This is a genomic window from Serratia sp. SCBI (assembly GCF_000747565.1).
In the GTDB taxonomy this organism is placed as follows: Bacteria; Pseudomonadota; Gammaproteobacteria; order Enterobacterales; family Enterobacteriaceae; genus Serratia; species Serratia ureilytica.
In genome coordinates, this window is the sequence record NZ_CP003424.1 from 3,277,629 (window position 1) to 3,333,150 (window position 55,522).

Below are 55,522 nucleotides of genomic sequence, written 5' to 3' on the forward strand. Positions count from 1 at the left end.
GCGCGCCGCTTCAACCTCAGCCGCGCGGTGGCGGTCGACATGGAGAGCGCCACCATCGCCGCTCAGGGTTACCGCTTCCGGGTGCCGTACGGCACGCTGCTGTGCGTCTCCGACAAACCGCTGCACGGTGAAATAAAACTGCCGGGCCAGGCCAACCGCTTCTATGAAGGAGCAATCTCCGAGCACCTGCAGATCGGCATCTGCGCCATCGATCTGTTGCGCGCCGAGGGCGATCGCCTGCACTCGCGCAAGCTGCGCACCTTCAACGAACCGCCGTTCCGATAACGGTGCTCAGGCCCGCTGCGGCGGGCCGTTTTTTCCTCAACGCACCAGCGCCAGCGCGCGCTTCTCCTGGCTGCGGCCACCGGCGATCGACAGCAGCAGGTCTTTCACCAGCAGCGCCGGGGCGGACAGCGACTGTTGGCCCGACATGCACAGCGACAGCGGCACCGACATCGTCGGCGCATTGATGCGCGCCATCCAGGCCTTGGCCGGGCCGATCATCGCGCGCGCCACCGACTCCGGCAATACGGTCGCCCCCAACCCGCCGGCGATCGCGGCGCTCAGCGCACCCGAGGATTCAATCTCCCCCACCACGTTGACAGCCAGCTTGCGCAGCGCCATCGCCTCCTCCAGTTGGTTGCGCACCGCATCCCCCTCGCGCGGCAGGAACAGGTTCAGCCGCGCCACGTCCAGCAGCTCGACGCTGTTACCGGGATGCGGCACCGCGCGCGTCGCCACCAGATAGAGATCCTCCCGCATCAGCGCGACGGTGTGCAGACCGGCGGGCATTTTGGCGCCGTAGACCATCGCCATGTCCAGCGTCTGGTTGGCCACCTGTCCGGCCAGCGCCGCGCCGCTGTTTTCATACAGGCTGAGCAAAATGCCCGGCTGCTGATCGCGCAGGGTTTGCAGCAGCGGCAGCGCCAGCTGCGCTGCGGTGCTCCCCGACGCCAACCCGAGAGATACCTGGCCGCTCATCGCCTGCCCGGCGCTGTTGACCGCGCTCTGCGCCTGCTCGCACTGGCGCAAAATGGTTTGCGCGTGGGCATACAGAATGTTGCCGGCCTCGGTCGGCTGCACCCCGCGCTTGGTGCGGATCAGCAGCTGTTGCTTCAGCTCCCCCTCCAGCGTCGCCAACTGCTGGCTGAGCGCCGGCTGGGCGATATGCAACACCTCCGCCGCCTGGGTCAGGCTGCCGACATCGACGATTTTCACGAAGTACTTCAGACGTCTGAGATTCATAGTGCCTCCAGCGAGCCGCTAAATTGAGAATGCCGAAATCCGGTCATGCAACCGCAGCAAGATCCAGGCCAGAGTCGTCAAAAGGCCAAAAACGGCGGCAAATGGCCGTTTATCGGGCGAGGCGCGCCACAACGCAGGGCACGCGTTGCACCACCGGCAGGCAACGGCGCCGCCTCAGCGGGCAATCCGGCGGCGCTGCGCGTGAGGTAAGCGATAAAAGCGAGAAAAAGCAGCAGGTTGGGTAATCTTGCAGCAAACGCGCGCGCCGGGCGTTTTCGCGCTTTACAAGCCGCAACCGCCCCGCTATTATTCGCCCCGTTCACACGATTCCTCTGTAGTTCAGTCGGTAGAACGGCGGACTGTTAATCCGTATGTCACTGGTTCGAGTCCAGTCAGAGGAGCCATATTTAGAGAAGCCCGCTCAGGGAAACCCGAGCGGGCTTTTTGCCTTTCAGCCGCCGTCAAAAGCTGCGTTTCGCCACCAGATAGGCGCCCGCCACCAGCAGCAGAGCGCCGAACAGCGCCGGCAGATTCTCGCGCAGCGCCGCCGGGCCGGCGCGGTAGACGTCCACCAACAGCCCCATGCACAGCTGGCTGGCGACCAGGATCGAAATGGTGGCCGCCGCGCCCAGTTTTTGGTAGCCCAGGATGCCGGCGAACACGAACAGCGATCCCAGCAGCCCCGGCAACAGCATCCACCACCTGGCGGCGCCGGTCACTTCCGTCACCGCGCCGAGGCCGTTTTTGGCCAGCAGCAACCCTACCAGCAGCAACAAACCGACGCTGGAGTTGATCACCAGCGTGATAAGGATGGTCGAGACGCTTTCGGTGATGCGCACCATCAGCAGATTCTGCACCACCAGCCCCATCCCGGCCGCGATCAGCAGTAACAGCATATTCATCGCCCTGTCTCCCGGGATCAGCGTGCGGGCGGCGCCGCCCGTTCGTCGAGCCTCAGTTGCAGGAACGTCAGATCCAGCCATTGGCCGAATTTGGCGCCCACCTGTTCCATGCGCCCCACGTCGCGGAACCCGAGCGCCAGATGCAGCTTAATCGAGGCCTGATTGCCGGATTCGATGCCGGCCACCATCACATGTTTGCCGATTTCCCGCGCCCGTGCGATCAGCGCCAGCAGCAGCGCCTTGCCAATCCCTGCGCCGCGATGCGCCTGATGGACATACACCGAATGTTCCACGGTGTGGCGATAGCCGTCCCAGGCCCGCCAGTCGCCGAACGACGCATAGCCGATCGCCTCGTCCTCGGCGTTCACCGCCACCAGCACCGGGTAACCCGCCGCCTGCCGTTCGCCGATCCACGCCGCGCGATTGGCCGCATCCACGGTTTGTTCATTCCAGATGGCGGTGCTGTTCAACACCGCGTCGTTATAGATAGCGGCAATCGCCGCGCTATCGTTGAACGTCGCATTTCGTATAATCATGGTTTACCCCGGCCAATTGTCCACTATAATACTACGATATGAATATTAAATTAGACAATCTAAATCAGCTGATCGGCGCACGCATTCGCATTGAACGCGAAGCGCGCCACTGGTCGCTGTCCGATTTGGCCGAACGGGCGGGCGTCTCACGGGCGATGGTTCATAAGATCGAGCGCGGCGAGAGCAGCCCGACGGCGATGCTGTTGGGCAGACTGGCGGGCGCGTTCGGCCTCAGCATGTCCAAGCTGATCGCCCGAGCTGAAACACAGGAAGGCCGGCTGCTGCGCCGGGAAGATCAACCGGTCTGGGTCGATCCCGAGAGCGGTTACGTGCGGCGCCACGTGTCGCCCCGCACCGATTTGCCGCTCGATCTGGTGCGCATCGAACTGCCGGCCGGCGCGGCGATCCCGATGCCGGCTTCGGTGTACGCGTTCAAACGTCAGCTGATCTGGGTCTTATCCGGCGCACTGGTCTTTATCGAGGGTGACGCGCGCCATGAGATGGCCGAGGGAGACTGCCTTGAGCTCGGCCCGCCGGCGGACTGCCGATTTGAAAATCAGAGCGACCAACCGTGCGTGTATATGGTGGCGGTGCTGAGCGCCGCCTGACGGCCGTCTGCCCTAACCCTGCGCCGGGCGGTTATAGCCGGCGCGGAAAAACTTCTCCGCCAACCGGCTGTCGCCACCGGAGAAGAACTCGCTCATCGGCTCGCTGCCAAGCCCATAGGCGCGGCTGAGCTGCCCGGCCTCGAACGCCGCCCGGTTCTCGTCGCCGCAGCGCTGCGCCAAATGGTGCGCATAGCCGAGCACGAAACCGCGCTTGTAGTCGGAGCAAAAGCGCGACAGCTCCGCCTCCGGTTTCAGGTCGTCCGCTTTTAATCCCGCCAACAGCCCTTTGCCAAAATGATCCCCCATCGGTTCCTCCTTATCACGCAATCGCTATATAACAAAATATACAGCGAATGGGCGAACGCGAACATACTCCCTAAGTTTTACTCGCCGCATAAAAAAGGCCCGCCAAGCGGGCCTCGGCGAGAACGCGCGATCACAGCGTGAAATTCAGCCCTTCGCTGACGGTGTTGCCCAGCGGCAGGCGGCCCGACGGCGCTTCTTTCTCCTGCAGGAAATCCGGCAGGCGGGATTTGTCGCCCGGTTTGCCGATCGCCACCATGGCGTGCACCGCATAATCGTCCGGCAGCTGCAGCGCCGCCTTAATCTTGTCGTGGTGAATGCCGCTCATGCAGTGGGTCAGCCAGCCTTTCAGGTGCGCCTGATGCGCCAGGTTGGCCCAGGCGGCGCCGGTGTCGAACGCGTGGGTCGGGTTGTCCACCAGCCGCTCGCCGTTCAGGCTGGTGGTTTTGGAGACGATCACCACCAGCGCCGAAGCGTGTTGCGCCCAGCCGCGGTTGAAGTCGATCAGGAACTCCAGGTAGTTCTCCCAGCTGTCGGAGCCGTGCTTGCTGTAGGCAAAGCGCCACGGCTGAATGTTGTAGGCCGAAGGCGACCAGCGCGCCGCTTCAAAGAAGCTCAGCAGCGTTTGATCGTCGATGGCGTCGTTGGTCATCGCGCGCGGCGACCAGCGCTCGATAAATTGCGCGTCAATCGGGTAATCGGAGATTCTTGGCTGGCTCATGATAGGTTCTCGCAGTGAAGTAAAAACAAAAGTTCGCTGATATTCCCACAGCTTAGGACGGTAAAACTTTTATTTCGTGCCATTGTCCTGCGGCAATTCCTGCTGCAGCCAGGCCAGAAACGCCCTGACCGGCGGATGCCGCTCGCGCCCCGGCGCGCACAGCACGCTGTATGCGGCGCCCGGTACGCGCACCTCGGGCCGGTACGCCGCCAGCAGGCCGTTGTCCACCATCTCGGACACCATCACCGAGCTGGCGAGCACCCACCCTTGCCCGGCCACCGCCGCCTGCAGGGCGTAATGCTCCTCGTGATAGCTGCGCATCGCCGCATGGCGCCGCCACCAATCGACCCCGGCGGCCCGGCACCAGTCATGCCAGCCGCTGTCGTACAGCGCCGAATCCCCCCACTTGACGGTGATCAGCACCGGATTTTCCGGCTCGGCGGCGGCCAGCCCCGGCGCGGCGTAGACGCCAAAGCTTTCCTCCAGCCGCGCCGCCTGATGCAGCGCGGGATAGTGCGCGCGGCTGTAGCGCACCGCTACGTCCACGCTGGCGTCTTGCTGCAGATCGATCACCTCGGCGCAGGCCTCCAGGCGCACCAGATAGTGCGGATACGCCTGATAGAAGCGCCCCAAACGCGGCACCAGCCACAGCGCCGCGAACGAGTGCGTCACCGAAACGCACAGCGATCCTGCGCTGGGCTGCGGCCGCAGGCCTTCGAGCGTGGCGGCGACGTCCAGCAGCGCGCCGTGCACCCCGGCAAACAGCGTTTCCCCCTTCGGTGTCAGCCGCACGCCGCGCGGCACCCGCTCGAACAGCGCAAACCCCAACTGCTGCTCCAGCGCTTTGATCTGGTGTGATATCGCCGTCGGCGTCACCGCCAGTTCGGCCGCCGCCAGCTTGAAGCTGCGCAGGCGAGCGGCGGATTCGAAGGTGCGTAATGCGTTGACGGGCAGCGTAGCGAACATGGCGAAGCCTCTCCAGGTGAGTTGAATTCATCCTGGCAGAAAAGCCGTCATTTGTCGCCCGCCGGGGTTTGTTTCTAGAGTAAGGCTGAATTCATTTCACACAGAGGAATATGACATGAATGCAACTCATCAACCCAAGCGTTTGGCGGTGCTGGTCGGCAGCCCGCGCCGCGACGGCAACAGCGCCACGCTGGCGCAGGCGATCATGGCGGGCGCCGCCGAAGCCGGCACCGTCGCCAGCCTGCATTTTCTCGACGATTACCTGAGCGGTTTTCTGAGCGATGAACGCCATACGCCGCCGCCGGCCGATCGCTACGCCGAGCTGTTCCTGGAGCACTTCCTGCCGGCCGACGGCGCGGTATTTTGCACGCCGATTTACTGGTACGGCATGTCGGCGCAAACCAAGGCCTTTTTCGATCGCTCGTTCAGCTTCTATTCCAATGCCTACCCTCAGGCGGCGGACGTGCACCAACGCATGAGCGGCAAGCGCATCGGGCTGGCGGTGGCGTCGGAAGAGACCTACCCCGGCGCGGCGCTGGGCATCGTGCATCAGATCCAGGAGTTCAGCCGCTACACCCATTCCGCCTTCGTTGGGCTGGTGCACGGCGCCGGCAACCAGCGCGGCGAGATCGCCCGCGATCCGCGCAACCCGCTGCGGGCCGCCCGCGAGTTGGGGCGCGAGTTCTTCACCCGCCCCTACTCGGATTATCAGATGGACAGCCCGCGCAGCACGCAGGTGTGGGCGGACTGACGCTTGAGTCTGCCGGCAAACCACGCTGTCACCCTCCGGCGGCGATCGCCGCCAGCAGATGACGCGCGACGCTTTCGGCGTGTTCCGCCACCTGCGGCAGCCCCATCAGTTCGCCGAAGCGGCCGCGCGCCGCCGGGCCGGCCACCAGCAGGCGCGGGTTGGCCAGGCCGTCGCCGCCGATCGCCTGGCTGTCGGCATTGACCCACAGCCCCAGCCCCAGCGGATCGGCGCGCAGCGCCCCCTGCTCCGCCAGTGAACGGAGCAAGGGGCTGGCGGCGATCAGGCCGGCATGGGCCGGGCCCGTGGTGATCAGCAGCCGCTGCGCCTGCAGCGCCCGCTCTGCGCCTTGGCGCGGCAGAATCGTCAACCTTACGCCCTGCGGCGTTCGCTCCGCTCTACGCAAACGAGCGGCCAATACCTGCAGCGTGCCCGCCGCCTGTTGCTCCGCCAGCAGCGTGCTCACCTGCGGCGCAAGGCGATAGCGATGCACGTCCCAATAGGCGCGCAAATGCCGCAGAAAGCGCTGCTGTTCGGTCGGCGTCAACGCTTGCCACAGGCGCTGCCCCTGGGCGCGCACCGCGTCCAACACCGCCTGCCACGGCACCCGTTGCCGAGCGGCGCGCGCCACCTCAAGGCGCACCTGCCGCACCCCATCGCGCAGTCCGGCGGGCGGGGCAAACGACCATGTCGGTACTCCCCTTCGGCATTGGGGCGCGGCAGCAGGCCGTGACGAGAGAAGGCGGTAATCGGCCCGCGATGCCCGCGGCGGTGCAACGCCGCCACCGTATCGGCCATCGTTAACCCTGTGCCGACGATCGCCAACGCCTCACCGGGTTCAACTTCGTCCAGCGCCTCCGCCGCCCAGGGATTGGCGATCAGACGCGCATCGCGCGCCAGCTCCGGGGCGATCTGCCGCGGCAGCGCGGGCGGCAGATGGCTGGTCGCCAACACCACATAGTCGCCCCACAGCCGTTCGCCGCCCGCGGTGATGACGGTCGCGCCCTGCGCCTGCGGCTGCAGGTGCAGCGCCCGATCGCGCAGGTGCCGCAAGCGGGCCCGGCCCGACTGCGCCGCCTGATGGAAACGTTCCTCGACATAGCGGCCGAAGGCGCCGCGCTGCGGATAGGCTTTACCGTCGCGCCACAACGCCTGCGGATCGGCCACCAATCCGCCGCCCAGGCGATACCAGCGGTCAAAATCCCCCGCCGGCTCATCCGCCAGCTGCATCCGATCGGCCGGGACGTTGATGCGGTGGGTCGGTTCAGTGGTCGAGTAGGCCACGCCATAGCCCGGCGCCGCGCGCGGTTCGATCACCGTGACATCCACCGCTCCGCGCGCCAGCTGGATCGCCAGCGCCGCGCCGGTGAAACCGCCGCCGATAACGATAATATGGGCACGCTTCGCCATCAGCCCTCCCGCTGTACCGGGCCGGGACGACGATCGCCGCCGATGGTTTCGCCGAACGGGCCGGTATTGATCGTGCGGGCCGTCTGATGGGGCGGCTGCGCCAGCGGCAACAGCGGCATCACCAGTTCGGCGAAGCGGTGGGCCTCTTCCAGATGCGGATAGCCGGAAAGGATGAAATTGTCGATGCCCAGCGCCTGATACTCGCGTATGCGCGCCGCCACCTGCTGCGGATTGCCCACCAACGCGGTGCCGGCGCCGCCGCGCACCAGGCCGACGCCGGCCCACAGGTTGGGGCCGATGCGCAGACTCTCACGCGAGCCGCCATGCAGCTCGCTCATGCGGCGCTGGCCGGTGGAGTCCATGCGCGCAAAGATCTGCTGCGCCGCCGCGATGGTGTCGTCATCCAGATGCGCGATCAGGCGCTCAGCCGCCGCCCAGGCTTCGTCTTCGGTTTCGCGCACGATAACGTGCAGGCGAATGCCGTAGCTGAGTTTACGCCCCTGCCGCTCGGCGCGCTGGCGCACCGCCGCCAGCTTTTCCGCCACGTGAGCCAGCGGCTCGCCCCAGGTCAGGTAGGTGTCGATCTGCCCGGCGGCGATGTCGATCGCTTCCGGCGACGAGCCGCCGAAATAGAGCGGCGGGCCGTTTTCCTGCACCGGCGGGAACAGCAACTCGGCGCCTTCGACGCGAATATGCTTACCGCTGAAATCCACCTTCTCCCCTTGCAGCAGCCGTTGATACACCGTGAGAAATTCCTGTGTCACCTCGTAGCGTTCGGCATGGCTGAGGAAAATGCCATCCCCTTTGTTTTCCACCGGATCGCCGCCGGTCACCACGTTGATCAGCAGGCGCCCGTCCGACAACCGGTCCAGCGTCGCGGCCATGCGCGCCGCCAGGCTCGGCGGCTGCAGGCCGGGGCGCAACGCCACCAGATAGCGCAACCGACGGGTGAGCGGTGCCAGCGCCGCCGCCACCAGCCAGGAATCCTCGCAGCTTTTACCGGTTGGGATCAGCACGCCGTAATAGCCAAGGTTATCGGCGGCCAGCGCCACCTGCTGCAAATAAGGCAGGTCTACCGGGCGCCCGCCCTGCGCCGTGCCCAGATAGCGGCCATCGCCGTGGGTCGGCAGAAACCAGAAAACGTTGATGCGTTCTTTCGCTGACTCAGTCATTTATGCTTTTCCTATATAACTATTCTCAATATTTATCGATAGAAAAATCTTGCTTGGTTATAAAACGAAAAGCAGGATGCATGCCACAGTGGCGGATTTTAAAAAGCAATGCATATCAATGCGTTGAAAAGACATCACCGCCCAATCGCTGCTGCATTGGCAGCAGGCGGCGGCGAAAAGCTGTTGCCAATGCAGCACCGTGCGTCTTTTACCCTCTCGCGGCCGCTCATGGGCTGGGATAAGATTTTTTCCCCCTTCGCCGTCAGCCAGGAGACGCCCATGTACGATCCCCAACCGTTCGCCGCCGACAAACCGGTGCTGATCGATCCGGCGTCGCTCGCTCTGCAAAGCGTGCTCGATCGGCTGGCCCCCACCGACGCTACCGTACTGATCGTCGGCGAAACCGGCACCGGCAAAGAGGTGGTGGCGCGCTATCTGCACCACCACAGCGCGCGCCGCCATCGCCCTTTTTTGGCGGTCAACTGCGGCGCGCTGACGGAAAGCCTGGCGGAAGCCGAATTGTTCGGCCATGAGAAAGGCGCCTTCACCGGCGCCGTCGGCACCCATCAGGGCTGGTTCGAAGCGGCGGAAGGCGGCACCCTGCTGCTGGACGAGATCGGCGAACTCAACCTGTCGCTGCAGGTCAAGCTGCTGCGCGTGTTGCAGGAACGGGAAATCACCCGCGTCGGTTCGCGCAAACCGCTGAAGATCGATGTGCGGGTCATCGCCGCCACCCACGTCGATCTGGCCGGCGCAATCCGCCAACGGCGCTTCCGCGAAGATCTCTATTACCGGCTGAACGTCGCGGCGGTGACCTTACCCCCGTTGCGCCAGCGGCCGGAGGACATTCCGGCGCTGACCAGACACTTTCTTGCGCTGTACGCCCGCCGGCTGGGACGGCCGCCGCTGCAGTTGACGGTGGAGGCGCAGCAGGCGCTGCTGGACTACCCCTGGCCCGGCAACGTGCGCGAGCTGGAGAACACGCTGCATAATGCGGTCTTGCTGAGCCAGGAGGGGCCGATCGCCCCGCAGCAACTGCGGCTCACGCAACGCCTGACGGATCACGGCGGCGGCGGTGACGACGCCATCGATCGCTTCGTGCAGCAGCAGTTGCAAGGCGACGGAACCCAGCTCTACCAACGGGTGCTGGATGCGCTGGTGCGCAACGCCTTCGAACGCAGCGGCGGCAACCAGCTGCAGGCGGCGGCCTTGCTCGGCGTCAGCCGCAATACCCTGCGCACCCATTTGGCGCATCTTGGTCTGATCAAACCGCGCCGCCGCAGCGTCGGCGCGCCCGCGCATTCGCCGGCCATCAGCGCAGCGCCGCTGCCCGAACGCGAACTGCGCATCGGCTATCAAAAATTTGGCAACCTCGGCGTGCTCAAGGCGCGGCAAAGCCTGGAACAGCACTTCGCCGCACAGCGCATCAGCGTACTGTGGAGCGAGTTTCCCGCCGGGCCGCAGCTGCTGCACGCGCTCGACGGCGATGAAATAGACTTCGGCACCACCGGCGAAGTGCCGCCGATCTTCGCGCAGGCGCAGGGCAACACGCTGGTGTATGTCGGGTTTGAGCCGCCGGCCCCGCAAAGCGTGGCGATGGTGGTGCCGCAAGACAGCCCGATACGCAGCGCCGCCGATCTGCGCGGCAAACGCATCGCACTCAACAAAGGCTCCAACGTGCACTATTTATTGCTGCAGATGTTGGACGAACAGGGAATGACGTTGAACGATGTGCGCATCGTCTATGCGCCGCCGAAGTATCCGCTGTCGGCGACCGACCTGCAGGCGGTGGACGCCTGGATGATGTGGGATCCGCTGCTCAGCGACGCGCAGCGCAGCGGGGAACTGCGCGTGATCGCCGACGGCACCCAACGGGTGCTCAATCAGCAATTCTATCTGGCGCGCCGCGAGTTCGCCGAACGCTCGGGCGATCTGTTGCAGCCGCTGATGCAAGCATTGCAGCACACCGGCCGCTACATTGCCGCGCAGCCGAGAGAAGCCGCTCGTCACCTTTCCGACGAACTGGGGCTGGCGAGCGCCTCGCTGGAACTCGCTCTGTCGCGCCGCAGCCACGAGATCCGCGCCATGGATTTGCAGGTGATCCGCCAGCAGCAAAGCATCGCCGACCGCTTCTACGCCCTGGGGCTGTTGCCCAAAGCGATCGCCGTGCGCGAGGCGGTTTGGCCGCTGGGATCTTAGCCTGGCTTCGGAGGGCGCAGCATCGGCCGCCCTTTCTCCTCTGCGCACAAACTCATATCGCCGTCGGAGCCGGGCGGTAATGCCAATGCCGCAAAGACATTTTTAGGTAAAATATACCGCCGATGTCAGTGCTAGGATTAATTCGCTATCATTTTATGTGCACTTTCAATTAACGTTACCCTGTTATTTTCGCATTCGCCGGTCGTCACGACCGGCTTTTTTATTCCCCCACCTCCCCTGCCAAAAAAAATATCGCTTTTTGGTAAAAAAAAAACGCGCCAGGTAGGATTACATAGCAACTGCATGGTCTTATTTCCCGTGTAGGGCCGTGCATCTCAGAGAGATTGTCGATGTTTCATTGGCCGGCGTTAATCGCCGGCTTTTTTTATCTTCATTTCATGACGCCTGCGCGTCGCAGGCCCCACGTCTTATTGCCAAAGAGGATGCGCGCATGCCGAGTCCATTGTTCCGTGAGATAACACTTTTCGGTAAAGACAAAACCTCAACGCGCGCTATTATTTAATTGTAGTGTTGTCATACCTATTGAATACCCCATGCTTACCGACCCTCGCGGTCGGTTTTTTTCTCCCTCACCAACCGTTCCGTTGGCGGAAACAGGCTTATGGGGGCGTTGACGGGAGGGCGCCATCAAAATATCGATGGCATAACCCAAGCTTTCCGTTGTGATCAGGCAACCTGCTGCCGCCCGCGATAAACAAAGCTCATTTTATCGGGATGAAATACCACATGCTGACATTTTCCTTTTCACCGGGGCAGTGATCGTGAATTTTAAAGATTACGCTTTGCGTGATGAAGATATCCAGGGAAGCCAACACCCCTCATAGAGCGATAGGATGAACTCGTTTTCGCTCATCTTTTTTTCATTGCGTCTGATCGCAATGTACTTTGCCGATGCGTTGTACAGGCTACAGGTTATTGGATTCTTTACGCTTACCTTCATCTGCCCCCGGCTGATTACCGGCGAAAGCAGTTGCACGATCCTTTTATTCTCGTAATACTCATGCAAATTCAAGTACACGATGCTGCTGGGGAAAGGCTCTTTATCGAAGCCAATAATCGGTTGATAATTGAGAAAAGGCCAATCGCGCAGGGTTCTGAATGTTCTCGGCGGGCAACCGAATTGATTTGAAAACGCACGGCTAAATGATTGCTGAGAACTAAACCCGGAGAGCAACGCGATTTCATAGATCTTCATATCGGTACATTTCAGCAATAACGTCGCGCGGCTTAGTCTGCGCTTTCTGATATAGGTCCCTATCTTCATCCCTTCATACAAATAGAACATCCGCTGTAAATGCCCGATGGAATACCCTGACTTAATGGATAGCGCCCTTATTGATACATGGCTTTGTGTATCAATGGCTTTTTCAATGATAGCGATTATCTCATCTAAAATATTGCGTCTGAACTTGTTAGAACAATCCATAGTAAAGCCTGTCATCTTGCTATTTTTATTATTGAATGCATCTCTCTTCTTGCGGAACCAAAAGCTGTCCGGCTTGCTTTCTTTCGAAGAATGGCATTCCCATATCCGTTCAAATATATCCACGCATCACGTTGCACAAAAATCATTTCCAGGGCGAAAGATGCCGATTCACCTCTCGCACAAGATGAGATTCACAAAGAAGTCGTGTGGAAAAACGCTGATAAACCACGGACGCCAAGACAGAACAACGCTCAGCGTTTATTCTGCCTCAAAAAACGCAGGCCACAGCCAGAAGATAAATAGCAAACGCTATTTTTCGTGAAAATACCCTCCTCATACTCCTCCCTGAATGTCATTATCCTTGATACCCCCTTGGATTAACCATTATTTAATTGCGCAATCCCCTGCCTGGCCTATTTGCCGCTTAACCACCCACTCTTAAACATAGAATAGTTAATTATTTCGATTCGAAAAGATGTTACTGTCAATAAATTGACAGCCAGATAGAGTTTTTATCTATCAATGAGCAAAAAATGTGCTCCCCCACCTTAACTCATTCACGCAAACCCATAAAAATCAATAAATTAATACACTTAAAATGTATCCCTGTACTTTCTCCTTCTTCGCCATACGCTGCTATCTGGTAAATGACACTTTTAAGTACTATTTTTTTTAATTTACCGCGTTAATATTGCAAGCGTTCTATACTCAGGATATTTCCTAAAAGAACGGATAAATTGGGGGCTTATCGCTGAATACCGATAACGCGTTATTTTACCCAACGCAACCATTAGGCAGATAACTAAAAGGGAGCTCCTGCATGTTTATAACCAAAGTCATTGAGGAGCTGCTCGCCTGGGTGGAAGAAAGTGGGTTCAATGAGAAGCTCACCGTTGAGATGCTGTCAGAAAAAAGCGGATATTCACGCGGGCATATCCAAAAAGCGTTTAAAGATGAAACAGGGATGACTTTCGGGAGCTATGTGAGGGGCAGAAAACTCATTCGCGCCGCATTTATGTTGAAAGCGACGAATCTCTCTATTTCCGATATCGTTAAAGCGCTGAACTTTCAGTCATATCAATCCTTTGAACGGGCGTTTCGCAAGCAATTCAGAACCTCGCCGATGCAGTATCGCAAAAGTAAATCGTGGGACGTGTCCTCCGCCATCCCATTGCTGTTTCTCGACGGCATTCCCGAGCATCGCTATGTGCACCTGCCAAAATTTTTCGACGATTCAGGGGATGGCGTTGATGCAGAGATAGATCACTTCCATCCTGCGGTTTCCGCGCTGCGATTGGCGGCAATTGATAACATGAAAAAACGGATAGCGGCGTGATTAACTTTTTCAATTTTGGCGCGAGCATCAAGAAAGAAAATTACGTCAGCATCTATTTGAAGACCCTCTATATTTCTGAAGAAGACTGCCTTGGCAGCGTGCTTGCCTCTCTGGCCGACGCCCAGGGAAAAAAAGACATGCAACTTTATGCAGAGTTCAGTTATGACGGCGCAAGCGATGAGGCGCAAAAATTCACGCAAAGTATCTACACCAAATCATTCCCGATAAATAAAGTTGGCATGATCGATCGCTTTCTCATTGAAATTATCACCCCCAAAGGCGGCGATAGAATAGAGATGAAGACCTATATCCCCATTGTCTTCCCTATCAAGCACAGAGAGAAAGAGGTAGCGCCAGGGCCAGCGCGGTAACCCTGTCACTATCGGCGTTGCCATTTATTAAAAAGGGTAATGATTTATATTTACCAATAAAGAGTTATGATGAATTTAGGCTCAAAACCACTCATTACCCACTCGCTGCAAAGCGCCAACTTTAAGACTTATCTAATTGGAAAACACGTCAATATCGCTATGAAGATCGCGCCAAGATGAGTTCTTCTCGCCCCCACAAGGAATCACCGCTTATCCGTTAAGCGTTGACTTCGATATGACTTACGTACCAAAACCTTAAATATCAATGTGTTACCCACATTTGCTTTTTGTGCGGCCGATTGGATAACTTATTGTTTTTATTCTATTTGCACTAAATACCCCGCCTGAGCGCAACCGGCATTTTTCGCTTTATCCCACCCGCACGCTTGTAGACATCCTCAGGTAGTGACGATATTTTATTTCTACGAGACTTATTTTTACGGGTGCTATCAATATGCCTTAAACAAGAATAAAGCGCGTCAGGAAAATAGAATTATGAGTATTCAAGTATGGTCTAAAAACCTAAAAAAACACTATCCTAATGTTAATGTTGAAAAAGTCACCGTCGGCGAACGCGGGAAAGGTTATATTGTCTATGTCGATGGGGAAAGAATGGCATTAAATCATTTTTTTCGCCGTTTCTATCGACACCGGCTTGATAAAGAATGACGTTTCACCCTGAACTCAACGCAGGGTAAACCTCTACGCAACCTCGTGATTAAAAGCAATTCCGCATTCATCATCACTCTAAATAATTAGTCCAGAGAGGCTCTTTCATTCAATGCGTTTATCACTGCAATAAAATATCGGATTGCCCAGCGCACCCAAAAAACCGTATCTCTGCGAGACGGTTACAACCCGGTATTAAATAAAAATGTTGATGGTTATTTTTATCGCGCGCGTTCTGTCATCGCCCAATAAAAACCCCTTATCTTGGTCTGGCGACTGATCCAAGCCGCAATGGCCACTGTTGAAATGGATATCAAAACGACAACTCAATGCCCCTAAAGCGTTAAAGAATAAAAAGTCTCAAGGCGGGAAATGCCTTGCCTTTCGCGCCGGCATTTTACGCGTTGGCAGCGATGGGATGGTGATCCAATGTGGATTTAAAAGTCAAAGGAAAACATATGATTAGAACATCGTTTGGTAAGAGAGCCGCAATAATCACGTTCTTTTGCTTGCTGGTTTTTTCTGGCGTCGCGTTAACCGTGGGGGGAATTTGGCTGATCGCCCTCGGCGGATCGTTCTACTATGCCATTACCGGGATAGGCTACATCGCCGCCGCAGTGCTGGTCCTCAAGCGCAGCAAATCGGCTTGTTACTTAACCGGCCTGCTGTTTTTGATGACGGTGCTGTGGGCGCTTTGGGAATCGGGGCTTAACTACTGGGCATTGTTCCCTCGTCTGCTGGTGCCCGCCGGCCTCTCTATTATCGCCGCGTTTTTACTTCCCTCGTACCTGCACGGCGCCAAGAGTCGAAAGCAGGCTTACATCGCCGGTTCGGCATTATCCGTGGCCTTTGTCGCTTTCTTTATCGGCGCCTTCTTTCCCCATGGCGAAATTACCCCTGCTGGCGACGTGACGTTTATCGAGAGCAAAAGCGACAATGCGCCTGCCGATTGGAGCGCCTATGGCCGCACGACGGAAGGAACGCGCTACGCGCCGTTCAATCAGGTGAACCGTTCAACCGTCAAAGATCTGAAACTCGCCTGGGTGTATCGCACCGGCGATTTCCGGCCGGGCGTGGACCAAAATACCCCGCTCGCGATTGATGATGTGGTGTATAGCTGCACGCCCAACGGCCTTATCACCGCTATCGATGCCGATACGGGTAAAGCGCGCTGGAAATTTGACTCGCATTCCACCTCCCCCGTTTGGCAACGCTGCCGCGGGCTTGGCTACTACAAAAATGAGGAGGTTGCGCCAGGCGCTCTGTGCGAGAAAACGATCGTTCACACCACGATCGATGCCCGCCTCATTGCGCTGGATGCCAAAACGGGCCAGAAATGCCCCGCCTTCGGTCAAAACGGTGAGGTGAATCTCGGCCAGCATATGGGGGAAGTCAAACCGGGTTATTACTTCCAAACCTCGGCGCCGACCATCGCCAGAGGGAAGATTATCGTCGGCGGCTGGGTTATCGATAACGTAATGAAAGGCGAGCCTTCCGGCGTCATCAGGGCGTTCGACGCCAAAACCGGCGAGTTGGACTGGGCATGGGACTTAGGCAATCCGGGCATCACCAAGGCTCCGCCGGCCGGAAGCACCTATACCCGCGGCACGCCGAATATGTGGACCACCGCCGCCTATGACGACAAATTAGGCTTGTTGTATGCGCCGCTTGGCAATGCAACGCCCGACTATTACGGCATGAATCGCCCGGAAAATTCGGATGAGTACAACTCTGCCCTGGTCGCCATTGATATTGAAACAGGCCGTGAGCGCTGGAAATTCCAAACCACGCATCACGACATTTGGGATTATGACCTCGCGTCCCAACCCGCGCTGGTAGACGGTTTTGATGAGCAACATCGCCCGGTGCCCGCCCTTTTGCTCGGCACCAAACGCGGGCAGATTTTCTACCTGAACCGGGAGACCGGCAAGCCGCTGGCGCAGGTTGAAGAGAAAGCCGTGCCGACCCAAGGCGCCGCAGAGGAAGAGCGCCTCTCGCCAACCCAACCGTTCTCCGTCGGCATGCCGACCATTGGCGCCGAACGCCTGACCGAAGAAAAAATGTGGGGCACCACCCTGTTTGACCAGATGGCCTGCCGCATCCTGTTCAAACAGATGAATTACCAGGGCGACATGACCCCGATCGGCACCCGCCCAACGCTCGAGCAGCCCGGCAATTTAGGCGGACTCAACTGGGGGAGCATGTCGATTGATCCTGTAAACCATATGGCTTACATGAACGATGTGCGCATCCCGAATGTGTTTTGGTTAGTGGCGCGCGACAGCTATGAACGCGTCGCGAAGCAGTACCCGCAAAAAGTGATCGATGGCCACGGGCCTTCTCCCATGATCGGCACGCCATACGGCATGATCACGTTGATGTGGATGTCGCCGCTCGAAGTGCCTTGCAACCAACCCCCTTACGGCACGATCACCGCCGTCGATTACAAAAACAAAAAGATCGCCTGGCAGATACCGGCCGGCACCGCCGAAAAAATGGGGCCGCTGGGCATCAGATCGCACCTGCCGATGCCGGTTGGCATGCCCACCTACGCGGGCACCATGACGACCGCCGGCGGCCTGGTCTTCTTCGCCGGCTTCCAGGACTATTATCTGCGCGCCTACAACAGCAGCACCGGCAAAGAAGTCTGGAAATATGCGCTGCCGGTCGGCGCGAGCGCGACGCCGATGAGCTACGTTTCGCCTAAAACCGGCAAGCAATACATTGTTATTGTGGTCGGCGGCGCCGCGCATTCGTCAGAAACCGGCGATTACGTGATGGCGTTTGCGCTGCCTTAACCCTTTGCCCCGTTTGCCTGCGCCATCACACAGGTAAGCGGGGCGAAGACCGGCCTTGCTCAAGTGCGCTTTCTTTATCGACAGCGGCCGCCGTGGCCGCTGTTCAGCCTTGCCCGACGAGCCCGCCTGAGGGGCGGCATGCAGAAAAACCGTTTGATAACGGCGAGAAAAATTAAATCCACAAAAGGTTCACGATGGAAACATTCTTCACCATATTGATCTTATTGCTCACCGTCTCGTTGTCCGGCGTCGTGACGCGCATATTGCCCTTCCAAATCCCGCTTCCGCTGATGCAAATCATCGTTGGCGCCGTGTTGGCCTGGCCGCAGTTTGGGTTGCATATCGACTTCAATCCCGAGCTTTTCTTGATGCTGTTTATTCCCCCGCTGCTGTTCGCCGACGGTTGGAAAACGCCGGCGCAAGAGTTCATCCATTACGGCAGAGAAATCCTTTGTCTGGCCCTGGTGCTGGTGATCATCACGGTCGTCGGGGTGGGTTATCTGATTCACTTCCTGCTCCCGTCAATCCCCCTCGCCGCCGCATTTGCCCTGGCCGCCGTTCTGTCGCCAACGGACGCCGTGGCGCTGTCCGGCATCGTCGGTAAAGGACGCATGCCCAAACCCGTGATGAGCGTAATTGAAGGGGAGGCGCTGATGAACGACGCCTCCGGGTTGGTTTCCCTCAACTTCTCCATCGCTGTCGCGCTCGGCGCGATGGCGTTTACCCTGGAGAGCGCCTTTCTGACCTTTCTTCAGGTATCGATTGGCGGGGTGCTGTGCGGCATCATTATTGTCTTTCTCTATAATCAAATGGTTAAGTTCATCCATAAATGGATGTATAACGATTCCGCCACCCAGATTATTTTCTCGCTGTTACTGCCCTTTTCCTGCTATCTGATTGCGGAAAGAATCGGCGTATCCGGCATCCTGGCCGCCGTCAGCGCCGGCATGATGATTGGCCAATCCAAAGTGAATCGCAGCATGCCGCTGGTGCGTTTACGCACCAATAATATTTGGGAAATGCTCGAGTTCGTGTTTAACGGCATGGTGTTTATTCTGCTTGGGCTGCAGCTGCCGGGCATCTTGAACTTCACCGTGGCGCAAACCGGTATCGATCATTCCATCAGCCTGGAGACGCTGCTGGCTTACGTGGTGATCATCTATTTTAGTTTGATCGCCGTGCGTTTGATTTGGCTGTGGCTGATGAAGGTCGGCAGCGCGACCCTGATGCGCAAAGATCCGCTGTTATTTTCGAAATTCAGCACGCGCGATCTGTTCGTCGCCGCCTTTGCCGGGGTGCGAGGGGCGGTGACCCTGGCGGGCGTGCTGTCAATTCCGCTGTTTCTATTGGATGGCTCGCCATTCCCGGGGCGGTATCAGCTGGTGTTTATCGCCTCGGGAGTCATCTTGCTGTCGATCGTCGTCGGCATCGTCACGCTGCCCTTCCTGTTGCGCGGCAATCTGCCGCCGGAAGAAGATCAGGAAGAGGCTTTCTCCGTTTCAGAAGCCTTGGCGAGCGCGGCGACCAAGGCCGTCAACGAAACCAAGGAAAAGCTGCTCGTCGCCCCGCCGGACGACGCCACGCCGGAACTGATTGAAGAAACGACGCGGCGGATGCTGGACGTGCTGCAACGTAAAATTCTGACCAAAGAAGACGTTAAGAATATCGTGGCGCTGAAGCGGCTGGAAAAGCAGCTGTACTTAGCCTCGTTGCACGCAGAAAGAGAAGAGCTGTACCGGCTGCGCCGCATGAAGAAAATCAGCCATGAGAAACAGAGAAAGCTGCTGCATCGCATTGATATTACTGAGGTGCTGATCGCTGAAGACAGCGTTTAAACGAGGAGATGAAGGCGGTTTCGCCCGCCGCCTTCGGCTATCTGTGGTACCACGCCTTGAAATACTTCAAAAAGCTGTAGGACACCGCGTAAACGCCGGTCACGGCCCCGACCCGGCCCGCTTTCCAGGCGCCGCTGAAAATGTACCACTTGAAAAATGCGCCGATGGCGCTAATCACCCCACGGAGAATCGATGGCCTTATCGCCTTGTATTTCACCACGCGCGCCGTATAGCTGTTCAGCTTGGCAAACACTTCCTCGATTGAGAAAAAAGTGTCGTGTTTAACGTGCCCGGCCAGTATCAAGGTGGATGCGCCCCCTTCCGCCGCATCATCTACCGGCGCATCATTGAACTTCACCACCTGGCGATGAAAAAAGCGAATGGGGTAATCCGGTGACGAGACGGGATAAAGCGTTCTGACCGCCTGTCCCAACACAAACCAATCGCGACGAATGCGATAGGCGTTATTTTTGTCGGGGCCTGGGGTGCGCTTGAAAAGCCGCATCGCGTCGACCGCTTCATCATCCATGATCTCATCGCTGTCCAGGCACAAAACCCAGTCATGTCGCGCGCGGGATATGGCGTAATTCATTTGCCGGCCATGGGTTTCAAACGGGTGATAAAGAGGCTTGATATTGAAGTCGTCGCAAATGGCCAAGGTGCCGTCAGTACTGCCCGAATCCACCACGATGATTTCATCGGCGAACGCCGCCACAGGTTGCAACACGTCACGCAGCAGGCGCGATGAATTAAACGTCAATAAACACACGGAAATCCGGTTACAAAAATCCATTTTACAATCCACGACACTGAGAAAATGCAGTCCATGCCAAAAACGGCAGGCGCGCCGTGCAAAAGCGCGCACCCAAAGCGCTTCTCCTGCCCCGAGCGCCTCTTCAATTAAGTATTTAGAATATTGGCTGCCCTGTCATGCCCTGGATGATGGCATCTGACTATTTCATAAATTTCAATAAAATCAATGATTAACCTGAATTAAGCTCGGGCGTTCACCGCACCGGCTCACGCGCCGGCGGGCGCCGAGCGCGAGAGCGGCGCTTGGCGGCGCTTTGGTTTTGTTATAACGTATCAAAAAAAGCAAAGGGAAGACGACGATGAAAATCCAGCTGTCGCTGCTGTTTCTCAGCCTGTTGGCCGGCAAGGCTGCGGCGTTTCAGTCAAAAGTGCCCGAGCCGCGCACCGAACAGGCGCGTGCGGCGGAACAGAACATCGAAAATCTGTTTTACGGCTTTCACGCTATGGACGCCCAGCCGGTGAATATCGGCCGCTGTGAGGCGGTGCCGGTGGCGGGATGTCAGTGCGCCTTCTGCACCCAGCTGCGGCAGGCCGGGCACTGACGCTTTTTATTCCAGCGCATACTGCACGATCAGCTGCCCTTTCTTCATCTTTACGCCGGTAATCGCGATCGCGCCCACCTCGCCCAACGTGGCGACATGCGTGCCGCCGCAGCCGTAGGCGGGCAGATCGCCGAAACCGATCTGGCGCATCCCGTCCACCGCCTGTTGGCGACGCGGCAAATCGGCGGCGATCAGGCGCGCCAGCTCCGCGTGTAAAAACGCCGCCTCCAGCGTCTGTACGTCCGGCCCCGGCGTGAACGTGATGCGCCCTTCTCCCGGCCAATGATGCGCTTTCATCGGCCGCCAACCGCGGGTTTCCCCCAGCCAGCCGATCAGATGGCCGCCGGAGTGCCAGCGGGCGTGCAGCCGGCGTTGCGCTTCGTCGACCTGCATATTGACCGGCCCGATCGGCAGCGGCGCCGCGGTATAGTGCAACACCCTATCCCCCTGCTGCTGCACCCGCAACACGGCGACGCCGTTCAACGCTCCCACGTCGGCCGGCTGCCCGCCGCCCTGCGGGTGAAACAGCGTGGCGTCCAGTTCCACGGCGTAAGCGCCCGCCTCGGCCGGCTCACAGCTCAACACCTGCGCCTGGCCCTGTAAATCGTCGCTGTAGTAATAACGTCGTTCGGTCATCATTTTTCTCCTCGGTTCGAAGAGCCATTATATTCATGTCATAATCGGAGCATAATCCGCCGCCATCACAATGGACCTTTGCGTCATGAGCACAAATCTTTCTTACACGCTGTTGGCCGAAATGGCCGTTTTCGTCCAGGTCGTGGAGAGCGGCAGCTTTTCCGCCGCCGCCCGCAAACTGGGCGCTTCACCTTCCGCCGTCAGCCGCAGCGTGGCGAAGCTCGAACAGGCGCTGGCGCTGCAGCTGCTGCACCGCACCACCCGTAAACTGCGGCTGAGTGAAAGCGGCGAAGAGGCGTTTGCGCACTGCCGCACCCTGCTGGCGGCGGCCGACGCGGTGATGGCGATCGGCGGGCGCGGCGCCGCAGAGCCCGAAGGGCTGGTCAGCGTCAGCGTGCCCAAGGCGGTAGGCCGTTTCGTGCTGCATCCGCACATCCCGGAGTTCCTGCGCCGCTACCCGAAGGTGGACGTGAGGCTGCGGCTGGAAGATCGTTATATGGATCTGATCGACGACCGCGTCGATCTGGCGCTGCGCATTACCGATCGCCCGTCGCCGGGCTTGATCGGCCGTCAGCTGATGCGAATAGACCACCTGCTGTGCGCCACGCCGCACTATCTGGCGCAGCACGGCGCGCCGCAGCACCCGCACGATCTGGCGGCGCACAGCTGCATCTATCTGGGAGAAACGCCGAGCGACGCGCAATGGAAGTTCCGCCGCAGCGGCAAAACGGTGACGGTCAACGTGCGCGGCCGCTACGCCGCCAACCACACCGGCGTGCGGCTGGATGCGGTGAAACGGCATATCGGCATCGGCAGCCTACCGTACTTTACCGCCCGCCAGGCGCTCGACGAGGGCGAGATCGTGCAGGTACTGCCGGAATGGGATTTCCTCAGCAGCTATCACGGTGGCCTGTGGTTGCTTTACGCGCCCAACCAGTATCTGCCGCCCAAACTGCGGGTGTTTATCGACTATCTCGTCGCCTGCCTGGCGCAGGAGCCGCAGCTAAAGCGCCTTGCGTAGCGTGATGTTGATGCGGTGCGGCCCCACCAGCGAGTGGTAGCCTTCTTTGACCGGCAGGATGCCGTGGAAACAGAGCCGCGACGGGCCGCCCACACCACCACGTCGCCGTGCGCCAATGGGATGCGCCGCGCCCGGTCGCTGCGTTGCAGCCCGCCGAACTGAAATACCGCCGGCAACCCGAGCGACACCGAGACGATCGGCGCGCCGAAGTCGTGCTCGTCTTTATCCTGATGCAGTGACAGCTTGCTGCCCGGATCGTAACGGTTCATCAAACAGGAATCCGGCACGAAGGGGCCAAAGCCCGCCTGCTGCGCGGCTTCGTCCGCCAACGCCATCAGAATAGGCGGGATCGGCGGCCAGCGTTTGCCGCTGCGCGCGTCGCGTTCCGAGTAACGGTAGCCGCGGCTGTCGCTGGTCCAGCCGTTGCCGCACCAGCTCATCGCCACCGACATCACGTGCCCGCCGGGGGTGGTCAAATGCTGCCACGGCACCTGCGCCACCACGCCCTGCACCGCCGCCAGCAGTGCCGGCCCGTGATCGCGCACAAAGCCGTGCATCACCACCGCGCCGGGGGCGATCTCTTCACGCCACGGCGGCGGCAGCGCGTCTTCAAAAAGATCGATTGTCATCGCCAAAGCCTGTATGAATACACAGTATCCATTGTAACCCGACGCCGCCGATTGTCCAGCGCCCGGCTGCGCCATTGTCGTTGGCGGCAAATTTCTCTACAGTAGCCGCCATAAAATCAATCACTCACCAGGAATACGTGTGATTAAGGGCATCACTCTTTCGGTCGTCGCCTCCATCTTGTTCGGCGCGATGTATTACTTCACCTCTACCCTCACCCCGCTGAACGGCGAACAGGTCTACGGCTGGCGCACGCTGCTGACGCTGCCGTTCCTGACGCTGTTCATGGCGCTGTCTGGCGATTGGCGCAAGGTGAGCGACACGCTGGTCGGGATAGGCCAACGGCCGCCGCGTCTGCTGGGCCTGCTGCTCACCTCGGCGCTGCTGGGGGTGCAGCTGTGGCTGTTCCTGTGGGCGCCGCTGCACGGCAAGGCGCTCGACGTGTCGCTCGGCTATTTTCTGCTGCCGCTGACCATGGTGCTGGCGGGCCGTTTGATCTACCGCGATCGGCTGTCGCTGCTGCAAAAACTGGCGGTGGCGTGCGCCGTGGCGGGGGTGGGCAATGAGCTGTATCAGGCGGGCGGCGTATCGTGGCCGACGCTGGTGGTGGCGCTGGGGTATCCGCTCTACTTTATTTTGCGGCGGCGTTTCGGCACCGACAATCTCGGCGGCCTGTGGTGCGAGCTGACGCTGATGCTGCCGGCGGCGGCCTGGTTCGCCTTCGGCGACGGCGGCGCGGCGGCGCTGCAGATCAATGCCGAGCTGTATTGGCGCATTCCGCTGCTCGGCGTCATCAGCGCCGTGGCGCTGGTGTGTTACATCCTCGCCAGCCGCATGCTGCCGTTCAGCCTGTTCGGCCTGCTGAGCTATGTGGAACCGGTGCTGCTGGTGCTTGTCGCGCTGCTGCTCGGCGAGAGCATCAGCCAAAGCGAATGGCCAACCTATCTGGCGATCTGGCTGGCGGTGCTGCTGCTGGCGGCGGAGGGCGCGCGGCACCTGCTGCGCCGCCAGCGGGTCTGACTCAGGCGGCCAGCGTGGCGCCGCCGTCGATCACGATGTCCTGCATGGTGATGTGGCTGGCCAAATCCGAGGCCAGGAACAGCACCGCGTTGGCGATCTCGTCCGGACGCGCGATTTTACCCAGCGGGATCCCCAGCTTGAACATCTCGGGGAAGCCGGCGATGGTGCGTTGCTGCGCATCGTCGGTCTGCCACATGCCGCGCTGCATCGGCGTGTCGGTCGAGCCCGGCGACACCAGATTGCACCGCACGCCGAACGGCGCCATCTCCAACCCCACGCAGTGGTTCAGGCTGGTCAGCGCCGCCTTGGAGGCGCAGTAGGCCGCCATCTGCGCGCGCGGCACGTGCGCGGCGTTGGAGCCGATGCTGACGATCGCCCCGCTGCGCTGCGCCTTGAAGTGCGGCAGCACGGCGCGGAACAGGTAAAACGCCCCCGAGGCGTTGACGTTGATGCACTGGTGCCAGTCATCCACGCTCAGATCTTCGGTATTGCCCATGCGCAGAATGCCGGCGGCGTTGACCAACACGTCCAGTCGCGGGTTCTCCGCCAGCTGTTGGCGGCACACCGCCTCCACCTGCTCCGGCCGGCTGATGTCCAACGTCACGCAGGGGTAAGGCAGATCCGGATTGGCGAATTCTCGGTCAAACCCCACCACCTCGGCGCCCTGGGTTAAAAAGTGGCGGGCGATCTGCTCGCCGATGCCGCGCGCCGCGCCGGTCACCCACACGCGTTTGCCGGTGAAATCCATCTGAATGCTCATGCGCGCACCGCCATCCGGGCGCACCGCCGGGTCATGTTGTTGTTCATCGTTGTCTCCTGCGAAAGGCTATGACGCGGCGCGGACTGCGCCGCAAAGAGGCCTACAGCGCGCCGCTGTTCAGGCCGAAAGCGTTGAGCATGGTGCCCAGTTTGGCGGTGGTTTCCATCCACTCGGACTGCGGCGTCGAGGCGGCGACGATGCCCGCGCCGGCGAACAGCCGCACCCGGTTGCCGCGCAGCAGCCCGCTGCGGATGACGATCGCCCACTCGCCGTCGCCGTTGGCGTCGCACCAGCCGACAATGCCGCTGAACAAGCCGCGATCGTGCGGTTCCAGAGCGGCGATCAGCTGGCGGGCGCTCTCGGTCGGGAAGCCGCACAGCGCCGGCGTCGGATGCAGCAGGCAGGGGAGCTGCATCACGTTGAGATCCGGATTCAGCAACTCGCCGCGAATGCGGGTGGACAGGTGCCACATGGTGCCGGTGCTGAGCAGCGACGGGCCGCTGGGCACGCTCAGGGTGGCGCACAGCGGCGTCAGATGCCGACGAATATCGTCGATCACCAGCTTGTGTTCGTATTTGTCTTTGGTCGAGCGCATCAGGCGCTCGCTGCCGAGGCGATCCTGCTGCGGATCGTCCTGCCGGCGCGCCGAGCCCGCCAGCGGATTGGTGTGGATCTCGCCGCCCTGCTTGCGGATCAGCAGTTCAGGGCTGGCGCCGATCAACACGCTGCCATCGGCCAGCGGCAGGGAGAAGTGGTAACCGGTCGGGTTCTGCACCATCAGGTTATTGAGGATCCGGTGGCCGGCCACCGGTTGTTCCAGCTCGATATCGAGGATGCGCGACAGCACCGCCTTGTCCAGCTTGCCTTGTTTAAAGCGGCTGACCGCTTCCGCGACCGCGTGTTTGAATCGCGGTTCGTCTGGAATACTGGTGCAGGCGACCAGGCGATGCGGCTGTTGCAGCATCGGGCGCGCGGCGCGGATAAAGCTGTCGTTGGCGACGAATCGGCTTTCTTCAGGTATATACAGGCAGGAAGGCCGGCGCGTGTCGAACGGAATGGCGCCCACCACCACCGGGGCCGCCTGGCCGGCGGCTTTGGCGCGCGCCAGCGCCTGGCGAATATGCTGCGCCAGCGCGCTGCCTTCCTGCTCGCCGCCGAACGCCGGCGTCTCGATACGCTCAAACACGCCGTGGGCGGAGAGGGAACGGAATTCTGACCGGTACAAAAAGGTCGATTGTTCGGCGTACTCAAACCCGGAGAAGGTTTGGTTTTCTGTCGTCAGTGTCGCCACAAGACCACTCCTTTGTTGCGCCTCACCAATGATAATGTTTATGCGAATAATTATCATTAGCTGTAAAGGGTGGGTAAATTACACCGGATCCCCACCGTCGGTCAATCTCCGATGAATGAATCTTTCCGCACGCCGCGGCAAATTCGCGTTACGCCACAACAAGAAATAACACACTGTTATTATTGTGTTTTAGCAAAAAATAAAAGTCGTGACATCGTCACCTTCACGCCAAAACCGCCCGGCGAAACGCCGTCCGGCGCAGCAATGCGGCGTCAACGTGGTGAGCAGCGCCAATTCGAACGTCTGCCGCTGCGCATCCACCGCCACCATCCGCGCATCAAGAAAATCGAAATATCGGCGCACCTGCGGGTACAGCGCTTTGAACAGGCTCTCTTTGGCGGAAAACGTCAGCGTCAGCAGCTCGTTGAACGGCAGCGTTTCGCCCAGCAACGTCTCGCGCTCCACCGGTGAAACGATCGCGCTCCACAGCTCCTCCGCTCGCGCCACGGACAGCAGCGTCTCCACATCCAGCCCAACGCCGCCCAGCCCGCTCTCTCGGTGTACGGCGCACAGCGCGGTATGCGAATTATGGCTTAGCGCCCCGGCGATGCCCGGCGGCCACTGCGGCGCGCGATCTTCGCCGCGCGCCAGGGTGAAGTCGGCGAAACCGAGCGGCGCCAGCAGCTGCCGCGCCAGCACACGCCCGGCCAGATACTCCGCACGGCGTTTCGGCACCGCGCGCGCCAGGTGGTCCGGCAGCGTAAAGCCCGCCTCGGGAAAACTGTCGTCGCGATACTCCGCCAGCGCAAACTGGCAGCGCGCCACCTGGCCCGGATAGCCGTCCGGCGTGAAAAATTCGATATTGCGGATAAAAGTGGGGATCCGGCAGGAATCAGAGTCACTGCCCAAAGAAAGCTTAATCACCGTCGTTTAACTTCTCAGCATCCTGGCGTACTGCCACCAGCTGTGTAAGCAGTTCCGGCAACGCCGTTTGCACCGTCGCCCAGACCACTTCAAGGTTGATATCAAAATAACCGTGCGCAATTCGATTACGCATGCCGCGCATGTTTCGCCAAGGGATTTCAGGATGGCGTTGCGTAAACGCGGGGCTGCCATCCATGATTTTCGTCACGGCTTCACCAATAATAATCAGGCTCATAATGACCGCCTGCTGAGTGCGTTTATCTTCGATAAAATCTACCGCCGCCAAGCCATCAACGAAATCGCAGGCATCCTGCGCCGCCTGTTGCATGTGACTCAGATAATCGACCAACCGCGCATCTTTCATACCGGCTGGGCCTCCGCCAAAACCTGCTGGCGAAAGGCCGGCGGCAAATCGAGCGGCGTCAGTAGATCCACCTGTATGCCCAGCAGCGCTTCCAGTTCCGACTGCAGCCCCCCCAGATCAAACAACGTGGCGCCCGGCAACGCATCGACCAACAGATCCAAATCACTGCCCTCCCGATCGGTGCCATGCAGCACCGAGCCGAAAATACGCGGATTGGCAGCAGGGAACAGCCCAACCGTTTTTCGGATCGCCTGGCGATGTTCTGCAAGAACAATGGATGGTCGCATGGTTTTATCTCCCCGTTACACCTAACGAAATGCTAGGTGATCGGTTGAGGGGATTCAAGCACAATCCCCCGGCAGCCGCGCCTATGCCTCTCCCCCGCATTCGGGAGAGAGGCCGGGCATTACAAGATGCCTTTCATGGTCTTCTCGAAATCGCTCCAGGCGCAGAAGCCGTCTTTATCGATCGGGCAGCCTTTCAGCGCCAGCGTCACGCGCTGCGGCGGGGTTTGCAGCGTCAGCGGCGTCGCCTTGCGCAGCTGTTCGGTGGACTGATAGACGTACTCGATCTTCAGCAATTCACGGTCGTTCTGCGCGTCGCGCCAGCGCTGGAATACCAGTTTGCCGCCGATCGGCGTTTTCTCGTACTGCTGCGGCAGCTGATACGGCTGGAACTGCATGGCCGACAGCAGCGAGGCGATATTGGAGTCGTGGCCCACCAGCACCGTCAGCTTCGGCGCGTCCGGTTTGCGCTCGCCCAGCAGCGCGTTGTTGATGTAGGTCAGCAGCGGCTTGGCGACGTTCTGCGCCACCACCGGCGAGGTGAACAGCGAATCCTGATAGCCGTCTTTCAACTGCGCCAGCTGCTGCCACTGGTGCGGCGTGGCGATTTTGCCCCAGGCCACCTCTTTCATCGGGAAACCTTCGTAGTACTGCAGCATAAAGGCGTCCACCAGCGAGTTGCCCACCCGCAGCGGGCCGGTGACGCCCGGCTCTTTGCCCGGCACCGCGCTCATCACGCTGGCTTCTTTGGTCAGGTCGCAGTGTTTGTCGGTCTTGCAGGCGGCGGAATCCTTGTAGTCGATGATCTTCGCCAACTGCTGATAAGAGGCATCCAGCTTCAGCGATCCCAGCGCGGCGTTCATCGCCGCCAGCGCCTGCTGGTTGAAGGCTTCGCTGGTGTCGGTGATGATCGGGTTGAAGGTCGGATCCATCTCGCCCATCTTGTCCTGATGGTGCACGCTGACGTCGCAGCCCGGGAACGCGCCATTGCTGAAGAACTGCGCGGTGGCCACCGTGCGCTGCAGGCTGTTGGCGTAGACGTACACGCTGCCGGCGGTCGGGCAGCCCTCTTGCGGCAACAGGCCGGTCTGCTTCAGCCAGGCGTTGAAATAGTGCCCCATATACACTTCCAGCACCCCGCCCTTGGTGGTCAGCTGGCCGCCCGGCGTTTCCCAGGCCGGCCAGGCCTTCGGCGTGGACTGCGCCAGCACGCTGCCGTTGTTGGCCAGCGGCGCGCGCAGGTTATGGCGGCTCATCACCAGCACCTGTTCCAGTTGATAACCGCCGGCGTCCGCCAGCGCGTTCCCGGTGAATAACAAAGGCAGGCACAGCAATAACGTTTTTTTTCTCATCCGCAGAGGCTCCCGGAAAATGATTATTTTTAAGGTGTTAGCGTTTGCCTGCGTATGATGGCGGGGTTAGTGTGACAAGTGTGTGACAGGGCTCACGGGAAAAGATCGTACCAGCGGCCACCGGGCGGCGACCGCTGTGCGTCAACTCAGTACCACAGGCTCATGATTGGCCAACCGATCAGCAACAGCGCGGCGATGTACACCACGCCGAGAATGCCGCCCAGGCGCCAGTAGTCTTTCGACTTCACATAGCCGCAGCCGTAGATAATCACCCCCGGCCCGGTGGCGTACGGCGTCAGCACGCCCATAATGCCGATCGACAGCACCAGCAGCATCGACAGCTGCTCCATCGGCACGCCCGGCAACCCTTTGCCGACCGCCAGGATCACCGGCAGCATGGTGGCGGTGTGCGCCGACAGGCTGGCGAACAGGTAGTGGGCGAAGTAGAACACCAGCACCAGCGCCACCACCGTCATGTTCGGCGAAAAGCCGTCCAGGTGGGTGCTCATGGTTTGGGCGAACCAGTCGATAAAGCCGGAGCGCGTCAGGCCGTTGGCCATCACCACCAGCGTCGCCAGGTTAACCAGCGTATTCCAGGCGCTGGAGTATTTGGTAATGTCTTTCCACGACACCACGTGCAGCGCCAGCATCAGCGACACCGCCAACAGGCACACCGCGGTGGCGTCCAGCACCTTGCCGCCGAACACCCACAGGCACAGGCTGAGCAGCACCAGGCCGATCAGGGTGTACTCCTTGCGCGTCAGCTTACCCATTTCCCCCAGCGCGGTATTCGCCCAGGCGGCCACTTCGCTGCTGTGGGTCACGCCCGGCTTGTAGAGGTAGTAGGAGATCAACGGCGCGATGATCAGCAGCAGCAGGCCGACCGGCAGGAACGCCAGGAACCACTGCATCCAGCTGATGTGCACCCCGGCTATTTTGCCGACGAACTCGATGCCCAGCACGTTCGGCGCGGCGCCGGTGACGAACATCGAGGAGCTGATGCTGGTGCCGACCACCATCATCCACATCAGGTAGCCGCCGATGCGGCGCGAAGAGGGATCGTTAGGGAAGGAATCGAACAGCGGCGGCAGGTTTTTCACCACCGGGAACACCGTGCCGCCGGTGCGCGCGGTGTTGGACGGCGTGAACGGCGCCAGCAGGATATCGATGATCACCACCGCATAGCCCAGCGTCAGCGTGCGCTTGCCCATGAATTTCACCAGGAACAGCGCGATGCGCCGCCCCAGCCCGGTGGCCTCGTAGCCCAGCGCGAAGATAAAGGCGCCGAACACCAGCCAGACGGTGGTGCTGGAGAAGCCCGCCAGCCCCCATTTCAGCGCCTCTTTACCGGCCTTGAAACCCGGCTCCGCCAGTTCCTGCGCGCCGAACAGCACCCAGTTGGCGCTCAGCACGCTGACGGTCACCGCGATAAAACTGATGGCGGTGGCCGGGATCGGCTCCAGAATCATGCCGACGATCATCGCCACAAAGATGGCGAAATAGTGCCACGCCTGCGGCGGCATGCCGTCGGGCACCGGTATCAATAACAGGATCGCGAGCACCGCCAGCGGCGCTATCGCTTTCCAGATCTTTTCCTGGGTTTGGGACATAGGGACTCTCCTGAAGGCTTGGTTATTATTCTTGGGCACCCAGCTGCGCCAGCAGCCAGGTCACTATCAACAAGTCGGCGCTGCCGCCGGGGCTGAGGTTGCGGGCAATGCAGTCGGCATCGAAGCGCCGCAGGCGCGCCAGGCCCGCCTCCCCCGCCGAGCCGCCCTGCGCCAGCAGCAAAGCCGCCCGGCGCCGCAGCCAGCGCAGCCCGCGCAGGCCGCCGCGCGAGGCGACGTTGGTGTCATCGTTGTGGGCCATCAGCCACAGCAGGCTGTCCAGCAGCGCCCGCTGTTCGTCGCCGCCGGCGGCCAGCCGTTGCCGATACAGCGGCAGCGCGCCGTCAAGCACCAACCGAAAACCGGATTCCGCCTCGCCGCGCGCGCCGCTGAGGCCATACGCAGCGAACAAGCGCTGGCCGGCGGTCTGCCCGGCGTTGTTGCATCGCAGTTCGCTGTCCACCAGCCCTCGGCACATCGCCGCCACTTCGGCGCATAACGATGCGGCGCTGATGGCCCGGCCCTGCTGCTGCAGGCGGCCGAAGGCGGCGCACAGCAACCCGAGTGAGAACACGCTCCCCTTATGGGTGTTAATGCCGCCGGTGGCGCGAAACATCTGGTTTTCGCAGGCCAGGCCGAGCGGCCGCAGCCGCGCCAGCTGCCGCTCCGCCGGCCGGCAGGCGTCTTCGCGGCCGCGCTGGATAAAACGCGGCAGCCACACGCCGATGGCGCGGGCGCTGCGGTAGAAATGCCCAAGATCCATGTCGCGATGGGCGCCGGTGTTATGGCGATCCACCAGCCCCGGTTTGGGCGTGAGGTTGACCTCCACCAACAGCGCGCGAAAGGCGGCGCGGGCGAAGTCGCAGGCCGGCTCGGCTCGGCGGGCGGGTGGATTAATCGGCAGAGATCGCATCGTTGAACATCCTTTCCATTTCTTGCAGCAGCTGCTCGCTGCCATGCCGCCGCTGGCGGGCGCAGATCTTGGCCGGTTGGCCGCACAGCAGGCAGCGCCGCGCCGGCAGGCCGATGTCGCGGCGCGATAGGATTCGCCCCTGCGCATCCAGCACGTCGATATCCCACAGCCGGCCGATCGGGCGGCTCACCTCCAGCTGCATGGCGCAATCTTTTACCCGTTGGGCGTCGGCGCGCAGCGCCACAAACCCTTCGCAGCCGGTGGCGAGCGCCAGCGCCTCGGCCTGCGGGCTCGGCCAGCCCTGTTCGGCGCACAGCCGCAGCAGCGCCGCCCACCCGAGGTTGAAGATGCCGCGCGTCAACGCGCTGTCCTTCACCGGACCGGGCACCACCAGCGTCAGCACCAGCAGCGTGCACTCGTGCTGCGCCAGCCACGCCTGCTGGCGCGCCTGTCGGCATTCGCGGCTGGTGAGCAGCTCCGGCAGGCTGACCGCACGTTCGGCGGCCAGTTGAGGATCGACGGCGGCCATCGTTTACTCCGCCACCTGATGCACCACGTCGATCACCGAGCCGTCGCGGTAGCGCACCACCGCCACCACCTTGTCGGTAAACGCGATCGGCTGCGGTTCGCCGGTCAGCTGCAGCGCGCGGGCGCGCAGCCAGTCGATGCTCACCACCTCGAGCCCGGCCTCCCGCAGGCGCTGCGCCAGCTCCGGCCGCGCCGGGTTGACGGCGATGCCGTGGTCGGTCACCAGAATGTCGATGCTGGAGCCCGGCGTGACGCAGGTGGTCACCTGCTCCACCAGCGTCGGGATGCGCCCGCGCACCAACGGCGCGACGATGATCGCCAGCCGCGCGGCGGCGGCGGTGTCGCAGTGGCCGCCAGACGCGCCGCGCAGCACGCCGTCGGAGCCGGTCAGCACGTTAACGTTGAAGCCGGTGTCGATTTCCAGCGCGCTCAGCACCACCACGTCGAGCCGATCGACCGACGCGCCCTTGGAGCTGAAGTTGGCGTACTGATTGGCGCTGATTTCGATATGGCGCGGGTTGCGCGCCAGCGAGGTCGCCGCCGCCCGATCGAAGCTCTGCACGTCCAGCAGCTTGCCGATCAACCCTTTCTCGTGCAGATCCACCATGGTCGAGGTGATGCCGCCGAGGGCGAACGCGGCGCGAATGCCGCGGGCGCGCATCTTGTCCTCCAGGAACCGGGTCACCGCCAGCGAGGCGCCGCCGGTGCCGGTTTGCAGCGAGAACCCTTCGGTGAAGTAGCCGGAACCGGCGATCACCTCGGCGGCGCGGCGGGCGATCAACAGCTCGCGCGGGTTCGAGGTCATGCGCGTGGCGTCGGCACCGATCTTGTCGGCGTCGCCCACCCGCTCCAACTGCACGATCAGATCCACCCGATCCTGCGCCAGGCTGGCGGGATGATGCGGATACGGCACCAGTTGCTCGGTCAGCAACACCACGGTGCCCGCCGCCTCGGCGTCCACCCGCGCATAGCCGAGCGAGCCGCAGCAGGCTTCACCGCTGTAGCCGTTGGCGTTGCCGAACTCATCGCAGGCCGGCACGCCGAGGAAGGCCACGTCTATCTTCAGCTCGCCGGATTCGATCAGATTGACCCGGCCGCCGTGCGAGTGAATTTGCACCGGCTCCGCCAGCAGGCCGCGCGAAACGGCGTCCGCCAACGGGCCGCGCAGCCCGGAGGTGTAAATGCGGCTCACCACGCCGTGGCGGATATGCTCAACCAACGGCGCATGGCAGTCGGTCAGCGAGCTGGAGGCCAGCGTCAGGTTGCGGAACCCCATCGCCGCCAGCGTCTCCATCACCTGATTGAGCGCCAGATCGCCGCCGCGAAACGCATGGTGGAACGAGATGGTCATGCCGTCCTGCAGCCCGCTGCGGCGCACCGCTTCCTGCAAGGAGTCGCACAGCTTGAGATCGCGCGGTTTACGCGCCTGCAGGTTGGCTTTGGACACGTCCTGATAACCCGGCAGATCCGCCGGGTTGGCGAAGGTCATCAATCGTTGTTGGCGGTTCATCATGCTTCCTCCCCGTGCTGCGCCGGTTCTTCCCGTAAGCCGGACAGCGCGGCGCGCTCCAGCACCAGCCGGGCGCGTTCAATCACCGGGCTGTCGACCATTTTTCCGTTGAGCGACACCACGCCGCGCCCTTCCCGCTCCGCCGCTTCGGCGGCGTCCACCACCCGCTGCGCGTGCGCCACCTCTTTGGCGGTCGGCGCGTACAGGTTGTGCAGTAGCTCAATCTGGCGCGGGTTGATCAGCGATTTGCCGTCGAAGCCGAGCTGTTTGATCAGCGCCGCTTCCTGCAGGAAGCCGGTCTCGTTGTTGGCGTCGGAGTAGACGGTGTCGAACGCCTGAATGCCGGCGGCGCGCGCCGCCTGCAGCAGCGAGCAGCGGGCGAACAGCAGCTCAATGCCCTCCGGCGAGCGTTCGGTGCGCAGGTTGCGCACATAGTCTTCCGCCCCCAGCGCGATGCCGATAAGCCGCGGCGAAGCGTGCGCGATCGCCACCGCGTTGGTGATACCCTGCGCCGATTCGATCGCCGCCAGCAGCCCGGTGCTGCCGACCGGCCGGCCGCAGGCCGCCTCGATGGCGGCGATCTCGCGCTCCATGTCGACAACGTCCTGCGCGCTGTCGGTCTTCGGCAGGCGCACGATGTCCGCGCCGCCGCGCACCACCGCCTGCAAGTCCGCCAGGCCGTAGGCGGAATCGAGCGCATTGACGCGCACGATGGTTTCCACCTCCTGGTACAGCGGGTGCTGCAGCGCGTGGTACACCAGCCGGCGCGCCGCGTCTTTTTCACGCAGGATCACCGAGTCTTCCAGATCGAACATCAGCGCATCGGCCTGATAGATAAAGGCGTTGCTGACCATCGCCGCGTTAGCGCCGGGAACGAACAGCATGCTGCGGCGCAGCCGGGTTTTATTCAGCGTTTTCATCTTTCGCCTCCCACGGCAGTTGGCCGCCCTCGCAGGCGCGCATCAGCGCGGTTTCCAGCCGGGCGCGCAGCACGCAGTCCAGCGCCCCTTTGTCGTCGACGATCACCTGCACCGGCTCCACCTCATAACGCTGCAGCACCTCCAGCAGGGTGCGGCGGATCGCCGCGCCGAACTGTTTTTCCACGCTGCTGGCGATCAACAGATCGTGCTGCGGCCCCTCGGCGGGCGCGATGCGCACCATGACATCGCTGGATTCCAGCGTGCCGGCCATTGCTTCTCGGATAATTTTCATCATTCACCTGATTGTGCGGACTCAAAAGGATGCGGGGCCGCCTTGGCCCGGCGCTGCGTTTGCAGATCCTGCAGGTAGTACAGGGTGTCCGGCGGCACCAGCGGCGCGGCGGCGTGAAAGTCCCCCGCCGCCAGCAGCTTGCGCACCCAGGAGGCGGAGATCGCCGTGCCCTGATATTGCAAACGCTCGATTTCCACCAGCGCGATCGGCGGGCTGGGCAGCGCCGGCGTTTCCAGCCAGTAGCGCATGTCGCGGTTGTACTTCGCGGTCACCGCGCAGAACGGCTCGTTGCCGACGAAGCGGTGGGTGATGCCCAGCGCGGGCGCCAGATACTGGCGGAAGATCTTCAGATCGATTTCGGTGTAACAGTCGTCGGCCACGCCCTGGTCCTTGATGAAGTAACAGGGGAAGGTGGCGCGCGAGATCACGTACTGCGAGCCTTCGTGTACCGTGAGGTTGGGGATGTCGGCGGTGCCGGCCAGCACCAGCCGGCGCCGATCTTCATAGCTGAAGCGCGAGGTGTTTTCCTTCACCAGAAACAGGTGCAGCCAGTCGCAGCGCTTGGCCGCCTGACGCACCAGATACTGGTGCCCGCGGGTAAAGGGGTTGGCGTTCATCACGATGCTGCCGATGGTGTCGCCCGGCCGACGTTGGCTCGCCAGTTGGGCGGCGTAGCGCTTCAGGCGGCACGGGCTGTTTTCCATCAGCACCACGATGCCCGGCACGGTGGCGATCGGGTAGAAACCGCACTGGCGGAACAGCGGCTCGTTCTGCACCTTGGTGTAGATAAACAGCTGGGTGTGATGGCGCTCGTAAGCCAGGTTCACCAGCTCGGTCGCCAGCGCCAGCGCCAACCCTTCGCCGCGCATCAGCGGGCTGATGGCGACGCATTTGATAATATTGTCGGCGATGCCGCCGCAGGCGACCAATTTGTCGTGCTGGGTAACGGTAATAAATATTTCAACCGTGGTATCGATATTCAGATCGTTACTGCGCAAGAAGGCGCTTATTTCCGAAATCGCTTTATGATCCGATCGCTTTACCCGATTAAATACGGCATCGCCTAACATAACACGCTCTCTGGGTTAACTGACAAACAACAAATGAAATACAAAAAGGCATTTTAATTAACATCAAAAATGGCAATTAAAACCTTAAAAACCATGAAGATAAAATCATCCTCTCGTTCGATAAACCCATGGTAAGCAGAAAAAAAACGCGGATTATTGACCTATTTCACAAACCGATCCCGGTTAATAAGTTATTTAATGTTCTTTATTTGCTTAATTAATCTTATGGTGTTTATTATTGAGATAATCTTTATTTGGCGCCGCAATTCACTTACATTCACTTAGCATTTTTATTGCAATTACGGGTCGCACTATGGAATGGCTGAACATCCTGATCGTTGAAGACGAAACGCCGCTGGCGGAGATGCACGCGGAGTTTATCCGCCAGAACGGCGGCTGCCGCCAGATTTGGCTGGCCGGCACGCTGGCGCAGGCGCGCGCCATGACCGAACGCTTCAAGCCGGATCTGATCCTGCTGGACAACTTTCTGCCGGACGGCCAGGGCATCACCCTGCTGCGCGAACTGACGCTGAGCGGGTATCGCGGCGGCATCGTGTTCATCACTGCCGCCAGCGACATGGCCACCGTGGCCGAGGCGTTGCGCTACGGCGTGTTCGACTACCTGATCAAACCGCTGGCCTATGACCGGCTGAGCCAGACGCTGCTGCGCTTCAGCCAGCGCCGCGAAGCGTTAAAGGACAAAGCGCGCCTCAACCAGCGCCGCATCGACGAGATGTTCAATACCTACGCCCGCGGCGAGCAGCAGGCGGCGCTGCCCTCCGGCATCGACGAGCTGACGCTGGGTAAGGTCCGCGCGCTGTTCGCCGAACCCGCCGCGCGGCACACCGCTGAAAGCGTTGCGCAAAAAATGGGGCTCAGCCGCACCACCGCGCGCCGTTATCTGGAGTTTTGCACCGCCGCGCAGCAGCTGCGCGCCGAGATCATTTACGGCAAGGTAGGCCGCCCACAGCGGATCTATCGCGCCGGCGAGCCGCATTAACGGTTATTTGATCGCCCTTGCAAGGTTGCATGTAACCGCTTTACTTTTTATGCGCCGGTCAGCATCTTGGTGAGCATCACCTAGCCGACTGGACGATCGCCGATGCCTGCTGCGCCCCTAGCTTCCCTGACCGAGATCCTCGCCCGCCGTGACTGGCAAAACCCCGCCTGCACCCACTACCGCCGGCTGGAGACCCACCCGCCGTTCGCCAGCTGGCGCACGGTGGAAGACGCGCGCGACGACGCCCCCAGCGTCAGCCGCCGATCGCTGAACGGCGAGTGGCGCTTCAGCTATTTCCCGCGCCCAGAGGCCGCGCCGGAGAGCTGGCTGCAGCAGGATCTGCCGGACGCCGCCCCGCTGGCGGTGCCGGGCAACTGGCAGCTCGCCGGCTACGACGCGCCGATCTACACCAACGTGCGCTACCCGTTCCCGGTCGATCCGCCGCGCGTGCCGGAAGACAACCCGACCGGCTGCTACTCGCGCGCCTTCAGCGTCGATCCGGCCTGGCTGGCCGCCGGCCAGACGCGCGTCATCTTCGACGGCGTCAACTCGGCGTTCTATTTATGGTGCAACGGCCACTGGGTCGGCTATTCGCAGGACAGCCGCCTGCCGGCGGAGTTCGATCTCAGCCCGTGGCTGCGGCCGGGTGAAAACCGGCTGGCGGTGATGGTGCTGCGCTGGTGCGACGGCAGCTATCTGGAAGATCAGGACATGTGGCGCATGAGCGGCATCTTCCGCGACGTCAGCCTGCTGCACAAACCCGCCGCGCACCTGAGCGATGTGCGCATCACCACGCCGCTGCATGACCGCTTTACCCGCGGCGAACTGGTGGTGACGGCGCGCGCCAGCCGGCCCGGCCCGCTGCAGGTGCAGATTCAGCTGTGGCGCGACGGCGCGCGAGTGGCCGAACGCACCCAGCCGCTCGGCAGCGAGATCGTGGACGAGCGCGGCGCCTATGACGATCGCGTCACGTTGCGGCTGCCGGTGGAACGCCCGGCGCTGTGGAGCGCCGAAACGCCCGCGCTGTATCGCGCCACCGTCGCCCTGCTCTCGCCCGAAGGGGAGATTATCGAGGTGGAGGCCTATGACGTCGGCTTCCGCCAGGTAGAGATCAGCGGCGGGCTATTGAAGCTCAACGGGCAGCCGCTGCTGATCCGCGGCGTTAACCGCCACGAGCATCATCCGCGCCACGGCCAGGTGATGGACGAGGCGACGATGCGCCACGACATCCTGCTGATGAAGCAGCACAACTTCAACGCGGTGCGCTGTTCGCATTACCCCAACCACCCGCTGTGGTACCGGTTGTGCGACCGCTACGGGCTGTACGTGGTGGACGAAGCCAATATCGAGACCCACGGCATGCAGCCGATGAACCGCCTGGCTGACGATCCACTGTGGCTGCCGGCGATGAGCGAGCGCGTCACCCGCATGGTGCAACGCGATCGCAACCACCCTTGCATCATTATCTGGTCGCTGGGCAACGAGTCCGGCCACGGCGCGAACCACGACGCGCTGTACCGCTGGGTGAAAAGCCAGGATCCGACCCGCCCGGTGCAATATGAAGGCGGCGGCGCCGACACCGCCGCCACCGACATCATCTGCCCGATGTATGCGCGAGTGGATCAGGATCAGCCGTTCCCGGCGGTGCCCAAATGGGCGATCGGCAAGTGGATCGGCCTGCCGGAGGAGCCGCGCCCGCTGATCCTGTGCGAATACGCCCACGCGATGGGCAACAGTTTCGGCGGTTTCGAGCGCTACTGGCGCGCGTTCCATGCACATCCGCGCCTGCAGGGCGGCTTTGTCTGGGACTGGGTCGATCAGGCGCTGATCAAACGCGACGATCGCGGCGAAGAGTTCTGGGCCTACGGCGGCGACTTCGGCGACACCCCCAACGATCGCCAGTTCTGCCTGAACGGGCTGGTGTTCGCGGATCGCACCCCGCATCCGGCGCTGTTCGAAGCGCAGCGGGCGCAGCAGCTGTTCCGCTTCGCCTTCGACGCCGCCTCGCTGACGCTGACCGTCACCAGCGATTACCTGTTCCGCCACACCGACAACGAACAGCTCAACTGGCGGCTGGAGCTGGACGGCGTGGAGCGCGCCAGCGGCAGCCTCGATCTGGCGCTGCCGCCGCAGGGCAGTGCTAGCTTCACCCTGCTCGACCGCCTGCCGATGCTGCATCAGCCCGGCGAGCTGTGGCTGAACGTGGAAGTGGTGCAACCGCAGGCCACCGATTGGTCTGAAGCGCACCACCGCTGCGCCTGGGATCAGTGGCGGGTGCCGCGCGCGCTGCATCCCGCGCCGCCGCCGGCGCAGGGCGTGCCGCCAATGCTGATTGAAGATGATGAAGGGCTGACGCTCACCCACGGCGACCAGCGTTGGCGCTTCGAGCGCAGCAGCGGCCACCTGACGCAGTGGTGGCAGAACCAGCAGCCGCAGCTGCTGGCGCCGCTGCGCGACGGTTTTGCGCGCGCGCCGATCGATAACGACATCGGCGTCAGCGAAGCGGACCATATCGATCCCAACGCCTGGGTCGAACGCTGGAAGCTGGCGGGCCTGTACCGGCTGGAAGAGCGCTGCACGCAGTTGCAGGCCGATGCGCTGCAAAACGGCGTGCGGGTGGTGAGCGAACACCAGTTCGGCGTGGACGGGCAGATTTTGCTGATTAGCCGCAAGCAGTGGCTGTTCGACGCGCTGGGCGCGGTGTGCGTGAACGTGGAGGTCGAGGTGGCCGACGCCCTGCCGCCGCCGGCGCGCATCGGCCTGAACTGCCAACTGGCGACGGTGCAGCCGCAGGTGGAATGGCTGGGCCTGGGCCCGCACGAGAACTACCCGGATCGCCGCCTGGCCGCGCAATACGGGCGCTGGCGCCTGCCGCTGGCGGATCTGCACACGCCATATATTTTCCCCGGCGAGAATGGCTTGCGCTGCGACACCCGCAGCCTGCGCTACGGCGGCTGGCGCATCGACGGCCGCTTCCACTTCTCGCTCAGCCGCTACGGCCTGCAACAGCTGATGGCCTGCAGCCACCAGCATCTGCTGCAGCCGGAAGCAGGCACCTGGCTGCATCTGGACGGCTTCCACATGGGGGTGGGTGGCGACGATTCCTGGAGCCCGAGCGTGCACCGGGATTACCTGCTCACCGCCGGCGTTTACCGCTATCAGCTGCGCTTGCAGCGAGCGCCCGAGGGCTAAATCTGCCAAAAAACTCAACGGGTTGCGCATTCTGTAAGCAAACAGTCACAGAATGTGTAATCCGCCTTTGACATGCCGACGGCGCCTCGCTATTATTCGCCCCGTTCACACGATTCCTCTGTAGTTCAGTCGGTAGAACGGCGGACTGTTAATCCGTATGTCACTGGTTCGAGTCCAGTCAGAGGAGCCATATTTAGAGAAGCCCGCTTAAGGAAACTTAAGCGGGCTTTTTGCTGTTGGAAGGTCATCATCGATGATCCCCTACACACTACCTACCCGAAACCGTTCAGCCATCCGTTGAACGGGTAAGTTTCTCCCACTGTTCAATTTCCTTGCCTAATGCCTCGAGCTTTTGCCGCACCAAACTTAATGCGTCACTGCCTAACAACAGATGCGTGGGTGGCTTCCGGCTCTCGATCAATGCCAGCATGGCGTGAGCCGCCTTAACCGGATCGCCGAGTTGCTTGCCGCTTTTTTCCTGACGCGCCTGACGAACAGGTTCAAATAAAGCGTCATAGTCCGGGAGACGACGAGGGCTGCGTACCATTGAACGCCCGGCCCAGTCCGTTCGAAACGAGCCCGGCGCCACTGCGGTCACGTGTATATTGAACGGGGCAAGCTCTTTACTTAAGGCTTCTGATATCCCTTCCAGTGCAAATTTGCTGCCACAGTAATAACTGATACCGGGCAAGGTAATGAAACTGCCCATTGAGGTGATATTGATAATGTGGCCGCGACGGCGCTGGCGCATGCCCGGTAGCACGGCCTTGATCATCGCCACCGCGCCAAACACATTGACGTCAAACTGGCGGCGCAGCTCTGCAAGCGGGGATTCTTCCAGAATGCCTTCATGGCCGTAACCGGCATTGTTCACCAACACATCAATCGGACCGACGGCGGACTCAATCTCTCCAACCACCTCACCAATACGCTCAACGTCTGTGACATCAAGCAGATAGCCAAAAGCCCGCTGCGCATCGAGCGCGCCGAAAGCCTGCAGTGCTTCGCTGTTGCGCACCGTTCCTACAACCCGATGCCCTACGGCGAGGGCTTCCCGCGCGAGCGCCTGGCCAAAGCCACTGCTGACGCCGGTGATTAAAATCGTTTTTGCAGATGCCATAAAAAGAACTCCCATGAACCAAGAAGGTTGCATGGTATTCTCTGTTCTGCCGCATTTTTAGGCCGTATCTTCTCTTTTTCTTGCCTGATTTTATGAGGTGGTGGGATGTCCGACATGATTGCCCTGATGAATAGACTTGCGGTGCAAGAGGGATACAACCTCACTGCCCTACCTGATGTGCGAATTTTGCGTTCCGATCGCCCGCTTGCCAGAACGCCGGTGCTTTACGATCCGGGGATCGTGATCGTCTGCCAGGGCAGCAAACGCGGCTATTTCGGTCAACAGACCTATTTATATGATGAGCAGCACTACCTGGCGGTTTCGGTGCCGGTGCCGTTTGTGATGGAAACCGACGCGTCGGCAGCACATCCGCTGCTGGCGATTTATATGCATCTGGATTTTCAGCTTGCCGCTGAACTGATGTTGCAGATTGAACAGCATGGCGCCCCGCATCCTCCCGTCGCGCCGCAAAGCATGATGTCGAGCCCCATGGACGACAGGGTAAAAATGGCCGTTCTTCACTTACTGGAAGTCCTGACCACCCGCTTGAGGCGGCGATCCTCGGCCCGGCGCGGGTGCGTGAGCTTTATTTCCGCGTGCTGACAGGCGCACAGGGCAACGCGATGCGTACCGCGCTGGCCTTGCAGGGGCAGTTTGGCAAAATCGGTAAAGCGTTGCAGCACATCCATGCCGCTTACGCGGAGCCGTTAACGCTGACGCAGCTGGCGATGAGGGCCGGCATGAGCGTGCCGACCTTTCATAGCCATTTCAAAGCGATAACGCAGATGCCGCCAATGCAGTATGTGAAATCGGTACGCCTGCACCAGGCACGGATGCTGATGGTACGCCAACAAATCACCGCCGCCGCCGCGAGTTACGCCGTTGGCTATGAAAGCCCATCGCAATTTAACCGCGAATTCAAGCGTCTGTTTGGCCTGCCACCGGCAGAGGAGATAAAACGCATGCAGCGTCACTTCGCCATTCCGCCCGCACAGCCTGCGTCGGTATTTGTTTCATCGCACTGAGGCTTATTTGGTCAGGCGAACGATAGTCCGCTATGAGCGAGGAGCGGACATCTTAAGCTGGTTGATTTTTATGCTCCTACCTCTATGTAGCCATGTTATATGGCTACACTTATACAGAAGTAAGGATTAGTCTTTTCCCGGACCATAATTAAATTTTGTACCTTTTCCAATGGCGTAAAACTGTCCGCCAGCCACGTAATGGACAGTACGTAATTCATCAGGCGCATCATCAAAAATCCAGTGCCCATTCCTGAAAACGCGGTCATCACTCCATGCTCCGACAATTTCACCCATGAACAAGTTGTGCTGCTTTTCATTTTCTTCATTGGGTATAACCTTACAGACTAGCCAGCCAGCGCAACCTTCAACTAAAGGCAGATCGAACTCTTTCTGATAAAAAAGTGGGATTTTATTATTTTTATCGGGTGTGTCAGAATAACTGTGACCGCCAGCATATAAAACCATTTCCATCTGATTTACTACTGGGATCTGGACAACGTAATATCCACTTCTTTCGACAAGGCCGCGTGTAAATGCCTGTGAACCTATAAAGGCCATCACTTTGTTATTGCCTACTAATCCCACCCAGGCAGCTGCCATGACATTTTCAATACCATTATTTTTAGCCGATATCATCGTCGTTGGCCCGACCTGCAATAAACGATAGGCTTTGTCTAATTCTACGGGTTGTATTGCCATAAGTTACTCTTCTAAGTTCTGATAAAAAGATACGATAGGTTACTTGCTTGATAATTTGATTATATGCCTGGAATAATTGCAAATTAATTGCTAATATCAAAAAACATTACTGCAATTTTCACAACAATCATGAACAAACTTGATGCTCTGAAGTTTTTTATCATCGCCGCTGAGACCCTCAACTTCCGCGAAGCCTCTATAAAGCTTTCGGTTTCACCATCGGTTGTAACACGAACAATCGCTGAGCTGGAGAAACAGCTTGATGAACCTCTTTTCAGACGCAATACTCGCTCGATCTTTCTCACAAGTTTTGGCGAGCATTTTTTACCTCAAGCCAGGCGACTGCTAGAGGATTCAGAAAAACTATTTCAGACGGCGAAAGATGATAATGAAATGAAGGGCATTGTCCGTATCACGTCTCTTCGATTTCCAAAGCATGAACAAGTGTTATATGAACTATTGACTGCGCTACGCCCATATCCTGAATTATTTATCGACTGGCGTTTAGATATAAGGAAACTTGATACTGTCGAGCATCGTATTGATATAGGTATACGCGTCGGGCGAGAACCTAATCCAAACTTTATCATTAAAAATATCACGCAGGTGGAACATATTTTGGTTGCATCCCCAGAACTCGTTGCGCGCCTAGGAGCGCCAACGGATTTAGAAGATCTTCGGCAACGTTATCCATTCAGCGGTTTACTTAATCCTGAAACGGGAAAAATCTTTGAATTTATGAGTGACGCGGTGAATACTTTTTCTCCTCGTCATATTGAATTTTACACTACGGATCCATACGTAGAAATTCAGGCCGCTTTGGCTGGCAAAACGGTTGTACAGTCCAGCGATTTTATCTGTAGAGAGTACTTAGCAAATGGTCAACTCATAAAACCTCTGCCAGAACTGCGACAGGAGAAATGGCAATTTTATTTATATCGACCTTATCAGACGATTACTCCAAAAAGGGTTACGGTAATTTTTTCACTATTAGAAAAAATTTTACGCAAACATTTCGTATCATAACTAACATACCGCGCAACGTCCGCTTGTGGCACAAAGCCGACTGTCAGATTACCCACTCCAGCATTTCCCCACCCATTCCACGCCCACACCATTCCACACTCCAGCAGCGCCAGAGAGAAGCAGCCCCTGCGTTGCCGTCGGTGTGAATCCACAAAGCGGTAACCACAATCACCGCCATAACGCCAACGCGCGTCCCCACCAGCGAAACCCACTCTTTTATCTAAGAAGATTCCTAATCGAGCTGACGGAAATGCCTTCCTGATGCCAATACGCGGATTTACCCGCCGATTTACAGCAATAATCCTGAAAAAACAATCGATAAGCCAATCTCTCTCGCTCAGCAAGTTGCGTCTATCCTTTCGCTATGGGCGCCTGCCGCCCATCGTTCGCTGCAGATCGCGGCATGCGCGTTTCTGGCTGTTCGGGTTTCGGTTTATTCCATCGCGCGCTTCCATTCATCATGTTGAATTTCACAGCAATCTCTCAGCAACAAGGAGTGTTTATATGGCTTACGTCATTACCGACCGAGAAAAACTGCAAGCGATTTGGGAGGCCGCCAAAGCCGGCGACTGGCCGGCCGTGTATGCCGCCTCCGTCGATGCGCTCACCGATCCCAACCATGCCAACCAACCCATTGAGGGCGTGGATATCGCGGTGTATACCTGGATCAAAGGCGCCTATGGCGTGAACTCGAATCAGGGGGCGTTTGCCCATTACATTCGCGACCAAACCAAGCTGCAGTATGAGCTGCGCACCGGGCATGTGCCCGATGACTGGGAGGCGCGCATTCAGAATGCCTCCGACAACATCGCCAAAAACTTCGCCAAAACGCTGTTTGGCGTCGATCTGAGCAGCGATCCCAACGCACCGCTGCCGGATGCCCCGCCCACCAGCGCCAAAGTGCCGGACATTCACGAGGTCGGCCTGATCGACGCCGGCGCGGCGGCGTCCGAAGTGTTCACCGATGCCTCCTCGACCGGCGCCCCCAACTATTCCCCTGGGCCGGCACCACGCTGTTCTCTTATTTAGGCGATACCTCGTTCTTTACCGAATGGGTGGCGACCAACGACACCTCGGCCTTTAAGGTGGAAGGCGGGACTTACGATCTGATTGCCGCGGCGCAGGTCTCCATGCAAATGAAAAACCTCAGTTACGTGGTTGAAACGCTGCTGGCGGGCGAAGTGCCCACCTATTTGACCACCCTGGGCATTGGCCACGAGACCATCCGCCTCGCCGCCGAAGCGGCGCGTGATTTCTACACCGAATCCTACGGCAGCAGCGTGACCGGCGGCGGCAGCCTCATTCCCGGCAAGCTGGATATCGGCTCGGCGATTTTCAACGACATTGCCGACGTGCTGTCCACGCCGAATCTGTACCGCGTCGGTACGCTGCATGACGACGATTTCACGCTGGCGTTCGGCAATATCGCCGTTAACACCGGCAGCGGCGACGACACCATCAGCGTGCCGCGCGGCTGGCAAAACAACGCCGGCAACTACGGCTGGACGGTGATCGACGGCGGCAGCGGCCACGATACGGTCGATTATTCCAGCCTGTCGCACGGGGTAAACCTGAAGTTTGACGCCCAGGGCAGCTACGGCGGACGCGGGGTGATCGAGAAAAACGGCATCGGGCTGTATGGCTTTAAGGACGGGCTGTACAACATCGAAGCGGTGAAACTGACCGACTTTAAGGACAACGTCACCTTTAACGATCGGGTGCTGACGCCGGCCAACGGCCTGGAGGTCAACCTGGGCAAAGGCTCCAGCGAGATTCGTTTCGAGCACGGTTATACCACTGCGCCGGGAGGGAGCGCGCCGCAGGATTATCTCGGCGTGAACCTGAGCATGCTGTCCAACGATGTGCCTTTCCCCAACAGCCTGCTGAATATTCCCGTGAAGCAGACCCACAATATCTACATCGACGACAGCTTCGAGCTGGGCTTTTTACAGGCCTCCTCCCTGTCTATCGACAACCACCTGCTGGCCTTCGGCGCCGAAGGATCAAACAGCAGCTTCTCACTGAACTACAACGCGCAAACCCATACGCAGGATCTGTCGATATTTATGCAGGGCGAAAGCGCGCTCAATCAGCACGTCGTCAATATCTACAATTGGGATCAAGGATACTTTGGCATCAATCTGGAGCAGCCGGCCATTCAGCTTGTCGGTTTGCAAACCGTTACGCCGCAAGAACTGGCGGCCGCCTAAGCGAAGCCCGCCGGTTTACCGGCGGGTTGTTTACCTGCAGCGCGACGGCTCAGGCCCCATCCCGCTCCGCCACCCGCGCCAGCAACGCCCCCAGCAACGCCAGATCGACCAGCAACGCCAGCGCGAAACAGCTCCCCCTCACGCCCGGCGCGGCGTAGGTTTGCACCAGCGAAGCGGCAATCACTACGGCCACGATAGTCACCACCGTCGCCAGCCTGCACGCCACGGCGAACACCGCTTTCTCCTCCACCGCCGTGCGGTAGGCAACGCCCTGCCCCAGGCCGCCGAGGGCGATGCCCGCCAGCAGAGCCGGCCAGTCATGGCCGCCGAACAGCATCAGCAGCGTCAATAGCCATCCCGCCGCCGCCAGCAAAAAACCGTGGCGGAGAATCGCCAGCGCAGGCCGGTTCCGCAGCGGCTGCCAGCGGGCCAGTGCGGCGCCGCCGAGAAACGCCAGCGCCAATGCCGTCAGCAGCATCAGGGTCGCGCCGATGCCCTGCAGGCTCTCCGCCTCCAGCAGCAAAGCGCCCGCCGCCACCGGCACGCTGAGCGCCAGGGCGCTCGCCGCCGTTCCCGTGTGTGTCATGGCGCCCAGGGCGCCGTTGTTGATAGAAAGGCTCATCGCTCACTCCCGATAGGGTGGAAATGATGAAATAAATTCATTTCCCTGTTCACATGTCAGTAGCCTATCTCTTGTATAATCGGTCAGACAAACTCATAGTTTTCAGCCTTAGATGAGAATAACTCAGCCATGAGAAAACCCCGTTTGCCGCCGCTGGGCGCGCTGCGCGCTTTCCACGCCGTGGCCGGCTGCCGCAGCTTCAAACTGGCCGCCGAGGCGCTGGGCGTCAGCGCGACGGCGGTCAGCCACCAGATCAAGCTGCTGGAATCGGTGCTGGAATGCCGGGTGTGCGAGCGCAGCGCGCAGGGCGTCAGCCTGACCGAGACCGGCGAGATCCTATATGCCGGCACCCAGCGCGCCTTTGCCGCGCTGGAACAGTCCGTCGCCCAAATCACCCGCGCCCGGCAGCCGCCGGCGCTGACCGTCACCACCACCTCCAATTTTCTCACCCACTGGCTGGTGCCGCGCCTGGCGGATTTCAAGGCGGAGTTTCCCGCCATCGATCTGCGCCTGCACACCAGCGTCGAGCGGGTGGATCTCAGCCAGCGCACCGTGGACGTCGCCATCCGCTACCGTGAAACGCCGGAAAGCGATCTGCACTGCACCCTGCTGCATGAGGATCGCTTTATCGTGGTCGCCAGCCCGGCGCTGGCGCTGGCGCACATCGAGGATTTACAGCGGGTGACGCTGTTTCACGTGGCGCATCGGCAGGTGCCCGCCGACTCGCCGACCTGGGAGAACTGGCGGCGGCGCTACGGGCCGGAAGAGTTGAACGTGGAAGCCGGGCTGACCTTCAGCGACGAAACCCATGCGCTGCAGGCGGCGGTGGCCGGCCAGGGGTGGTGCTCGCCAGCCGGCTGCTGGCGCGCGATTTGTTGCAGCGCGGCGTGCTGGCCGCGCCGTTCGAGATGGCGTTACCCGGCGCCAACTACTATCTGGTGGCCACCGAGGAGACCGCGCAGCGCCCCGATATCATTGCGCTGCGCGAGTGGCTGCTGCGGCAAATGGCGGCAGGCTAACGGCTCTCGGGGGCAATTTCGCCCAGGCGGATCGCCACGCTGATCGCCTGCGCGGTGGTGGCGGCGCCAAGGCGCCGGCGAATGCGGCGCAGGTGGTTTTCCACCGTGCGTTCAGACAGGCCGAGCATCGCGGCGATATCCGCCTGTCGTCGGCCGATGGCGGTCCAGCTCAGCACCTCACGTTCGCGCGCCGACAGCCGGCCTTCTTCTTTGCCGGCCGCCGGTTCGAACAACCGCCGCGCCGCCAAAAAGGCCGCCGTGCCCACCAGCGACAGCGCCAACCGCACCGGCGGCGAGGCGTCGATGCGCTCGCCTCCCAGGCTGACGGCACCCTCCAGGCCGGCGGGGCCGAACACCGGGATTTGCACGCCGTGCAGGCCCGCGCCGCGCGGCGTGCGCACAATCCGGTAGCGCTCTCCCTGCTGCGCCCGGGTCTTGGTCCAGAAGAACGGCTCGCTGGCCCGCAGCATGTGGCGAGTCACCGGGCAGTGCCGCACGTAGGTCAGCGCATCGACCGCCTCCCCCTCGCCGAACCAGTCGCCCTCGACCCAGTAGATATGCTCGATCCCCGCCTCCGCCGTGGCGGAAGCGGAAAACAGCACAAAACGATCGAAGCCGAACGGCGCGGCGAAGGCGCGAACCCGCCCCTGAATGGCGGACAGGGTTCGCTCGTGGTCCATCGCCAACGCCGTCTGGAAAGCGCGCTGCGCGATCTCATCGCTCATCGCGCGGCGACGTCGGCCAGCAGCGTCTCCGCCGCCAGTTTGCCGAGGTTGTTGGAAGCCAGCGGGCTGTCGCCGGTCAGCAGGCGCCGATCTTTATGCACCTTGCCGGTGATGTCGGCATTGACGATCTTCACGCCCAGCTCACGCAGGCGTTCGCCCACCAGCCAGGGCATCGGGCCGGGGATATAGCCGATGTCGATGTTGGCGCCGGTATCGAGAGCATCCGGGAACACGCACATCTCATAGCCGCGATAGAGGAAATCGTCTTTGCTCTCGCCAATGCCCGCCGCCAGCAAACCGGCCGGCCCGTGGCACAGCGAGATCACGTAGCGATCGTTGTCATGGGCCCAGTGCAGCGTCTTTTTCACCTCTTCACTGAACGGGATATCATTGAGCACGCCGTGGCCACCGGGAATGAAAACGCCAAGGTAGTTGCCGCCATCCAGATCCTTCACGACTTCCGTCAGCTTTTTCGGCTGCTTGAGTTGGCTGCGGTACTTCTCATAGGTGGCCTTGACCGCTGGGTCTTCATGCGGGAACGCCCACATCTCCAGCTTCACCGGATCGCCGGACGGCGTGGCGATGTCGATCTCGAAACCGGCCAGATCCAGGTGATACATCGGCAGCAGCATCTCGACCGGATGGTTGCCGGTGGAGAAGAACTTGCCGTTTTGCATCAGCAGGTAGCGCTCCTGCGAGGCGATCATCAGCACCTTCCACTTGCCGCCGCGATAGGCGTTCGGGTAGCTGGCGCCCGTGAAGTCGGTTTTGGACGAGGTGTACTGGCTGAGGGAGTAAGGTGATGGGAAGAACGCGTTGTCTTCCGCCACATCCGGGGTGGGATTACGATCGTTGGATACTGAATCAGTCATGATTATCTCCATATTCACCGTTGCATTTCTCTTTCAGCTTAAATAACCGCCGGCGGGGCCGCAATGAGGGATATCCCTCAATCGCCCTCGCACTGGCGGCGCTCAAGCGGGGTGCCGTAGCGCGACAATGAACGTTTCTTCGCTGACGCCGGCATATTCGTACCGGCACTTTCTCACCGGCACCTGGAAGTAGCGCTCCAGGATATCCTCTTGCAGCAAGGCGTTTTTATCGCCAAACACGCACTGTCGCTTATTCATCAGCAGGCACTTGTCGGAGATGCGATCGGCGTAATGCAGAAAATGCGTATTCAGCACGATCGTCATCTGCCGCTCTTTGGCGAGGCGCCAGAGCATCTCGATCATTTTAGCCTGATTGTAAAAATCCAGGTTCGACTCCGGTTCGTCGAGGATCATGACGTCGGGGTCCGCCGCCAGCGCCTTGGCGAAATAACACATCTGCAGTTCCCCGCCGCTGATCTGATTGATGTTTTTCTGCGCCAGCGGCGCGATCTCCAGCGCGTGCAACACCGCCTGCGCCTTGGCGAAATCTTGCCGTCGCGGCCCGGCGAACCACCCCGCCTGGCGAGCGCAGCCGAAAGTGACAAAATCGAGCACGCCATACGCGAAATGCGGCGTTTTTGCCTGCGGCACATAGGCCAGTCGGGCGGGCCGATTGTCGATGCGGCCGATCTGGCACACGCCTGACAGGGGCCGGCACAGGCCCGCGATATGTCTCAGCAGCGTGGTTTTACCGGCGCCGTTCGGCCCGAGCACGCTGAGGATCTCACCGCGTTTCAGATGAAAACTGACGTTGTCGAGGATGGGCTCGCACCCTTTGAACCCCAGGGTCAACTGGCTAACGGTGATCATGTTTGCTGCTCATAATAAAAAGGAGGGCGAAAAGCGGCGCGCCGATCAGCGCGGTCAGGATGCCGATCGGGATTTCAGCGTAGGTGGCGCCTCTGGCGATATTGTCGATCACCAGCAAAAACAGCGCCCCGCTCAGCGCCGAAGCCGGGATCAGGCGACCGTGGTTATACCCCAATACGCTTCGCACCAAATGCGGGATCACCAAGCCGACCCACCCCACCACGCCGGCCAAGCTCACCGAGGCGGAAACCAGCAGAGAGGCGGCGATCAGCAACAGGATCTTCAGCCGGGGCGGATTCAGACCGGCGATGCGCGCCTCGTCGTCCCCAAGAGAGAGAATGTTCATATTCCACCTGAGCCGGTAGATAGTCAGGTAACACGCCGCAAACAGCGGGATCAGCCAATAAACCTGCGCTTTCGCTACCGAAGCGAAGCTGCCCATCAGCCAGAAGACGATCGCCGGCAAGGTATCCTGCGGATCGGCGACATATTTTATGACCGAGACAAACGCGATAAACAGCGACGCGATAATCATGCCGGACAAAATCGTGGTGAGCGCATCCTGCCGGCGTTTGAGGCGGCAGATGCCGAGCACCAACAACAGGCTCACCACGCCGAAAAGAAACGACAGCAGCGAACTCAGGGCAAAAGGCAAACTCAATAGAATGCCCAGCGCAGCGCCAAAGGCGGAGGCGGAAGACGTGCCCAGCACGTCCGGGCTGGCCAATGCGTTTTTCAGCACCGCCTGAAAGGTCGCGCCGGCGACCGCCAACCCGCCGCCCACCAGCATCACCGCCACTACCCGCGGCGCGCGCAGGTTAAAAATCACCGAATAGCGGGCCTGGTTTTCCCCCGGCATGTTCCCCTGCCATAAAATCTGCGCCACATCATGGGCCGACAAGGCGTAGCGGCCGGCAAACAGCGATGCGAAGGCGACTGCACACAGCGAAATGAACAATCCCGCCATGATCGCCGCATATTTTCCTCTGCCCGGCATCCCCAAGCTCCTCCAATGGATTAACGCTATTCAACCGTGGCGCTAGCGTTGCGCCAGCACCTCATCCAGCAACCGGTCCGGGATCGCGTAGGAGAACATCGTCTGATAATAACGACGCGTCTCCTGCCGCAGCGTCTTGTCGCTAATGTCTTCGGGCGCGTATCGGTTGATCATGAACAGCGGCAACAGTGACGTTTCCGCCGACAGGCCCCCCCAGTTGTGAATGCCCACCGGCGTCGAGAAAACCTTGCCGTTTTTCACCGCCCTGAGCGTCTCCCACGCCTGGCCGGGGATCCCCCCGTGCAGCAGCGCTTTTGCGCTGCCGAACACCACGAAAATCACATCCGGATCCCAGGCCATGATCTGCTCCATCGACACGTTGATGTACCTGCCGGCATCGCCCTTCACCGGCAAATCCCCGGCGACGTTATCCATGCCGGCCATTTTCAGATAGGTGTCGCCGTAGGTGTGCGGGCCGCTCACCTTCAGTTGCCTGCCGTCGCTTTCTTCCAGATATAACGCCCTGACGTGCTGCGCGCGGATGGCTGCGGCATAGGGGCGGATCTGCTTCAGGGTCCTTTCCCAGGCGTCTTTGAATTTATGCGTGCGCGGCAGTCCGAGGGTGTCGGCGAAGGTATTTTCCCAATACACCTGGGTGACCATCGGCTGGTATTTGGTCTTCCCGCCGGCGTCCAGATCGACCGTCATCACGCCCGCCCTTTCCAGCCGATCGTCCTGGCTTTTGCCGTAGTAATAAATGATGTCGGGCCGCAGATTCATTAACGACTCCATGTTGACCCGATAGTCCTTATTGATGAAATCGGACGTGATCCTGCCGATGTCAGGCTTCATGTCTTTCAACACATGCATATCGGCATGCATGAATGCCCAGGGGCCGACGCCGACGACGTGCCGATAGGCCGCCTCGTTGGCCAGGATCACGCCGAAGGGGCAGTTGCCGGTGATGACGATCCGCGGGTAGCTGCCGGGCAGCGTTTGCGCCGCCGCGCTCTGCGGCAGCGCAAACGCTTCCGGCTGGCTGGCGCCGGCGCAAGGCAGCATCGGCAAAGCGGCTATCGCCAGCAAGGCGGTGGCGATGAATGTCAGTTTTACGGCCATGAGGCCTCCTGCGCGCACGCGCAATGGCGCGCGTCGATGAGCGGTGTCAGGCCGAGGCGGCGATGCCGGCAGCCATGATGGTGATCCCGGCAACGAAAACGATCGCCGCGGTGGCGACCGCGCCGCCGCCGACCAACGCGGCGGTTTTTCCTTCGGAAATCTCTTTTCGCTGCAGGAAAGAGAGTTGCGACAGGGGAATGATTTTTCCGCTGTCGGCAACGATGTCTTTCGGTTCAACCTTCGCAACCGTCAGCTCGCCGCCGCTGCCGTCCTTCAGGCCGTATTTCAGCCGATCGCCGACATACACCGGCGGCTGCAACAGATAATACGGGCTATTGAGCCCCGCCTCTTTTTGTTGCAGCGCCACGTCGTGGTAGGTCGAGCAGCCGCTGAGAGAAAACGCCGCCATCCCGATAATGAGCGGCACCAGGTGGATGAATCGCATGGGAAACCTCGAACGTGCTTATTTGCTGGTTTTTAACGTAACGGCGGACTTGAAGCGCATATAGCTCACGGCCAGAGAGAGAAACGAGAACGCCGCCCCCGCCATTAAGCTGATAGTCGTCGCTTGCGCGCCGCGCATATTGAAGAAAATCGCCACTAACGCCGAACCGACGATTTGCCCGATCAACCGGGAACTGCCCAACAAACCGCTGGCGATGCTGCTGTTTTCATGAGAGACCGAAGTCATGATCAGCAGGTTGTTCGGTGATTGAAACAGGCCGAAACCGATGCCGCACAGCGCCACACGCCATACGATCGCCCCATTCGACGGATCGGCCGGCAGGTTGGCCATCAGCAGCATGCCGGCCAACAAGCAGGCGAGGCCTGACAGGGCGACAAGATTGGGATCGTATTTCTTGGTCAAATCGCCGGAAATCAACGACGACACCATGGTGGCCAGCGGCCAGGCGGTCAGCAGCAGACCGATTTCCACCACGTTTCTTTGCAGGACATTGTGGAAATAAAAAGGCAGCGATACAAAAGCCAAAAGCTGGGTGCTGTAAGACAGCATCGACATCAGCAAAGACAATGACAGCGTCGGGTTATGCAGCATCGCGACCGGGATCAGCGCGGCGTTGGCCTTTCTTTTCTGATTGATGTACAGCCACCCGGCCAGTCCGGCGAATACCGCAAAGCTCAGCGCCGCCGCCGGCAGATGGCGGGTGGTCATGCTCATCGTGCTGAGCGAGAAAGCGATAAACAGCACAAACACCAACAGGGCGCCCCCGCTGTCGAAGCCAACGCTGCGCCGCTCGCGGGAGCCCAGAAATATCATGCTCAGCAGCAGCGACAGGCAGGCGATGGGAACATTGATGGTGAACAGCCAGTTCCAGCTCGTTTGAGAAAGTATCGCCGAGGCGATGGACGGCCCGGCGGCGGCGGAAACCGACACCACCATCACGTTAATCCCCAGGCCGCGCCCCAGCAGCCTTGCCGGGTAGATCTCCTTGATCAGCGCCGCATTGACGCTGAGCACCGCCGCCGCGCCGAAGCCCTGTATCACTCGGAACGCCGTCAGCATCGCCAGCGTGTCGGAAAGCGCGCAACCCAACGAGGAGAAAGCAAACAGCACCACCCCGGCCATAAAGATTTTTTTATTGCCCACCGCTCTGCCCAGCGCCGCAAAGGGCATCAACGACGCGACGACGGCAAACTGGTAGGCATTGATAATCATGATGGAAGCCGATTCGGAAACGGCGAAATCTTTCGCGATCACCGGCAGCGCTACGTTGGCGATGGTGCTGTCGAGCATGGCGATGACCGTGCTTAACGAGACGGCGAGAACCGCGAATAGATTTAGCGTCTCTTTTTCCTGGTGTTTAAAAGTCATGTTAACGCTCCAAAAACGTGGGTGTCTTTATGCCGGCATGCCGGCGGCAAAGACGCCGTTTTTATCAATTTTTGTAATTACGTTATAACATATCATTACTGGATGGTAATAAATCTCATTTGAAATATTGGATTGCATAGTGTTTCAAAATAAGAATTAACAAATGCAATACAAATAAATCACAATATAAATACCCAATTAAATAACCATACTCGGTATAAAAAACCGGTTTATTTATAGAATGACATTAAAAGTAACAGGCGCTAACAGACAACGATGATGCCGGCATAAATTGTTATGTTATAACAAATCAACCTTCCCTTTATGCGGGTTAACCTTATGGCTAAGAAGGACCTTTTGAACACGCGCTTGTCCCGCCGCAGAATGATGCTGGCCGGGCTGGCGGCTCTGGCGCTCAATAGCGCCGTTTCTCCGCTGGCTAGCGCCCACGGCTTGCCACGCCCCAAAAAACAGGCGGGCCCTCAGGGTGCGCGAAAACGATTCCTGGTCATGTTGGATCCCGGCCATGGCGGCATCGACTCCGGCGCCATTGGCCACACCGGTTCGCTGGAAAAACATGTCGTTCTGGCGATCGCCAGAAATGTGCGGGCGCAGCTCGATCGACACGGCATCGATGCCCGCCTGACGCGCGACAGCGACGTTTTTATTCCGCTGTACGATCGGGTGGAGATCGCGCACCGGCATGGCGCGGATCTTTTCATGTCGATTCACGCCGACGGCTTTACCTGCCCCAGCGCCTGCGGCGCTTCGGTCTTTGCGCTTTCCACTAAGGGCGCCAGCAGCGCGATGGCGAAATACTTATCGAACAGTGAAAACGCGGCGGACGATCTCGCCGGCCCCCACGTCATCAAGAAAGATCGCTATTTGCAGAAGATACTGTTTGATTTGGAACAAACGGAAACCATCAAAGAAAGCCTGACGCTGGGCTCGCACCTGATCCAACATATTGCGCCCATCCATCATTTGCATGCCAAAAATACCGAACAGGCGGCCTTCGTGGTGTTGAAATCCCCGTACATTCCTTCGGTATTGGTGGAAACCTCGTTCATCACCAACCCCGAGGAAGAAAGGCTGCTGGGCACCCCTGCATTCCGAAATAAAATCGCCACCGCCATCACGCAGGGGATCGTCAGCTACTTTAAACACGTCACACACGCTTAAGCTTCACCAGGACGGCAAGCCGGCCGGCTTGCCGCGCACAGGGACGGCGTCAACATGATAAAATGCAATCCTCGCGCTTTTTCGGCGAGCCTGTGGCTCCCGCTGCTGGCCCTGTTGCCGCGCAGCGCCTTCGCCGTGCCGCTGACGGTATCGCAACACAGCAGCCTGAATTTCTACGGCACGATTATCGCCAGACGCTACAGCGGCCAAAGCGAACGCGACGACGGCGACCGCAGCTATCTCTATTTCGGCCTGATCGGCAAAAAAAAG

At 60.2% G+C, this 55,522-nt stretch carries 53 protein-coding genes, 2 tRNA genes and 3 pseudogenes (2 of these 58 only partly in view); 23 read left to right on the plus strand and 35 right to left on the minus strand.

What is annotated here, in order from left to right; translation table 11 throughout:
- A protein-coding gene (locus tag SERRSCBI_RS15375; RefSeq protein ID WP_033643685.1) for an AMP nucleosidase crosses the window boundary here: on the plus strand, positions 1-285 show its final stretch. It extends 1,179 nt beyond the left edge of the window; 285 of the gene's 1,464 nt are visible here — the last part of the coding sequence; the start codon falls outside the window, past its left edge; it ends in the stop codon at positions 283-285.
- A gap of 36 nt (positions 286-321) precedes the next feature.
- Here SERRSCBI_RS15375 and nac read toward each other — a convergent pair whose 3' ends face one another.
- Positions 322-1,245: a nitrogen assimilation transcriptional regulator NAC gene (gene nac, locus SERRSCBI_RS15380; protein WP_042784971.1), complete on the minus strand. Its 924-nt coding sequence runs from the start codon at positions 1,243-1,245 to the stop codon at positions 322-324.
- Positions 1,246-1,573: 328 nt separating this feature from the next.
- Between nac and SERRSCBI_RS15385 the strand changes: the two genes are divergently transcribed.
- A tRNA-Asn gene (locus SERRSCBI_RS15385) sits at positions 1,574-1,649 on the plus strand.
- 57 nt (positions 1,650-1,706) lie between these two features.
- On the opposite strand, the gene SERRSCBI_RS15390 is transcribed toward SERRSCBI_RS15385, so the two are convergent.
- Both SERRSCBI_RS15390 and SERRSCBI_RS15395 read right to left on the minus strand, forming a co-directional pair.
- The gene (locus tag SERRSCBI_RS15390) at positions 1,707-2,147 is read right to left on the minus strand and encodes a DMT family transporter (RefSeq protein WP_033643687.1); all 441 of its coding nucleotides are present in this window, start codon (positions 2,145-2,147) and stop codon (positions 1,707-1,709) included.
- 17 nt (positions 2,148-2,164) lie between these two features.
- Positions 2,165-2,683, minus strand: a complete 519-nt coding sequence (locus SERRSCBI_RS15395) for a GNAT family N-acetyltransferase (protein ID WP_042784973.1) — start codon at positions 2,681-2,683, stop codon at positions 2,165-2,167.
- Between the two features lie 38 nt (positions 2,684-2,721).
- Between SERRSCBI_RS15395 and SERRSCBI_RS15400 the strand changes: the two genes are divergently transcribed.
- Positions 2,722-3,291, plus strand: coding sequence for an XRE family transcriptional regulator (locus SERRSCBI_RS15400; protein ID WP_033643689.1), 570 nt, complete (start codon positions 2,722-2,724; stop codon positions 3,289-3,291).
- A 12-nt stretch (positions 3,292-3,303) separates the two neighbouring features.
- Here the strand turns inward: SERRSCBI_RS15400 and SERRSCBI_RS15405 are convergent, their stop codons facing one another.
- The 3 genes from SERRSCBI_RS15405 to SERRSCBI_RS15415 all read right to left on the minus strand — a co-directional run bounded on the left by SERRSCBI_RS15405 (position 3,304) and on the right by SERRSCBI_RS15415 (position 5,281).
- Positions 3,304-3,597, minus strand: coding sequence for a DUF2623 family protein (locus tag SERRSCBI_RS15405; protein WP_042784974.1), 294 nt, complete (start codon positions 3,595-3,597; stop codon positions 3,304-3,306).
- Between the two features lie 130 nt (positions 3,598-3,727).
- The gene (locus SERRSCBI_RS15410; protein ID WP_033643691.1) at positions 3,728-4,315 is read right to left on the minus strand and encodes a nitroreductase family protein; all 588 of its coding nucleotides are present in this window, start codon (positions 4,313-4,315) and stop codon (positions 3,728-3,730) included.
- Between the two features lie 69 nt (positions 4,316-4,384).
- On the minus strand, positions 4,385-5,281 hold the full coding sequence (locus SERRSCBI_RS15415; RefSeq protein ID WP_033643692.1) for a LysR substrate-binding domain-containing protein: 897 nt from the start codon (positions 5,279-5,281) through the stop codon (positions 4,385-4,387).
- Between the two features lie 115 nt (positions 5,282-5,396).
- Between SERRSCBI_RS15415 and SERRSCBI_RS15420 the strand changes: the two genes are divergently transcribed.
- Positions 5,397-6,032: a flavodoxin family protein gene (locus SERRSCBI_RS15420; protein WP_042784975.1), complete on the plus strand. Its 636-nt coding sequence runs from the start codon at positions 5,397-5,399 to the stop codon at positions 6,030-6,032.
- A gap of 28 nt (positions 6,033-6,060) precedes the next feature.
- Here SERRSCBI_RS15420 and SERRSCBI_RS15425 read toward each other — a convergent pair.
- A pseudogene (locus SERRSCBI_RS15425) lies at positions 6,061-7,439 on the minus strand (FAD/NAD(P)-binding protein).
- The gene (ssuD, locus tag SERRSCBI_RS15430; RefSeq protein WP_042784977.1) at positions 7,439-8,611 is read right to left on the minus strand and encodes an FMNH2-dependent alkanesulfonate monooxygenase; all 1,173 of its coding nucleotides are present in this window, start codon (positions 8,609-8,611) and stop codon (positions 7,439-7,441) included. The pseudogene SERRSCBI_RS15425 and the gene ssuD overlap by 1 nt, the downstream one beginning before the upstream one ends.
- 279 nt (positions 8,612-8,890) lie before the next feature.
- On the opposite strand from ssuD, the gene SERRSCBI_RS15435 reads away from it, so the two are divergent.
- Complete coding sequence (locus SERRSCBI_RS15435) at positions 8,891-10,810, plus strand: sigma-54-dependent Fis family transcriptional regulator (protein WP_042784978.1); 1,920 nt, start codon at positions 8,891-8,893, stop codon at positions 10,808-10,810.
- 796 nt (positions 10,811-11,606) lie between these two features.
- Here SERRSCBI_RS15435 and SERRSCBI_RS23800 read toward each other — a convergent pair.
- Entirely contained in the window at positions 11,607-12,380 is a 774-nt protein-coding gene (locus SERRSCBI_RS23800) for a helix-turn-helix domain-containing protein (RefSeq protein WP_232230714.1), read from the minus strand.
- A gap of 697 nt (positions 12,381-13,077) precedes the next feature.
- On the opposite strand from SERRSCBI_RS23800, the gene SERRSCBI_RS25145 reads away from it, so the two are divergent.
- From SERRSCBI_RS25145 to SERRSCBI_RS15460, 5 genes are all read left to right on the plus strand, one after another.
- On the plus strand, positions 13,078-13,593 hold the full coding sequence (locus SERRSCBI_RS25145; RefSeq protein ID WP_049866694.1) for a helix-turn-helix domain-containing protein: 516 nt from the start codon (positions 13,078-13,080) through the stop codon (positions 13,591-13,593).
- Positions 13,590-13,964, plus strand: a complete 375-nt coding sequence (locus SERRSCBI_RS25150) for a hypothetical protein (RefSeq protein WP_042784979.1) — start codon at positions 13,590-13,592, stop codon at positions 13,962-13,964. The genes SERRSCBI_RS25145 and SERRSCBI_RS25150 overlap by 4 nt, the downstream gene beginning before the upstream one ends.
- A 495-nt stretch (positions 13,965-14,459) precedes the next feature.
- Positions 14,460-14,633, plus strand: coding sequence for a hypothetical protein (locus SERRSCBI_RS24795; protein WP_154219870.1), 174 nt, complete (start codon positions 14,460-14,462; stop codon positions 14,631-14,633).
- A 458-nt stretch (positions 14,634-15,091) separates the two neighbouring features.
- Positions 15,092-17,431, plus strand: a complete 2,340-nt coding sequence (locus SERRSCBI_RS15455; RefSeq protein ID WP_049866695.1) for a membrane-bound PQQ-dependent dehydrogenase, glucose/quinate/shikimate family — start codon at positions 15,092-15,094, stop codon at positions 17,429-17,431.
- A 194-nt stretch (positions 17,432-17,625) separates the two neighbouring features.
- Positions 17,626-19,266, plus strand: a complete 1,641-nt coding sequence (locus SERRSCBI_RS15460) for a Na+/H+ antiporter (RefSeq protein WP_016927100.1) — start codon at positions 17,626-17,628, stop codon at positions 19,264-19,266.
- A 37-nt stretch (positions 19,267-19,303) separates the two neighbouring features.
- Here the strand turns inward: SERRSCBI_RS15460 and SERRSCBI_RS15465 are convergent, their stop codons facing one another.
- Positions 19,304-20,059, minus strand: a complete 756-nt coding sequence (locus tag SERRSCBI_RS15465; protein WP_042784980.1) for a glycosyltransferase family 2 protein — start codon at positions 20,057-20,059, stop codon at positions 19,304-19,306.
- Between the two features lie 319 nt (positions 20,060-20,378).
- Here SERRSCBI_RS15465 and SERRSCBI_RS15470 point away from each other — a divergent pair, with 319 nt between their 5' ends.
- Positions 20,379-20,621, plus strand: coding sequence for a hypothetical protein (locus SERRSCBI_RS15470; RefSeq protein ID WP_042784981.1), 243 nt, complete (start codon positions 20,379-20,381; stop codon positions 20,619-20,621).
- A gap of 6 nt (positions 20,622-20,627) precedes the next feature.
- Here the strand turns inward: SERRSCBI_RS15470 and SERRSCBI_RS15475 are convergent, their stop codons facing one another.
- Complete coding sequence (locus tag SERRSCBI_RS15475) at positions 20,628-21,257, minus strand: serine-tRNA(Ala) deacylase AlaX (RefSeq protein WP_033651838.1); 630 nt, start codon at positions 21,255-21,257, stop codon at positions 20,628-20,630.
- An 85-nt stretch (positions 21,258-21,342) separates the two neighbouring features.
- Between SERRSCBI_RS15475 and SERRSCBI_RS15480 the strand changes: the two genes are divergently transcribed.
- The gene (locus tag SERRSCBI_RS15480; protein ID WP_042784983.1) at positions 21,343-22,278 is read left to right on the plus strand and encodes a LysR family transcriptional regulator; all 936 of its coding nucleotides are present in this window, start codon (positions 21,343-21,345) and stop codon (positions 22,276-22,278) included.
- On the opposite strand, the pseudogene alkB reads toward SERRSCBI_RS15480, so the two are convergent.
- Positions 22,261-22,907, minus strand: a pseudogene (gene alkB / locus SERRSCBI_RS15485) (DNA oxidative demethylase AlkB). The gene SERRSCBI_RS15480 and the pseudogene alkB sit on opposite strands and share 18 nt — an antisense overlap.
- Positions 22,908-23,046: 139 nt before the next feature.
- Between alkB and rarD the strand changes: the two are divergent.
- Positions 23,047-23,925: an EamA family transporter RarD gene (rarD, locus tag SERRSCBI_RS15490; protein WP_033643705.1), complete on the plus strand. Its 879-nt coding sequence runs from the start codon at positions 23,047-23,049 to the stop codon at positions 23,923-23,925.
- Position 23,926: 1 nt separating this feature from the next.
- On the opposite strand, the gene dhbA is transcribed toward rarD, so the two are convergent.
- From dhbA to citC, 13 genes are all read right to left on the minus strand, one after another.
- A complete protein-coding gene (gene dhbA / locus SERRSCBI_RS15495) occupies positions 23,927-24,685 on the minus strand; it encodes a 2,3-dihydro-2,3-dihydroxybenzoate dehydrogenase (RefSeq protein WP_039565253.1) in 759 nt (252 codons plus the stop codon).
- A 100-nt stretch (positions 24,686-24,785) separates the two neighbouring features.
- The gene (locus SERRSCBI_RS15500; RefSeq protein WP_042784986.1) at positions 24,786-25,976 is read right to left on the minus strand and encodes an isochorismate synthase MenF; all 1,191 of its coding nucleotides are present in this window, start codon (positions 25,974-25,976) and stop codon (positions 24,786-24,788) included.
- 189 nt (positions 25,977-26,165) lie between these two features.
- Positions 26,166-26,858 (minus strand): 4'-phosphopantetheinyl transferase, encoded by a 693-nt coding sequence (locus SERRSCBI_RS15505; protein ID WP_042785751.1) that lies wholly within the window; start codon positions 26,856-26,858, stop codon positions 26,166-26,168.
- A 34-nt stretch (positions 26,859-26,892) separates the two neighbouring features.
- Positions 26,893-27,264, minus strand: coding sequence for a DUF86 domain-containing protein (locus SERRSCBI_RS15510; protein WP_042784987.1), 372 nt, complete (start codon positions 27,262-27,264; stop codon positions 26,893-26,895).
- Positions 27,261-27,551 carry a nucleotidyltransferase family protein gene (locus tag SERRSCBI_RS15515; protein ID WP_015378435.1) on the minus strand — a complete coding sequence of 97 codons (291 nt, stop codon included), beginning with the start codon at positions 27,549-27,551 and terminating at the stop codon, positions 27,261-27,263. The genes SERRSCBI_RS15510 and SERRSCBI_RS15515 overlap by 4 nt, the downstream gene beginning before the upstream one ends.
- A gap of 119 nt (positions 27,552-27,670) precedes the next feature.
- Positions 27,671-28,900: a bifunctional glucose-1-phosphatase/inositol phosphatase gene (agp, locus tag SERRSCBI_RS15520; RefSeq protein ID WP_042784988.1), complete on the minus strand. Its 1,230-nt coding sequence runs from the start codon at positions 28,898-28,900 to the stop codon at positions 27,671-27,673.
- Positions 28,901-29,046: 146 nt separating this feature from the next.
- Positions 29,047-30,510 (minus strand): anion permease, encoded by a 1,464-nt coding sequence (locus SERRSCBI_RS15525; RefSeq protein WP_033643712.1) that lies wholly within the window; start codon positions 30,508-30,510, stop codon positions 29,047-29,049.
- Between the two features lie 25 nt (positions 30,511-30,535).
- Positions 30,536-31,420, minus strand: coding sequence for a triphosphoribosyl-dephospho-CoA synthase CitG (citG, locus tag SERRSCBI_RS15530; RefSeq protein ID WP_033651844.1), 885 nt, complete (start codon positions 31,418-31,420; stop codon positions 30,536-30,538).
- Complete coding sequence (gene citX, locus SERRSCBI_RS15535; RefSeq protein ID WP_033651845.1) at positions 31,401-31,949, minus strand: citrate lyase holo-[acyl-carrier protein] synthase; 549 nt, start codon at positions 31,947-31,949, stop codon at positions 31,401-31,403. The genes citG and citX overlap by 20 nt, the downstream gene beginning before the upstream one ends.
- A gap of 3 nt (positions 31,950-31,952) precedes the next feature.
- Positions 31,953-33,458 carry a citrate lyase subunit alpha gene (gene citF, locus SERRSCBI_RS15540; RefSeq protein ID WP_028130661.1) on the minus strand — a complete coding sequence of 502 codons (1,506 nt, stop codon included), beginning with the start codon at positions 33,456-33,458 and terminating at the stop codon, positions 31,953-31,955.
- The gene (gene citE, locus SERRSCBI_RS15545; RefSeq protein ID WP_042784990.1) at positions 33,458-34,378 is read right to left on the minus strand and encodes a citrate (pro-3S)-lyase subunit beta; all 921 of its coding nucleotides are present in this window, start codon (positions 34,376-34,378) and stop codon (positions 33,458-33,460) included. The genes citF and citE overlap by 1 nt, the downstream gene beginning before the upstream one ends.
- Positions 34,362-34,670 carry a citrate lyase acyl carrier protein gene (citD, locus tag SERRSCBI_RS15550; RefSeq protein ID WP_004940811.1) on the minus strand — a complete coding sequence of 103 codons (309 nt, stop codon included), beginning with the start codon at positions 34,668-34,670 and terminating at the stop codon, positions 34,362-34,364. The genes citE and citD overlap by 17 nt, the downstream gene beginning before the upstream one ends.
- A complete protein-coding gene (gene citC, locus SERRSCBI_RS15555) occupies positions 34,670-35,740 on the minus strand; it encodes a [citrate (pro-3S)-lyase] ligase (RefSeq protein ID WP_004940809.1) in 1,071 nt (356 codons plus the stop codon). The genes citD and citC overlap by 1 nt, the downstream gene beginning before the upstream one ends.
- Before the next feature lie 313 nt (positions 35,741-36,053).
- Here citC and dpiA point away from each other — a divergent pair, with 313 nt between their 5' ends.
- The 3 genes from dpiA to SERRSCBI_RS15570 all read left to right on the plus strand — a co-directional run bounded on the left by dpiA (position 36,054) and on the right by SERRSCBI_RS15570 (position 40,122).
- Entirely contained in the window at positions 36,054-36,740 is a 687-nt protein-coding gene (gene dpiA / locus SERRSCBI_RS15560) for a two-component response regulator DpiA (RefSeq protein WP_042784992.1), read from the plus strand.
- A 102-nt stretch (positions 36,741-36,842) separates the two neighbouring features.
- Positions 36,843-39,932: a beta-galactosidase gene (locus SERRSCBI_RS15565; protein WP_042784993.1), complete on the plus strand. Its 3,090-nt coding sequence runs from the start codon at positions 36,843-36,845 to the stop codon at positions 39,930-39,932.
- A gap of 114 nt (positions 39,933-40,046) precedes the next feature.
- Positions 40,047-40,122: transfer RNA gene (locus tag SERRSCBI_RS15570), tRNA-Asn, on the plus strand.
- A 96-nt stretch (positions 40,123-40,218) separates the two neighbouring features.
- Here the strand turns inward: SERRSCBI_RS15570 and SERRSCBI_RS15575 are convergent.
- Positions 40,219-41,052, minus strand: a complete 834-nt coding sequence (locus tag SERRSCBI_RS15575) for an oxidoreductase (protein WP_042785752.1) — start codon at positions 41,050-41,052, stop codon at positions 40,219-40,221.
- 105 nt (positions 41,053-41,157) lie between these two features.
- On the opposite strand from SERRSCBI_RS15575, the pseudogene SERRSCBI_RS15580 reads away from it, so the two are divergent.
- A pseudogene (locus tag SERRSCBI_RS15580) lies at positions 41,158-42,077 on the plus strand (AraC family transcriptional regulator N-terminal domain-containing protein).
- A 126-nt stretch (positions 42,078-42,203) separates the two neighbouring features.
- Here the strand turns inward: SERRSCBI_RS15580 and SERRSCBI_RS15585 are convergent.
- Positions 42,204-42,776: a flavin reductase family protein gene (locus SERRSCBI_RS15585; protein WP_042784994.1), complete on the minus strand. Its 573-nt coding sequence runs from the start codon at positions 42,774-42,776 to the stop codon at positions 42,204-42,206.
- Positions 42,777-42,905: 129 nt separating this feature from the next.
- Between SERRSCBI_RS15585 and SERRSCBI_RS24255 the strand changes: the two genes are divergently transcribed.
- The 3 genes from SERRSCBI_RS24255 to SERRSCBI_RS15590 all read left to right on the plus strand — a co-directional run bounded on the left by SERRSCBI_RS24255 (position 42,906) and on the right by SERRSCBI_RS15590 (position 46,012).
- The gene (locus SERRSCBI_RS24255; protein WP_071883593.1) at positions 42,906-43,802 is read left to right on the plus strand and encodes a LysR family transcriptional regulator; all 897 of its coding nucleotides are present in this window, start codon (positions 42,906-42,908) and stop codon (positions 43,800-43,802) included.
- A gap of 504 nt (positions 43,803-44,306) precedes the next feature.
- Positions 44,307-44,831, plus strand: coding sequence for a hypothetical protein (locus SERRSCBI_RS25155; protein ID WP_232230715.1), 525 nt, complete (start codon positions 44,307-44,309; stop codon positions 44,829-44,831).
- A 26-nt stretch (positions 44,832-44,857) separates the two neighbouring features.
- Positions 44,858-46,012 carry a hypothetical protein gene (locus SERRSCBI_RS15590; RefSeq protein WP_232230716.1) on the plus strand — a complete coding sequence of 385 codons (1,155 nt, stop codon included), beginning with the start codon at positions 44,858-44,860 and terminating at the stop codon, positions 46,010-46,012.
- A gap of 49 nt (positions 46,013-46,061) precedes the next feature.
- Here SERRSCBI_RS15590 and SERRSCBI_RS15595 read toward each other — a convergent pair whose 3' ends face one another.
- Positions 46,062-46,634, minus strand: a complete 573-nt coding sequence (locus SERRSCBI_RS15595) for a hypothetical protein (RefSeq protein WP_042784995.1) — start codon at positions 46,632-46,634, stop codon at positions 46,062-46,064.
- Positions 46,635-46,763: 129 nt separating this feature from the next.
- Here SERRSCBI_RS15595 and SERRSCBI_RS15600 point away from each other — a divergent pair, with 129 nt between their 5' ends.
- The gene (locus SERRSCBI_RS15600; protein ID WP_232230717.1) at positions 46,764-47,696 is read left to right on the plus strand and encodes a LysR substrate-binding domain-containing protein; all 933 of its coding nucleotides are present in this window, start codon (positions 46,764-46,766) and stop codon (positions 47,694-47,696) included.
- On the opposite strand, the gene SERRSCBI_RS15605 is transcribed toward SERRSCBI_RS15600, so the two are convergent.
- The 7 genes from SERRSCBI_RS15605 to SERRSCBI_RS15635 all read right to left on the minus strand — a co-directional run bounded on the left by SERRSCBI_RS15605 (position 47,650) and on the right by SERRSCBI_RS15635 (position 54,070).
- Positions 47,650-48,378: a PA1136 family autoinducer-binding transcriptional regulator gene (locus SERRSCBI_RS15605; protein ID WP_042784996.1), complete on the minus strand. Its 729-nt coding sequence runs from the start codon at positions 48,376-48,378 to the stop codon at positions 47,650-47,652. The genes SERRSCBI_RS15600 and SERRSCBI_RS15605 overlap by 47 nt on opposite strands.
- Positions 48,375-49,250, minus strand: coding sequence for a glyoxalase III HchA (gene hchA, locus SERRSCBI_RS15610; protein ID WP_033643728.1), 876 nt, complete (start codon positions 49,248-49,250; stop codon positions 48,375-48,377). The genes SERRSCBI_RS15605 and hchA overlap by 4 nt, the downstream gene beginning before the upstream one ends.
- A 102-nt stretch (positions 49,251-49,352) precedes the next feature.
- Positions 49,353-50,120: an ABC transporter ATP-binding protein gene (locus SERRSCBI_RS15615; protein ID WP_042784998.1), complete on the minus strand. Its 768-nt coding sequence runs from the start codon at positions 50,118-50,120 to the stop codon at positions 49,353-49,355.
- Complete coding sequence (locus SERRSCBI_RS15620; RefSeq protein WP_042784999.1) at positions 50,107-51,117, minus strand: iron ABC transporter permease; 1,011 nt, start codon at positions 51,115-51,117, stop codon at positions 50,107-50,109. The genes SERRSCBI_RS15615 and SERRSCBI_RS15620 overlap by 14 nt, the downstream gene beginning before the upstream one ends.
- A gap of 42 nt (positions 51,118-51,159) precedes the next feature.
- Positions 51,160-52,236, minus strand: coding sequence for an ABC transporter substrate-binding protein (locus SERRSCBI_RS15625; RefSeq protein ID WP_232230718.1), 1,077 nt, complete (start codon positions 52,234-52,236; stop codon positions 51,160-51,162).
- 46 nt (positions 52,237-52,282) lie between these two features.
- Complete coding sequence (locus SERRSCBI_RS15630) at positions 52,283-52,681, minus strand: hypothetical protein (protein WP_223524788.1); 399 nt, start codon at positions 52,679-52,681, stop codon at positions 52,283-52,285.
- A gap of 18 nt (positions 52,682-52,699) precedes the next feature.
- Positions 52,700-54,070: an MFS transporter gene (locus SERRSCBI_RS15635; protein WP_042785000.1), complete on the minus strand. Its 1,371-nt coding sequence runs from the start codon at positions 54,068-54,070 to the stop codon at positions 52,700-52,702.
- Positions 54,071-54,409: 339 nt separating this feature from the next.
- On the opposite strand from SERRSCBI_RS15635, the gene amiA reads away from it, so the two are divergent.
- Both amiA and SERRSCBI_RS15645 read left to right on the plus strand, forming a co-directional pair.
- Positions 54,410-55,252 (plus strand): N-acetylmuramoyl-L-alanine amidase AmiA, encoded by an 843-nt coding sequence (gene amiA / locus SERRSCBI_RS15640; RefSeq protein WP_033643732.1) that lies wholly within the window; start codon positions 54,410-54,412, stop codon positions 55,250-55,252.
- Positions 55,253-55,306: 54 nt separating this feature from the next.
- On the plus strand, positions 55,307-55,522 hold the start of the coding sequence (locus SERRSCBI_RS15645; RefSeq protein ID WP_042785001.1) for a porin. 837 nt of this gene lie beyond the right edge of the window; 216 of the gene's 1,053 nt are visible here — the first part of the coding sequence; the start codon lies at positions 55,307-55,309; its stop codon lies off the right edge, out of view.

What these genes read in the sequence shown, in the direction of transcription:
- SERRSCBI_RS15565 (WP_042784993.1), top strand. Translation starts at nt 36,843, where the DNA reads ATGCCTGCTGCGCCCCTAGCTTCCCTGACCGAGATCCTCGCCCGCCGT.
- SERRSCBI_RS25155 (WP_232230715.1), top strand. Translation starts at nt 44,307, where the DNA reads ATGGCTTACGTCATTACCGACCGAGAAAAACTGCAAGCGATTTGGGAG.
- citG (WP_033651844.1), bottom strand. Translation starts at nt 31,420, where the DNA reads ATGCGATCTCTGCCGATTAATCCACCCGCCCGCCGAGCCGAGCCGGCC.
- dpiA (WP_042784992.1), top strand. Translation starts at nt 36,054, where the DNA reads ATGGAATGGCTGAACATCCTGATCGTTGAAGACGAAACGCCGCTGGCG.
- citX (WP_033651845.1), bottom strand. Translation starts at nt 31,949, where the DNA reads ATGGCCGCCGTCGATCCTCAACTGGCCGCCGAACGTGCGGTCAGCCTG.
- citF (WP_028130661.1), bottom strand. Translation starts at nt 33,458, where the DNA reads ATGAACCGCCAACAACGATTGATGACCTTCGCCAACCCGGCGGATCTG.
- SERRSCBI_RS24795 (WP_154219870.1), top strand. Translation starts at nt 14,460, where the DNA reads ATGAGTATTCAAGTATGGTCTAAAAACCTAAAAAAACACTATCCTAAT.
- nac (WP_042784971.1), bottom strand. Translation starts at nt 1,245, where the DNA reads ATGAATCTCAGACGTCTGAAGTACTTCGTGAAAATCGTCGATGTCGGC.
- citD (WP_004940811.1), bottom strand. Translation starts at nt 34,670, where the DNA reads ATGAAAATTATCCGAGAAGCAATGGCCGGCACGCTGGAATCCAGCGAT.
- dhbA (WP_039565253.1), bottom strand. Translation starts at nt 24,685, where the DNA reads ATGAGCATTCAGATGGATTTCACCGGCAAACGCGTGTGGGTGACCGGC.
- SERRSCBI_RS15510 (WP_042784987.1), bottom strand. Translation starts at nt 27,264, where the DNA reads ATGAAAGATGCGCGGTTGGTCGATTATCTGAGTCACATGCAACAGGCG.
- ssuD (WP_042784977.1), bottom strand. Translation starts at nt 8,611, where the DNA reads ATGACTGAGTCAGCGAAAGAACGCATCAACGTTTTCTGGTTTCTGCCG.
- hchA (WP_033643728.1), bottom strand. Translation starts at nt 49,250, where the DNA reads ATGACTGATTCAGTATCCAACGATCGTAATCCCACCCCGGATGTGGCG.
- SERRSCBI_RS15420 (WP_042784975.1), top strand. Translation starts at nt 5,397, where the DNA reads ATGAATGCAACTCATCAACCCAAGCGTTTGGCGGTGCTGGTCGGCAGC.
- SERRSCBI_RS15415 (WP_033643692.1), bottom strand. Translation starts at nt 5,281, where the DNA reads ATGTTCGCTACGCTGCCCGTCAACGCATTACGCACCTTCGAATCCGCC.
- SERRSCBI_RS15525 (WP_033643712.1), bottom strand. Translation starts at nt 30,510, where the DNA reads ATGTCCCAAACCCAGGAAAAGATCTGGAAAGCGATAGCGCCGCTGGCG.
- SERRSCBI_RS15410 (WP_033643691.1), bottom strand. Translation starts at nt 4,315, where the DNA reads ATGAGCCAGCCAAGAATCTCCGATTACCCGATTGACGCGCAATTTATC.
- SERRSCBI_RS15605 (WP_042784996.1), bottom strand. Translation starts at nt 48,378, where the DNA reads ATGAGCGATGAGATCGCGCAGCGCGCTTTCCAGACGGCGTTGGCGATG.
- citC (WP_004940809.1), bottom strand. Translation starts at nt 35,740, where the DNA reads ATGTTAGGCGATGCCGTATTTAATCGGGTAAAGCGATCGGATCATAAA.
- citE (WP_042784990.1), bottom strand. Translation starts at nt 34,378, where the DNA reads ATGAAAACGCTGAATAAAACCCGGCTGCGCCGCAGCATGCTGTTCGTT.
- SERRSCBI_RS15455 (WP_049866695.1), top strand. Translation starts at nt 15,092, where the DNA reads ATGATTAGAACATCGTTTGGTAAGAGAGCCGCAATAATCACGTTCTTT.
- SERRSCBI_RS15465 (WP_042784980.1), bottom strand. Translation starts at nt 20,059, where the DNA reads ATGGATTTTTGTAACCGGATTTCCGTGTGTTTATTGACGTTTAATTCA.
- SERRSCBI_RS24255 (WP_071883593.1), top strand. Translation starts at nt 42,906, where the DNA reads ATGAACAAACTTGATGCTCTGAAGTTTTTTATCATCGCCGCTGAGACC.
- SERRSCBI_RS15615 (WP_042784998.1), bottom strand. Translation starts at nt 50,120, where the DNA reads ATGATCACCGTTAGCCAGTTGACCCTGGGGTTCAAAGGGTGCGAGCCC.
- SERRSCBI_RS15625 (WP_232230718.1), bottom strand. Translation starts at nt 52,236, where the DNA reads ATGGCCGTAAAACTGACATTCATCGCCACCGCCTTGCTGGCGATAGCC.
- SERRSCBI_RS15475 (WP_033651838.1), bottom strand. Translation starts at nt 21,257, where the DNA reads ATGACCGAACGACGTTATTACTACAGCGACGATTTACAGGGCCAGGCG.
- SERRSCBI_RS15470 (WP_042784981.1), top strand. Translation starts at nt 20,379, where the DNA reads ATGAAAATCCAGCTGTCGCTGCTGTTTCTCAGCCTGTTGGCCGGCAAG.
- SERRSCBI_RS15635 (WP_042785000.1), bottom strand. Translation starts at nt 54,070, where the DNA reads ATGACTTTTAAACACCAGGAAAAAGAGACGCTAAATCTATTCGCGGTT.
- agp (WP_042784988.1), bottom strand. Translation starts at nt 28,900, where the DNA reads ATGAGAAAAAAAACGTTATTGCTGTGCCTGCCTTTGTTATTCACCGGG.
- SERRSCBI_RS15620 (WP_042784999.1), bottom strand. Translation starts at nt 51,117, where the DNA reads ATGCCGGGCAGAGGAAAATATGCGGCGATCATGGCGGGATTGTTCATT.
- SERRSCBI_RS15600 (WP_232230717.1), top strand. Translation starts at nt 46,764, where the DNA reads ATGAGAAAACCCCGTTTGCCGCCGCTGGGCGCGCTGCGCGCTTTCCAC.
- SERRSCBI_RS15435 (WP_042784978.1), top strand. Translation starts at nt 8,891, where the DNA reads ATGTACGATCCCCAACCGTTCGCCGCCGACAAACCGGTGCTGATCGAT.
- SERRSCBI_RS15405 (WP_042784974.1), bottom strand. Translation starts at nt 3,597, where the DNA reads ATGGGGGATCATTTTGGCAAAGGGCTGTTGGCGGGATTAAAAGCGGAC.
- SERRSCBI_RS15480 (WP_042784983.1), top strand. Translation starts at nt 21,343, where the DNA reads ATGAGCACAAATCTTTCTTACACGCTGTTGGCCGAAATGGCCGTTTTC.
- SERRSCBI_RS15400 (WP_033643689.1), top strand. Translation starts at nt 2,722, where the DNA reads ATGAATATTAAATTAGACAATCTAAATCAGCTGATCGGCGCACGCATT.
- SERRSCBI_RS15395 (WP_042784973.1), bottom strand. Translation starts at nt 2,683, where the DNA reads ATGATTATACGAAATGCGACGTTCAACGATAGCGCGGCGATTGCCGCT.
- SERRSCBI_RS15575 (WP_042785752.1), bottom strand. Translation starts at nt 41,052, where the DNA reads ATGGCATCTGCAAAAACGATTTTAATCACCGGCGTCAGCAGTGGCTTT.
- SERRSCBI_RS15630 (WP_223524788.1), bottom strand. Translation starts at nt 52,681, where the DNA reads ATGCGATTCATCCACCTGGTGCCGCTCATTATCGGGATGGCGGCGTTT.
- SERRSCBI_RS15390 (WP_033643687.1), bottom strand. Translation starts at nt 2,147, where the DNA reads ATGAATATGCTGTTACTGCTGATCGCGGCCGGGATGGGGCTGGTGGTG.
- SERRSCBI_RS15515 (WP_015378435.1), bottom strand. Translation starts at nt 27,551, where the DNA reads ATGCGACCATCCATTGTTCTTGCAGAACATCGCCAGGCGATCCGAAAA.
- SERRSCBI_RS25145 (WP_049866694.1), top strand. Translation starts at nt 13,078, where the DNA reads ATGTTTATAACCAAAGTCATTGAGGAGCTGCTCGCCTGGGTGGAAGAA.
- SERRSCBI_RS15460 (WP_016927100.1), top strand. Translation starts at nt 17,626, where the DNA reads ATGGAAACATTCTTCACCATATTGATCTTATTGCTCACCGTCTCGTTG.
- SERRSCBI_RS15585 (WP_042784994.1), bottom strand. Translation starts at nt 42,776, where the DNA reads ATGGCAATACAACCCGTAGAATTAGACAAAGCCTATCGTTTATTGCAG.
- SERRSCBI_RS15595 (WP_042784995.1), bottom strand. Translation starts at nt 46,634, where the DNA reads ATGAGCCTTTCTATCAACAACGGCGCCCTGGGCGCCATGACACACACG.
- amiA (WP_033643732.1), top strand. Translation starts at nt 54,410, where the DNA reads ATGGCTAAGAAGGACCTTTTGAACACGCGCTTGTCCCGCCGCAGAATG.